Origin of the sequence: Calothrix sp. NIES-2100, from assembly GCF_963875285.1 — a bacterium.
Classification (GTDB): Bacteria; Cyanobacteriota; Cyanobacteriia; order Cyanobacteriales; family Nostocaceae; genus Aulosira.
In genome coordinates this window covers 346029-403699 of the sequence record NZ_CAWNLA010000001.1, presented here as the reverse complement: position 1 = coordinate 403699, position 57671 = coordinate 346029, and the positions used below count along the sequence as shown (strand labels likewise).

Sequence of the window (57671 nt, the reverse complement as noted above, 5' to 3'; positions counted from 1 at the left end):
CGATTGAGGCCAATATTTTTACGGGAACTCATCTCCAGAAATAAACCTTGGTCTTTACGGTCTTCTGGGACATAGCCAATACCGGCGGCGATCGCATCACTGGGGGAATTAATCTCTAGTTTTTTACCATTGAGGAATACTTCACCGCTGACTTTGCGATCGGCACCAAAAATCAGCCGCGATACTTCTGTCCGTCCCGCACCAACTAACCCGGATAATCCGAGAATTTCGCCTGCATGAATTTGAAAACTAGCTGGTTGGACTTTGCGTCCGTCACTAATATTTCTGACTTCCAGGACGACTGCACCAGGATTCTTTTGCCGTTGATGTTCGTAAAAGTCCTGCATGGAACGCCCAACCATCATCTGTACCAATCGCTGGGGCGAAATTTCGTCCCGCGTCAGACTACCAATATATTGACCATCGCGGAGGACGCTAATGCGATCGGCTAGGGCATAGATTTCTTCCATGCGATGACTGATGTAGATAATGGCAATGCCATCATTGCGGAGTTTGCGAATTACCTCAAACAACCGCTCAGTTTCGCGGTCGGATAGTGCTGCTGTTGGTTCATCCATCACCAAAATGCGGCTTTTATCTTTTAGCGCCCTGGCAATTTCGACTTGTTGCTGTTCGGCGATCGCTAAAGTCCCAACAATATCTGTGGGTGCAAAACTCGCCCCCAAGCTTTGTAATACTTGCTGGGCTTCCTGTTCCATACTTGCGCGGTCTAAAAACTGACCCCGTTGCAACTCGCTACCCATAAACATATTTTCGGTAACGGTTAAATTGGGTGCAACGTTCAATTCTTGATAAATCAGATTGATACCTGCTTTACGTGCTGTACCCGGATCGGTAATTTTCACGGGTTGACCATTAATGCGAATCTCTCCTTCATCGGCAATATAAGCCCCGGCGAGGATTTTCATCAATGTGCTTTTACCTGCACCATTTTCACCCATCAGGGCGTGAACCTCTCCGGGATAAATGGTGAGATTGACACCTTGCAAAGCCGCGACACCATGAAATCGTTTAGCAATCCCGCGCATTTCTAAAACAGGGTTAGCTGTGGCGGCGGGAGAAAAATCTCTTTCAATATTTGTTGTCATAAGTCGTTTGTCATTTGTCAATAGTCAATGGTCAATAGTCAGTTGTCATTGGTCATTTGTCCTTTGTTTAAAACCAATGCCCAATGCCCCATGCCCCATGCCCAATGCCCTACCAGCCTTTCGATGTACTAACGTTCTCTTTGGTAATCAGCTTGGCGGGAATCAAAATGTTAGGTGATGCGGGTTTTTTACCATGCAAGATGTTGTTACCCACCTGAACCGCTTTTTCCGTCATCCCAGAGGGATTTTGAGTAGCTGTGGCTGCATAGAGACTATCGTTAGAGGCGATCGCTTGGATGGCTTCTGGCGCACCGTCAACTCCCACAATGAAAAACTCTTTGCGTTTGGCTTGGCTGGCGGCTAGATCTACTCCCACACCACTCGGATCGTTGATGGCAAAGACTGCATCAATCTTGGGAAATGTCACCAGCACATCGCTCATTACCCTCAGTCCGCCATCTCGGCTACCTTCTGCGTTCTGGTCTTTAGAAAGTAGTTTGATATCAGGATATTTGGCTAACACTTTCAAACAGCCATCGACTCGCTGGATTACCGAAGCTACTGGCGGCCCGTTGACTATGACTACATTGCCCTTACCCTTAAGGCGATCGGCAATATATTGGCAACTAATTTCTCCAGCTTGGACATTATTGGTGGTGACTGTAGCGTCTACTTCTGCGTCTACGCCTGTGTCTACCGCAATCACAATCTTGCCTGCTTTCCTGGCTTGATCAACGGCTGGTCTGATTCCTTTACTATCAGCAGCATTGAGAATAATAATGTCTGTGTTAGCAGCCACAAAATTTTCAATTTGGTTAAATTGCTGGTTCAGGTCATAGCCACTAGAAACTACAGTGACTCTGACATCATTACCACCAATTTTTTTCGCTTCTTTCTCCGCACCTTTAGCCATAACCACGAAGAAAGGGTTACTTAAATCACCAAGGGTAACACCAACAGATCGTAATTTAATATTGAGATCGCTCTTGTTGGTCTGTGTACTGGTATCTGTAACATTTTTTGTATTAGTGGTATTAGTGTTACTGCCTGTGTCGCTATTTGGAGCAACGTTTGTGCAGCTGACAAGCGTACCACTAACAATACTTAATAAAGTAGCTGCAACACCTGAGGTAAAGGGAATTTTTTTCACATTCATCGATATCCTATAACGCATTTAAATCTGACAAAAATCAGCAGAATATAAATCACCCTTGATGTGAACTAGAAACATCTTTTATCCCATAAGGGTTTCTAGATTTACCCCAAATAATTTTTGGGGATACCTCCGAAATTAAAATGTTTTCTGGATGTAATTCATATTCAACATAAACCTTTAAAATCATCACTGTCTGAAGGCTGAAACTATGGCTTGGTCATTTTAAGTTTTATTAATCATGTTGTTTTTTAGGCTTTATGCACAGGTGTGCATCACTGCTAATTTTTATCTTTGCACACCTGTGCATAAAAAATGTGTTAAGTTTGTTTACGTTATTTACCGCAGTGCTGAAAATGAGTAAACGAAAAATTTCCATTGAAGATATTGCGCGCAAAGCAGGTGTTTCCCACTCCACGGTTTCACGGGCTTTACGAGACAGTCCCCTGATTAGCTCTAAGGTGCGGGAGGAAATCAAAAAACTAGCGCAGGAGATGAACTATGTACCGAATGCGATCGCCCAAAGTTTACAAAATCAACGCACTTATACCGTTGGGGTAGTTGTGACTTCCATAGCCGATCCCTTTTTTGGTGAGCTAGTAGAGGGAATTGAACAGGTTGCTAGAGATGCAGGCTTGAATGTGTTGTTAAGTGCTTCACATGGAGATTTTGAGCAGGAAATAGCAGCGATTGAGAATTTTCATTATCGGCGAGTGGACGGAATTTTAGTAGCTGACTCGCGAATCAGTAAACACCATACGCAGCAGTTCACCCAATTTACTGTGCCCACAGTTCTGATTAACATCGACACTGAAGCTTACAGCGAAACATTTCACTCAGTAGCCATAGACGATCGCTTAGGTGGTATCTTAGCCGTCAAGCATCTCATAGAACTGGGACACACCGATATTGGCTATCTGGGTGTAGGCGATGGTAGCAAAGCAGCTCAACAGCGCCAAGAAGGATATCAAATGGCTTTGACTCAAGCAGGTTTACCACAAAATCCTGATTGGGTAGCAATTCTCAATAAAGACTCGACAACAATCAAAGATATTGATATCGGCAAAAAAATGCTACCTCAATTAGTCGAAGCTGGGGTAACTGGCATCTTTTGCTACAACGATATGGTAGCTGTTGGCGCTCTTTTAGCTTGTAAAGAACTAAGTCTTTCCGTACCAGAAGATTTAAGCCTCGTGGGATTTGACAATATTGCTCTGAGCAATTACGTCACACCACCACTCACAACAGTTAGCCAACGCATGGTAGAAATGGGTAACGCTGCTATGACGATGTTACTTGAGTTATTAGCCGGAAAAACTGGAGAAAATGTCCTTTTATCTCCTTTTTTAGTCACAAGGAGTAGTACTACCACAATCAGTAAATCGAAAAATTTAGCGTTAGCCAAGCTTACCGTTCCTCGAAAAGGTTCTCGCAGCGTAGGTATCCCTCGCTAATTTTTGCCTGAACTACTGTATTTTTTGACATGCGTCCCGATCTGCGATCGCCGAAATAGCAATTGCTCAAAATCTATTTCGGTGATTCCCAAAACGGCTAGGACTTACGCAGACTCTACGATTTCTTCTCCCAAGAAGAGACGCTGCGCAGCGTAATGTCGTTGTCATTACAGTCTGTTAAAATAATTGAATTAGGAATTACACACCAATAAAGCAACCATGACTGGTAAAACAAAAAGTGCGACTGTGCGTAACACACTCAATTTGCGGATTAAGCCAGAAGAACGTGATTTAATAGACATGGCAGCCAAAGTAAAAGGTAAGAATCGAACTGATTTTATTTTGGAAGCGGCGCGGAAAGCTGCGGAGGAAACTTTGCTAGAACGTACTATTTTTAGCGCTAGTCCAGAAGCGTATGCAGAATTCATTGCGCTTCTAGACGCACCACCACAACCTAACGAACGTTTACGCAAAACAATGCAGACAACACCACCTTGGGAACAGGAATGAGTTTAACTTCCCCAGAACCTCTGGCTAGTTATCACTCAGTGACTGATTTTTCCTGTGGAATTGCATCCCTTGATGATTGGTTGAAGCGTCGAGCATTGGCTAATCAAACCAGTGGTGCAACTAGAACTTTTGTTACCTGTGTTGAGAATACGGTAGTTGGGTATTACGCGCTTGCTTCTGGGGCAATTAGTGTAGAATCTGCTTTAGGTAAATTTCGGAGAAATATGCCTAACCCAATTCCGGTAGTAATTCTGGCAAGATTAGCAATAGATAGTTCTTATCAAGGTCAAGGTTTAGGACGTGCTTTATTTCGTGACGCTTCATTAAGGGTTGTTCAAGCTGCTGATACGATTGGAATTCGGGGGATTATTGTTCATGCTATTTCCGAGTCAGCCAAGGATTTTTATTTGGCGTTAGGTTTTAATGTTTCTCCTCTTCAACCGATGACGTTGATGATTACGATTAATGATTTACGAGCTTGTATTGCTTAGTGTGTCCATGTTTTAGTGTTGTTGGGACTGACTGCGACTACCTAGACAACAGCAAACACCAAAAGCGCGATCGCCACCCAGATGATGAACTGGAAACTCAAAGCCCTCGACCTGAATTTAAAGCTTTATTGAGTCAGAGGTTTAAGATAGCAATTAGTATTGCTAGTATTTAGAGATCCAGCATTGAAAGTAGGTTTTTATGAATAGATACCTTGTTGCTGTGATTGATGGTACAAAAGCACGTTTTTTAACCTTAAAGCCATCAGAATTGCCAGCATATGAGCCTGGACCTAGTCTCATGGAACATGAAGCTTTATTAAGTTCCAATAGCGAACTACAAGGTCAAGATTTGTGGACAAGTTCTAAAACTGGACGGAATCGCGGTGTTGCTGGGCAAGCACACAGCTATGATGATCACCGTGATAATCATTTAATTGAATTTGAACGCCGCTTTACCCAAAGCATCACTACTAACATAGTTAACTTACTTCAGGCTCATCAAATTCAACAATTGTTAGTTATAGCTGAACCCCAAATATTAGGGTTAATGCGCGCAGCCATAACACCTGTATTACCGAAAAATATTAAGATACATGAATTAGCAAAAGAGCTTTGTCATCTCAAACCTCATGAAATACATGAGTATCTTGCTAGTAAACAATTGTTACCACCACACAAAAGGGCTTCCATCTAGCGATAAATATTAGAGCAGAAGGAATCAGAATGCTAAAGGTGAGCCAGTCCGGTCTTGGGGTCTCCCCAAGTAGAGGAACTGGCGAACCCGTAAGGGCGGAAGGTGACGCTCCTTCGTCGCTAACGCTTCGCTATCAGCCGTCTGGGCTTTCGGAGGGGAGGTAAGTCCAAAGATGGGGCGAAAGTCTCATCTTTGGCACTCCCTCGTGAGTACAGAAGCCCAACCTACCCTTCGGGAACGGCAAAGCCGAACAGGCAAAGCCAAGGTTGGGTAGTTCACCTTGTTATCAATGGCTCAAAGTGGCAGTCCTGATGCGTGATTACTGTTTTTTCTTCAGTCTGGGAGTTAAGTGTTCTGCAATCCCAGCTAGTCGAATGGCGCTGCACCCCAGTTGGTAAGCAAACTCGACAGATTCCCCCGCTCCCAATGCATCGTAAAAACCTACGGCAAATTCAATAGCAGCCCGATCTCCAATTTCCTTACTCATGCCAATCACATAAGGAATATGCTTGACAATCGTCTCTGCTTGCACTTCTGAATAACAAGCATTCAGGATAACGCACTCAACCCGATCCGCAAATAACTCGAACAGCTTAGCGAGTGCTTCTTCGTCTACTAACTGTACACATCCTATTTCATCCTCCAGTGCTAGGCCTTTATTCCCTGTACCATGACCGCTGAAATGAACAATTTGCGGCTGGAAATCTAACAGGGCGCGGTAAACATCTCGAACACGCACAGCCCACCGCTGTTTTAGGTCAAACTGTTCTCGCTTTTTAGCTCGTTGTAATCCTGCATCAATTTCCCGTACTTCTTCATCCAATCGTAATGGCGAGCTAGTTTTTGGATTGGCTGCCAAAATTAAAATTGTTTTGACAGCTTTTTCTGATGTAGTGTTACTTTCTACTTTTTTCTCTGATGTAGTGTTACTTTCTACTTTTCCTATATTTTTAACTTTAATGATTGGTCTTAATCTAGGACTATAAACCATAGGAACTATGGTTCCTACAGTGACGATGACCCACTTGTTTTTATCGATAAATAAGAGAAATGGTTTCAGAAACCAACGTAGATAATAATAAGGGTAAGCAATATAAGCAAATTTTACTTCTCTTTCAAGACTAGGGATAGACCAGGTTATTGTTTCAGTATTTAGGTAAGGTAAAATTTTTAAGTTATCTGCATCTTGTGCTTGATAGAAAGAACCAGCAGGGAAGTTTACTAGCTTAATCATTGACTGTGGACATATATCTGCACAAAGTTTATCTTTGATAGTGGTTCCATTCTCAAGCTCTAAATATATCCATTTGTGAGAATTTAAGTTTAATGGAATGACATCCACTTCTCTAAGTATTAATCCTCGTTCAATACTATTTAATTGCTTATTGGTTTGCTTCAACTGTTTATTTACACTACTTTCTCTAGTTTTTATATTTTCTTTAATATTAAATTTTATGAGTTGATTGTTTATTGGTTCAATAGTAATTTGATTTTCTTTTACTAATGGTAATGCAATTGAGTTTTCAACAGGAATTGTTGAATATAACAATGTGAAAAATAAAAGAGCCGTAATCATTCCTATTGCTAAATAAATAAAAACTTTTATTGTAATTATTAATATTGGTTTAAAAACATGAGGATTTTTGTTTAAAAGGTAAAAATATTTTTTAGCTAGCCATAATAAAATAACTCCTGATACTAAAACTAAAATAGAAATAGAAAAAATTCCATAAATCGATATTATATTTATAATGTTAAAAAAATAATTAATTAAGAATAATAAGTTTGGGATGAGCTTTTGCAGTAATATAAATACTATGGAATAGAGCAAGGGTAAGGGAGTTAAAGCTATTAACCAATATATGAGGTTTCTTAGAGAAAAAAATTTTTTAACTATTAAGCTTAAAATAATACAAAAAAATAAAGTGTAGCTAGCAGCATAACTAACTGAGAATATTCCTAGTATTAGCAACAAGCCTGATAGTAAAGTTACAATTGCTATTAATCGGTAAAGCTTTTGATTTATGAGCATGATTGTGAATTCGTCTTTACTAAACAAAGGCTTAATCTGCTAAATCAAATTTATCTACTGTACACTAGTAACTATCACATGGTAAAAGTCAGATGCGGTTGCCAAAAGTTACAAAATGTAAAATATCACGATACCACCTTTAAGATATTGCTAAGAGCTTAGAGGGATTGCACATTTGTTAAGAAGGTGCGCTATATTTTAAATTATCACAGATGCGGGTTTCCCGGCATAAAGCATAAAGCAAGTGGAGTGGAAACCCCCTGCGTACCCGTCGCTAGTTCACCGCTATGTGTCTAGGGATAAAACCTCATAACAGACTTTGCGCTTTCTCGTTTGTAAACACCAATAACTAATCACACAGAAGTGTAACAAATGTTAATTTCAGTAAGATAAAAAATGTTACTTAAAGTTTACCTAACATTTAGGTAGCAATTTTTGAGGGAAAATAGTTTTAGAGGGAAACCAAGGTTAACAAGTAACTTCGGTTTCCCCATCACCGCAAATATTTTTGGTCTTGCAGAGACACGCAAAGGGAGGTAACTATGTTTCACGATATTTTAGTACCTGATCCCAGCACTTACCTCATCATCAAAATTTCTGTGTTGATATTGGCACTCTTAGTATTGATGATTGTAGCTGCTGCCCCTGCTATTTAAAAATCAAGATTCCCACTCTGATATTTCACAGATGTGTGTAGTCTTTACTGGGTAATTAGCAAACTCGTTAATTGCTGAAAGATTACTGTATCTGTGTAGGGTATACAGTTGATGGCAATTGAATCGCAAGTGAAGCGGTAGCGATATGATGGGCCGTAGATCAGCAGAATAAAATACCTGAATCTGAATTTAAGTAGAATTCTGAGAAACGCCTGACAATGAGCCTAGAAATGATCTTTCGTACTACCAAAGATGGAGAAGATACGATTGAGTGGATTCTATATCGCAATGCTTTGTGGAATATCGATGGGTTGAATCAATATAATTGTCCTCGCATGACAAATGCTGATCAACTGTTTAAGTAGGGATTTGCATGAGTAGATTAACTCGCGTGTTCCCAGTCGCTGAGTGACTCATGCTGTTGTTTTATCTGCCGTTTTTTGAGTGGAACTTTTGGCGAACCAATTTCTGTCTTTGGGAAAGACTGTTTCTTCTTGGCAGATTTGCTGTCTTGGGTTGGGGAATTAGTCGGTGTGTTTGTCATGGCTATATGAACCTTTAATGAAAACTTCAGCACTACTGTATATCAACAATTTGAAAAGCGCAAATTTCGGAAGAAATATCTTGTTTTTTTCAGTATTCCTACGGGAATAGCGTTCTCTTCATTTATTCACTGTATAAGGGCAGATATAAAATACAGTTAACAAATGCTTAAGGATTAACTCATTGCAAAAGCCGTTGGGCGCGGAGTCTAGCAGTCATACACAATCTTGATTTTATCAGGGTTGCGTAGTAGCTTGAGCCATAACGCTTATGGATTTCCATGCTTCACTTGAGAATTAACAATCGAAAAGCCGCGTTGTGTGGATTTGCTTTTAGCTAACTGTACTTGAAAGCTTACCTTATCGCTGATGTTTCCACTTTTCGCCTCCAATGTCCAGTTACCAGGACGCAGATGCCAAAATAAAGAATGAGCTGAATCTATAGCTAGCTTTTCCCCGTTTAACCGCCACTCTACAGGCTCAGCCGTCTTTCCTATTAGCTTAAACTCTAGTTTTTGGGTTGTTTGTTCCCCTGGATACAGCAAAAATAAATCGCCATTATGGGGAGATAAAATCCTCAGATTGCTAGTATTCAAAGTTGCTTGTTGCTGTCTAGCTAACCATTCATCATATTCTGGCGATAAATTGCTTGGTTGTTGATTTTCGTAGGCAATTTTGTCTTCTGGATAAAAATATTCTTGCACCACTGAAGCACAATCTGGTGTAGGTTTTAACCCAGATATGGCACAAATGGGTAATTGCACTAAACCTTGAGGCGGGAGAAAGTTTGTCGGTTCTTGATGTTCGTGCAAATGTAACATGATGCGATTCCACAAAGGTGCTGCACCAGTAACTCCTGATACTTGGCGCATCGGTTCGCCTGTGAAATTTCCTACCCAGGTAGCGACGGTGTAATCTGTTGTAAAGCCTACAGTCCAAGTATCGCGGTAATTAGAAGAAGTACCCGTTTTCACAGCCGCAGAGAAAGGTAAATTTAATACAGAATCTACACCAAAAGCCGAGGCGCGGGCATGGTTATCACTCAACATATCGGTGATTAATTGCCATGTCGCTACCCCTCCCCGCAAGTGAGGAGGGGAGATTAAGCCCCCCTCTCTGCTTGCAAAGAGCATCGGCTTTTCACTGTCGCGGTGAGGAGTCGAGGAAATCAAGCCCCCCTCTCTGCTTGCGGAGAGGGAGGTTGGGGGGTGAGGTTCTTTCGGCGTAAATTGAGTTACCAGGGATGTGGCTTCACCTTGTCGCGCCATCGTGACGTAAGCCTTGGCTAATTCCCAAAGGCTGACTTCGCCACTCCCCAGAGTCAAACCTAAACCATAATATTCGGGGGTTTGATTGAGGTGTTCAAAGCCCAATTGACGCAGACGTTCTAAAAAAGTTGGTACACCTACCTTCTCTAATACCCTAACTGCGGGAACATTTAAGGAATTCGCCAACGCCACCCGCACCCGCACCGGGCCGAGAAACCTTTGGGTATAATCTGTAGGGCTATAAAGTTTTGCACCGGGAATGGCGTAATGTGCGGGGACATCTGCCAAAATTGTATTTGGGCGAATTGCATTTTTTTCTAACGCCAACTCATAGACAAAGGGCTTGAGGGTAGAACCTGGTTGACGTAGCGCTTGTACACCATCATTACGTCCGAGTTTGGCTTCATTAAAGTAATTGGGCGAACCGACATAAGCCAGAACTTCCCCAGTGTGGTTATCAATAACCACAGCCGCCGCATCATGGACGTTATTCGCCGCCAGGGAAGAAAGTACTTGCTGTACCTGTGCTTCCACAAATTGCTGTAAAGGTCGATCTATTGTAGTGTGAATCTGTCCCTCTGCGTCTGGGGTGCTTTGCTGTGTCGCTAACCAAAATAAAAAGTGAGGTGCAGCAATAATTCCGCGTTGGCGAGATTGAAATACTACCTTTTCTGTATATACCCGTTCAGCTAATAAAGAAGTAATATAACCATCCTGTACCATACGATTAAGAACATATTTTTGACGCTGCTTTAATCTTTGCCAATGTTCTAACGGGTCAAAATATGTAGGATTATTGGGGATAGCAGCTAATAGACTAGCTTGAGCAAGATTCAAATCACTGGCTGGGATAGAAAAATAAGTCCGGGCTGCGGCTTCCACACCGTAGATATTTCCCCCCATTGGTAAACGATTAACATAAGCCGAGAGAATTTCAGCTTTATTCATCCCCGCAGCTAACCGCCAAGCTAACCAAATTTCTTGTAGTTTACCGGAAATATTGCGCGGAACAGGATCTAACATCCGCGACAACTGCATAGTAATTGTGGAAGCACCAGAGACAATTTTTTTCGCGTGAATTGCTTCTTTGATAGCGCGGGCTACTGCTTTTAAATCCAACGCCCCATGATGATAGAAACTACTATCTTCAGCCGCCAAAATTGCTTGAATAAATTGGGGAGAAACCTGTTTTAATGGGACTACGGCAGTATGCTCTTGGTCACGGGTGAGTATAGTTCCTAAGGCTAGCCCATTGCGATCGCTAAATTGCATCGCTAGCTGACTTTGCAAAATATCGGTAGCCCGCACTGGTGCAAAATATGGCATTAATCGCACCGCCAAGCACATCAGCAGTAAGGCGAAAATTACCTTACCCCTTCTACTGCGATTCAAACCCCGCCAAACTTTTTGCGTAATTCGGAACAGCTTACGTAAAGTTAGTTTCATCAGCGAATGCTCTACCCTGTCAAACTTACTTTAATTTTGACGTAGCAATCGCCACTCGATCGGGAAATATCTCAACTCGCCATGAGTTTAGGTTGATGAACTGGTATTTCCAGCACAAATTTAGTTCCTTCTCCTTCTGTGGAATCACACCAAATCTTGCCATGATGTCTTTCGGTGATAATTTTGTAGCTGATGGATAAGCCTAAGCCTGTACCTTTCCCAATCGGTTTGGTAGTAAAGAAAGGATCAAAAATGCGCGATCGCACTTTTTCAGATATCCCCGCACCATTATCGGCGATCGCAATCTGCACTTGATTGTCAGCTGTCACTTGAGTAGAAATCCAAATTTTACCAGGTTGTGTTTGCTGTGCAGATTCTTCCACCGCATCAATTGCATTCGTTAGTATATTCATAAATACCTGATTGAGTTGTCCCGGATAACACTCAACTAAAGGCAATTGACTGTAATCTTTTATAACTTCAACTGCTGGGAGGCGATGTTGTAAAATCAGTAGCGTATTGTCAATGCCCTCATGAATGTCAGCTTCTTTAAAGTCAGATTCATCTAGGCGAGAGAAGTTACGCAGAGATAACACAATTTGCCGAATCCGTTCTGTACCAACCTTCATGGATTGCAGCAGCTTGATTAGGTCTTCATGCAGAAAGTCAAATTCCACATCATCCAAAACTTCTTGGAGTGTTTGGGGTGGATTGGGGTAATGTTCTTGGTATGCTTGAATTAATCTCAGCAAGTCTTGAGTGTAGCTATCAATATGGGTAACGTTGCCATGAATAAAATTCATAGGGTTGTTGATTTCATGGGCAACTCCAGCAACCAGTTGACCTAGACTTGACATCTTTTCGGTTTGAATTAGTTGGAATTGAGTGTTGTGCAGCTGGGTTAAAGCTTGCTGAAGTTCCTCGGAACGTTGTTCTTTTTCAGTCAGCAGCACTTTCACACGTTCGATCAGATGGTTGAATGCGATCGCTAGGATGCCGGTTTCATCCTTGCTGATTACAGGGACTTTGAGGTCAAAGTTAGACTCTTCGGTGACTTGCTGCGCTACCTCAGTCACAGATTGCAGTGGTTTAGCAATACTGCTGGAAATTTGTAACCCTAAAATCAATGCTAAAATCACACAAGCTAAACTGGTGATACTGATCAACACCATCGTCGGTCTAGCTTTGGCGATCGCTTTATCAAACAGCGATGACCATTCTAGAATGATTGCACCATCGATCTGATTTTGCTCTCCCTTCAGCGGCAAGACAATTAATTTAATTCCTTGGGGATAATCAACACTTTTTTCCAAAAAACTTCTAGATTTGCCATCCTGTATCGTTTGCTGTATTTCATTGCCTTGATCGTGGTCAAAAATTGTGCCAATATTTTCAACAACAGCATCCGCCAAAATCAGCTTCTGACGATTGACCACCACAATATCGCGCTTTTGCCGCTCATGTAGCACATGGGTATAATTTTGCAGTTCGTCAGAACGTTCTAGAGAAATAGATTTTTGATTGTAATAAGCATAGTGGGTGATCGAAGCCGCAAGCACTTGCGCAACGTGTTCAGCTTCTGCGATCGCTAGATTTTCCGCAATTTTTTGGCTTTGGGCGATCGCCACCACACCAACAACACTCGTTAATAAGGAAACACTAACAAAGCTTCCAACTAGTTTATGAGCAATTTTCATCACAATAGGTCAGCCATAACCGCTTCTAGATAAAATTAGTTTTCCCAGATTCTTACGGCAAACTAAATTAAGTCCATATTTTAAATCTGTAACAACTCAATTTGTGATAATAATAAAATTTGAGATGAGTCGTTCTACCAAAAGTGGATGCTCTCTTTCTCTTCGTGCCCTTTGCGCCCTTTGCGGTTCGTTTAAAAAAGTCTCACAACTCTCAGCAGATTGCCATCGTTAAGAATTGTAGTAATTATTAGGAACAATCGCATTTGATTGGTTATCTATATAAGATATCTCACGCAGAGCCGCAGAGGCGCAGAGAGAAGAAATATTTATGCTTATGAAAATTTTAATTAAATTCCTACTTACGTTAACGCTTGTTTTAGGAATAGCAGGGTGTAGTTTTTTCGGAATTGGTTCAGGTAGAGAACAACTACCAACAGTTGCGCCTCTCACACCACCCAAATTACCAGATTGGATTGAACAAATTAGTCCCATTGGCGATGCGAAACCTCTCAATCAAATTCGTATCCGATTTAAAGAGGCCTTAATTCCTGTGGAAAGGCTAGACAGTCCAGAACAAGAGAATTTGCTGCAAAAATTTGAAATTGTACCACCTTTACCTGGTAGATTTCGCTTTTTAACACCGCGCATGGTGGGTTTTCAAGCAGATAAAGCCTTACCTCAAGCCACAAGATTTCAAGTAACGCTTAAATCTGGTTTAGCTGATTTAAAAAATCATCGTTTAGATAAAGATTTAGCTTGGACTTTCAATACCGAACCGATTAAGCTGACTAATTTACCAGGCGTTAACCCGATGGAGAAGGCTGACGATCAACCGATTGATGTACAGCCAACTTTACAATTTACATCGAATGTGGAATTAGATGTAAATTCTGTACAAAAACATTTACAGCTAATTCCTGAAGGTAAAACTGAAGGTATTAATTTTAAAGTAATTTTAGATAAAGAAGATAAGCCACAAGAAAGTGAAGATCCATTAGAAAAATTTGACCCTTCCCAACGCAATTGGATTTATCAGCTTATCCCCCAAAAAACTCTCGCCGAAGCAACTCGTTATCGGCTAAATTTTGCGCCTGGTATCCTTCCAGCTTATGGTAATTTACCTAGCGAGAAAGAATTTGCCAGTAAATTAGTCACTTATTCACCTTTAGCGTTTCAAAAAATCAATTTTTATGGACAACCAGACGCAGGGGGAACCTACGGCAGATTTGTTAAAGGTAGTCCACAGTTAGAATTTAATAACATCTTAGTTGCCGATTCTGCTATTGAAAATATTAAAATCAACCCTAAGCCTAAAGATATTTCTAGACTCATCCAAGTTAACGATGAAGATAGAGTTATCAATATTAATCCTTATGCCTTAGCCCCAGCTACGAGTTATACAATTACTGTTGGTGCAAATCTTAAAGATAAATTTGGACAGACTTTAGGTAAACCCGTCACCCTTAATTATGAAACTGGTGATTTAGCTGGGAATATTTGGGTTCCTTCAGATTTAAATATTTTTCCCTCCGGTAAAGATTTACAGCTAAATATCAATACGATAAATTTGCCAGAGGCGAAGTATAAAGCCGCTTATCGTCTGGTGCAGCCAACAGATTTGGTTTACGATAATTACGCCAATAATTTATTACCGAAACCAGTTGAATGGCAAAGTTTCTCGGTAGCGAGGAAGAACAATCAAGCAGTTGATATTACTGTACCTCTGCGAGAAAAACTATCTTCTCAGACGGGGATGTTAGCTTATGGTGTACAAGCACGTACTAACAAATATCAGGAAAATGGTAAAGAACTGTGGCGGGAACCCACAACTTACGGCTTAGTACAATTAACAAATTTAGGTGTATTTTCCCAATGGTTTCCTGATTCCGGCTTAATCCGCGTTCATCATCTTAGTGATGGTTCACCTGTGAAAGCTGCGGCTGTAGAAATTTATCAATCACAATTAAATGCCAAATCTCGTCCGCCAGCTTCACCTTGCGCAACTGGGAAAACAGATGATAGTGGTAATTTAAGCATTAAAAGTGCAGATTTAAAGCAGTGTTTAGGTAGTAATCAAACCTTTGTCAAAGCACCAGAATTTTTAATAATCGCCCGGGAAAATCAAGATTGGGCATTTACCCGCACAGAAGAATATAGCGGTGCTTATGGTTATGGTATTGATGGAGGTTGGCAAGATGGGAAGCCAGAATCACGGGGAATTATCTTCTCAGATAGACAGTTATATCAGCCAGGGGAGAAAGCTTGGTTAACTGGTTTTGCTGATTACTTGCAAAATGGCACAATTCAGCAAGATAAAAATGCTGCTTACCAATTAACTTTAGTTGATCCTGATGGGAAAAATACTAGTTTAGGGACAAAAACTACTAATGAATTTGGTACATTCTCCTTAGAGTTACCAATTAGTAAAACTCAACGCTTAGGATATTATACAGTCCAAGCTAAAGGGAAAAGCGGGCAAGAAATTTCTGGAGAGTTCCGAGTTGCAGAATTTAAACCGCCTAATTTTAAAGTCGAACTAAATTTAGATAAGGAATTTGCCTTAATTGGCGATAAAGTTGCAGCGAAGGCGGCTAGTAATTATCTCTTTGGTGCGCCTGTACAAGGAGGAGAAGCCAAATATTTTGTTACCCGCCAGCAAGCTAATTTTGTACCCAAGAGTTGGGAAGAATTTAACTTTGGGAGACAATGGTTTTGGCCGGAAGAAAGTCCAACTTTAACTAGCGATGTCTTGCAAACTACTTCTGTACTAGATGCGAATGGGAAAAGCGAAAAAAGTCTGACAGTCGCGAAAGATTTACCATACCCAATGACTTACCGGGTAGATGTGCAAGTCGCAGATGTTTCTAATTTATCGGTAGCGAATTCGCAAACTTTTACAGCTTTACCTAGTAATCGTCTGATTGGATTAAAAAGTAATTTTGTGGCTGATGCTGGTAAACCATTTTCTATTGAAACCATTGTTACTGACCCTACAGGAAAACCGCTCACAGGTCAACGGCTACGTCTAGAATTACAACAGATGAAATATAGTAGCGTCACCAAATTAGTAGAAGGTAGCCGCACACCAAAAAATCAAGTTGAATATAAAACAGTCGGACAAGCAGAAGTGACATCTGCTGAAAATGCCCAATCGGTAAATTTAACACCCAAAGAATCTGGTTCCTACAGAATTAGGGCGAATTTTAGCGATACAAAAGATGAATTAAGCGCCACAGATTTACAAATTTGGGTAACTGGAGACAATCAAGTTTATTGGGGTTCGCCAGAAGAAGACAAGCTAGAAGTAAAACTAGATAAAAAAGAGTTTAAACCTGGGGAAACTGCAACTGCATTAATTCAATCTCCCTACCCAGAAGCAGAGTTATATTTTGCGGTAATTAAAGACAAACCTATATATCAGCAAATTACCAAAGTTAAGGGAGGCGCACCACAAATTCAGTTTCAAGTTACGCCAGAAATGTTACCTAATGCAGCAGTACAAGCTGTATTAGTCAGACAAGGTAAACCACTTCAGGAAGTGGAACCGGGAAGTTTAGATAAATTAGTGAAAATTGGCTTTGCACCTTTTAAAGTCAACTTGCAGGATAAATATTTAACAGTGCAAGTTAACCCAGTGCAAGCATCACTCGAACCTGGTGCTGAGGAAACTGTACAACTAGAACTTAAAGATAATCAAGGTAATCCCACCCAAGGACAACTTTCCGTCATGGTGGTGAATGAAGCAGTACTGCAACTATCTGGCTATCGTCCACCGGATTTAGTAAATACAGTATACGCCGAACAAGCGATCGCAACTCGTTTCAGTGATAATCGTCCCGATGTCGTCATTCAACCCCAAGATATCCCCAAACCCAAAGGCTGGGGTTATGGCGGTGGCTTTTCATCAGGTGCAGCTAATACCCGCGTTCGCACAGATTTCCAAGCCTTAGCTTATTACAATGGTTCTGTACTCACCGACACCACAGGGAAAGCACAGATAACATTTAAACTCCCCGATGACTTAACCACATGGCGAGTCATGGCTGTCGCTACCGATGGTAATTTGCGGTTTGGCAATGGCGATCGCACTTTTATCACCACAAAACCACTGCTAACTAATGCTATTTTGCCACAATTTGCCCGTCCAGGCGATCGCATTCTCGCTGGTTTATCCGTCACCAATAACACGGGAAATAGCGGAAACCTCTCGATTAACGGCGAACTTAGCGGTACAGTAAAATTTGCAGAAAATAACCCCACCACCACAAATTTACAAACCAAAGCCGAAACTACTACCCAAGCTTATCGCTTCCCCATGCTGGCGGAGAATGTGGGAGAGGGAAAAGTCCGGTTTACCACACAATTAAATAATGCAGCCGATGCATTTGAAGTACCTTTAGAAATTAAGCCGCTAGAAATTACCGAACAAGTTGTAGAAACAGGAATCACCGAAAAGCAAACCAAGATACCTTTAAATGTTGATAAAAATACCATCCCCAATGCGGGAGGTTTAGATATTCAACTGGCTAGTAGCTTAGTCCCAGAAATTACAGCACCAGCCAAACAAGTTTTAGGCGATGACGAATTACCTTTCGCCGAACCAGCAGCCAGCCAGTTAATCATTGCGGCAAATTTGCAAACGCTCTCCCAAAAATATGGACAAACATTTGCTGAATTCAACATTAATCAACAAGCTAATCAAGCCACAGAACAACTGCAAAAGCTGCAAATAGCCGATGGTGGTTTTGCTTCCTACCCCGGACAAGAAAAATCCGATCCTTGGATATCTAACTACGCAGCAGAATCTTTAGCCAAAGCCAATCAAGCTTTCCCTGGTGCAATTAATTCTGCAATGCTTTCTCGCCTCAAGAGTTACTTACAAAAAGTCCTCGCAAACCCTGGACAATACGACTTTTGCAAACAGCAAATTTGTAAAAATCAACTGCAACTCAATACCTTGATAGCATTAGCAGAAATTGGCGATAAACGCAATAGCTTTTTAGCAGATATTTATCAACAGCGGAATAACTTTGATGTAGTTAATCAAATCAAATTAGCGCGATACTTATCGCAATTCCCGGAATGGCAAGACGAATCGCAAATTATGTTAAACCAGTTACAACAAAATATCTATGAAACTGGTCGCACAGCAGTTATTAGTATACCCAGTAGTTGGGGATGGATGAGTTCACAGACAACAGCACAAGCGCAAGCTTTACGGTTGTTTATTGCTAACAAAGCGAAACCGGAAGTAGTAGATAAATTATTTCAAAGTTTGCTAGCACAAAGAAGAGATGGGACATGGCAAACTAGTTATAACAATGCCCAAGCCCTCACAGCCTTAGTAGAATATAGTCAACTCCAACCCACACCACCTAATTTTGTTTCTTCTGTACAATTAGCAGGTAAAAAGTTAGGTGAAAACCGCTTTGAAGGCTATAGCAATCCTAGCTTGCAATTAAATGTACCAATGGATCAATTACCTCGTGGTCGCCATGATTTAGTATTACAAAAATCAGGTAGAGGTAAATTACATTATCTGGTTGCTTATAATTATCGCTTGCAAGGAAATCAACCAGGGAAATTTAACGGGTTAAGAGTCACCAGAGAAATTCAAAAACTTGGCGAAGCGGAAAGTATTCTGCAAAAATTTGGACTTTACGCCTTTGATAAACCCTTAACTTTACAACCAGGACAAGTATTTGATATAGGTTTAGAAGTGATTACAGATCATCCTGTAGATCATGTAGTAATTACAGATCCTCTACCAGCAGGATTAGAAGCAGTAGACGCAAGTTTCCAAACTACAACCGCCGCATTGCAAGCAAAAGCCGATAGTTGGCAACTTGGGTTTAAGAATATCTACCGCGATCGCATTATCGCCTATGCCGACCACCTCGAACCAGGAGTTTATAGCCTACATTACTTAGTACGTTCCGTTACCCCCGGTAAATTCCTTTGGCCTGGTGCGGAAGCGCATTTACAATATGCACCTGAAGAATTTGGGCGTGCGGCTGAGTCTACATTGATACTGGAGGAGAAAAATTAGCTAAAAGAGCGATCGCTTATTTAATCAAAAACAACTGGCGATAAGGGACTTCCAAATAAAAAAATATTCCAATCATTAACCTACCAAACCCGCAACTCGTAGGGGCGGGGTAACCCCGCCCCTACAATTTGGCATAATTTATTTTTTGGAGTTTCCTAAGCGATCGCACTACTACAAGGTTAACAACAACAGGCGATCGCATTATCGCCTACAACAACCACATTTTCTAAATCAACGAAACGCTATGGTGCTAGGTGGAAGGCTCGGAATCATAGCCTAACTTTCTTAACGCATCGGCAGCACTTTCACGCACAGATTTATCTTGGTCGTTGAGTAGTGCTAGTAGCCCTTGCAAGACTGGCTCGGAAGCTTTGCCTAACTTACCTAACGCATCGGCAGCACTGCGACGCACAAAATAATCCTGGTCGTTGAGTAGTGCTAGAAGCCCTTGCAAGACTGGCTCGGAAGCATTGCCTAACTTACCTAACGCATCGGCAGCAATGCCACGCACAAAATAATCCTGGTCGTTGAGTAGTGCTAGTAGTCCTTGCAAGACTGGCTCGGAACCATAGCCTAACTTACCTAACGCATCGGCAGCACTGCGACGCACAAAATAATCCTGGTCGTTGAGTAGTGCTAGAAGCCCTTGCAAAACTCGCTCGGAACCATAGCCTAACTTAACTAACGCTTCGGCAGCACTTGCACGCACATAATTATTTTGGTCGTTGAGTAGTGCTAGTAACCTTTGCAAGACTGGCTCGGAACCATAGCCTAACTTAACTAACGCTTCGGCAGCATTTTCACGCACATAATTATTTTGGTCGTTGAGTAGTGCTAGTAGTCCTTGCAAGACTGGCTCGGAAGCTTTGCGTAACTTACCTAACACACCGGCAGCACTGCCACGCACATAATCATTCTGGTCGTTGAGTAGTGCTAGTAGCTTTTGCAAGACTGGCTCGGAAGCTTTGCCTAACTGAACTAACGCATAGGCAGCACTGCCACGCACATAATCATTATGGTCGTTGAGTAGTGCTAGTAGCCGTTGCAATACTGGCTCGGAAGCATTGCCTAACTTACCTAACGCATCGGCAGCACTGCGACGCACTTGAGAATCTTGATCTTTCAAAGCTTTAACCAGATCAAAAGCAGCAGATTTAGCCGCCACGCCAATCTTTCCTAATTCTCCAGCAGCACGTCGCCTATCTTCTACCTCTGGAACAAACAGATCGTTAATTAGGCGGCGAATACGTCGTTGAAGTTGTTCTTGTTTGAGTGCTTCCAGATCCAGCCCTGCGAGTTTACCTAGTTCCTCCTCCACAAAACTAGGTACTTTCGCTTCTATGCCTTTGGCAATACAACATTCTCTGACTGCAAGCAGAAAACCTTTAATTTCTTCTCGTTTATTTGCATCGCTGTCTACTTTTGCTAAAAACTCACGCCAGCTTGCTTCATTTTCTTTGTGATGTTCTACTAAATATAGTCCTGCTAAGTACTCAGCTAACGGGTCTAGAGCAAACCTAATTGTGCCTGAGTTTCCAGACTTAATTAAATAAAGTTTTTTCTCAAAATGTTCCAGGGCTTTATCAGCTTTTTCTTGCCCCAAGGCATCAATTAAAGAGTTTCGCTCTACATAATTTGGCTTATAGTTCTGCTCAAGACATTTCCACGCAATCAGCTTCGCATCTGGCTCAAGTGTGTGATATTCCTCAGCAGTGCTTCTTTCCACTTCTCGATTTAGCTTTTTTAAGTGGTCAATTATTAAATCAGGGATATTGTCAAGAGAACGTTCCGTAACTGATAAATTCTCCTTAGCATTAATCATCCGCTCTGCATAAAGCTTCGCTAGCAAAACTGTAATTGTTTGCTTGTCACCTACTATGCGTGCAAGTTGGGCACATTCTTGCAAAAATTCTTCCTGATTATCCTCAAAAAGTTGCCATTTTTTACATTGTTTTATATACTGCTCAATAAAATATGCTAACTTCCCACCATCAAAACGTAGGGTTTTTATCTTGGTGTCGATTCCGTTAAATCTTTCCTCAATACGTGAAGTAACTACCAAAGCGTTAGCCGGAAACTCTCGGAGGTTGGGATTAATCTGCTCGCGGGTTTGTTGATTCATCTCCGAGAAATGATCCACAATTAAGAGAATCCGGCGTTTTCGTAGCAGTTGTTCTACTAGCAATTCATCAACAATCTTTTGTTCGCTGTCGCTCAACTCCTGGATATGTCCCACAATTTCTTCTATTAGAGGCTTGATACCTTCACCTAATTGCGATTTCAGTTCTTGCTCAATTAGAATCGGTAACATTAAGTGTTCTTCGTTCAGGCGTTTAGACTTGTCTTTAATCATTGCCCATTTAGCAATTTGACAAGCAATAGTTGTTTTTCCCGAACCTCCCTCACCCCAAATCAGCAACCTTACTCGTTTTTCTATTTGCTTTTCTGTTTTAAAAGTTCCTCTCAAGTCTGTTGCTGTTAGTTCTTCAATATCTTGATTGTTGAATTTCACAGGGAGAGAAACGTAATCCTTGCGTTCATCAACGGTTTCATTTTGCAAAAATTTTTTCTCGAAAGTATGAATGTGTTTCTCAACCCAAGCATCAAGAACTCTAGGACGGTACTTGAGCCAAATTACAAAAGTAACTGGTACTTTTAACTCTGGTGTGATTGGTGTTTTAGGAACTTTCAATTCCGCAGGTAGCCGCAGCAGCAATAAGGGATAAAACCGCAGTACTCCCAGGTACAAAATGACTATAACCCCTAACACACCCGCCGTTACTGTCCACGGTAAATCCTGATTTTTTTCATCAGATTTATCGTCTTTTTCTGGCTCTTTTTCCTCAACCGATGTATTTGTCTTTTTTACCTTCGCAGATTGCTGAGGTTGAGGTGTAGATTGCGCTAATACTTGTGTATATACCAGACTACTCTCTTGCTGAATATTTGCCTTTGCCCAATTCTTACTTGTCAATAACAAGGGTAATGAAACTCCCAACAAGACAAATTTCAGCAATCCTAAGAAGCTTTGTCTAGTATGCTTATTCATAAATGAAATTAGGCAAAAAGGCCATATTTTTGCTATTTTACCCTAATTTCAAATTTTGCTTTGGTAATTTATAGCGGTTATCAGTTGAGTGAGGTATAAGAACCCCACCCCCAACCCCCTCCCCGCAAGCGAGGAGGGGGCTATAATATAGCTCACTAGACCAAGAAACGCTGTAACTTAGATAGAGTGTAAGTAAGTCGGCACAAATAAACCGAACTATGTAACAGAATGTAAAATGCACGAAACCTTTGCGATTGCTTCGTTTCACTTCGTTCCACTCGCAATGACATACCTTGGAATTTTTACGCCGACTTACTTATCTCAGCTTTGATATTGCAACGAGAGTATAATTGTCATTGCTTTGAGGTACGACATAGCAATCCCATAGACTTGTTAGTAGTTCAAGATTTTGCGATCGCTAAAGAGCGATAACGCTCACAATGGCGTTGTCAACAAGCGGGATACTCGCTTTGCATTAGGTGTTTGATTTAGGCGATCGCTTGATATATACAATCAATACTTAATGCTTCACGCGCCCGTTAGTTGGCTCTTGTATAATTTCATTTGGGCTAGTTTGAGTGTTTGGCTTCTCTACAACAACAGGAACTGATGAAGTAGATGTATTCCCCCGCTTGCGACTAGATCCACCTGCCTTTGAATACTCTATGCTGTTTTTGCCGTAGGCACTCGCGACTCCACTGAGCATCCGTTCTGACATTGCCGAAAGTGCTTTATCCATCTGAGTTACAGTCTTACGCGATTCCTCAAGATTGGACAGAAGTGTATTATGAGATTCTAGTATATCACGGGTAGTATCAATTAAGCGGCTGTATGCTTCAATAGTTAATCCATGCCCTAAATCCAGATTTTCATCAATGGATTTGAGCAGAGCAAGACGACGTTGGGCTTTGTCTAAAGCAGCTGAACCGCGAGTTGTCACAGACATGGGAGATGCTCCTTCTAGAATACTTCTGTTTCAAGATAGTGGAGTTTTCTTGTATCTGAGATGAGTAGTTTTGTTGATTTAATTTACTGGCTGGATTAGCAGTAAGTCTGTGTTTTTACCTGTATGTCTTTGTTTAATTAGGTTGACAGATGGGACTTACAAAAAATTACCATATTCCGTAGTGCGTTCGCACTACAAATTTATGCACTACAAATTTATTGGGTATTTAAAAAATTGAATGTCCCTACTTATTTATGGTTTCAGAATGAACGCGATCGCCAATTGTAGTCTCCGAAATGGCTATTGTAGTATCAAAAATGGCAATTGTAGTATCAGAAATAGCAATTGTAGTATCAGAAATGACAATTGTAGTATCAGAAATGACAATTGTCGGCTCAAAAATGGCAATTGTCGGCTCAAAAATGGCAATTGTAGTGTCAAAAATGGCAATTGTAGTGTCAAAAATGGCAATTGTAGTGTCAGAAATGGCAATTGTAGTGTCAGAAATGGCAATTGTAGTGTCAGAAATGGCAATTGCGTAGGCGTAGCCAACTTTTACCATCGCCTGTACAGTTTTGGTATGGTGTGCTGCCTTTTTGAATTAGCGAAAATATCGAGAAGATGGGACAAATTCAAAAATTGTAGTTTACTGTCACGCACCTTTAGACAATTAAGCGATCGCGCCGGGAATTAACTACTACTGAAATTGCTGAATTGCTGAATTACCTCAAAAGTTTTTAGCTTTCACAGGCTAAATGCGATCGCTCCTGCTACCCGATCGCGGTCATGGCTACCCAAATTTATTGTAAAAAAATGTAAAGACAGATAAAACCCTTAAGCAGAAAGTTAAAGGTCATCACAGGACAGTTAGGACAGTTAAGGATTTTTTGTCACTTTATATCCAATTTTTTCATGAATGAGCATTATTGCTATTAATTTGTCAATTCGTACATTTAGTAAAAAAAAATACAATTTTTCCTATTTACAAATTTGGCATATAGCCAAATAATAAAATGCAATTATCTACACCTTTGGACATCAAAGTCTAAATGTGTAAAATTCCAGTCGTCAATTTTTAATCAAAATTTCACGATCGTAGTGACGACGATAAACAAATAGAGACTACCAGTGCCAATACTCAATAATTGCAGTGCCCAAAGCCTGCTGAAGCACTGGGAAAAGTCCTGAAAAATCCTTCAGGAATTTAGGGACTGACAAATCAAAAAACATCCCAAATTTTTTGATGAAATGAGCATTTTGCCCTTACCTTGTATTTTCAGGCAGGCATAGTTCCTACTTTTTAATTCAGCAATACCAAGAATAAAATATGACAACAACTCCAGATAAAACTTTAGATGCACGCAATCGCGTGATTGAATCCGCCAACCGATTGGGCGTTCAACTCAACGAGCAAGAATTAGAGCGCTGGATGAAGTCGATTGTAGAAGCCACAGGCGACAGCGATATTGTCGTCGATGAAGAGACTGGTGTATTTGGTCACAAAGTCACCATGTTGGATTTTGATCCCAAAGAGCTAGAACGCTTTCGCGCCATCGGTAAAATTGTCGAATTTGACGATGTTGCCGGTGTTGTAGAAACTGCGTTAGCGCTTTCTGGTTCAGCAGCCCAATCGAAAGTACAAACTCACCCAGGGGACTGCGACTACTTTGAGCGGGTGAATATCATTGCTCCCACCAGAGCCGAAGCTTGTGAAATTCTCGCCCGCATTATGCGTGAGAAAGCAATCAACAGTATATCTGGCCCCAATTTTCAATTAATTGAACTGAAATTTGGTAGCTATCCTCAAGAAGTGATTCGTAGCGATCGCACCTATCACAAAGGCTCACCGATTTCATGGCTTCCAGACGAAATTGTCGCCGGAGAAATTCAGGGTACAGATCTACAAGGAAATCCCCTCGTCATCACTTGGGATTCTGTAGCCCACGACCCTGGTTGGTGTAAGCTGGACTGGGTGATTGCCGATCGAGTGCGCGGTCAATTGTCCAACGCTAGCAACATGTTGGATGTCACCTGGGAAGCTCCCGATGGCACAATCACGCCCTTAGATGGCTATCTAGACGGCTACTTCCAAGAAGTTTACCTAGATACTCAATCTGCCCCCATCTTCTCTAAACTTGTCAAGCAAGTCTCCACCGATGTCATGGATGACTATATGACACAGTTACAAAAAGAAGTTAAAAAATATGTAAAAGACGACTACCTCAACTACGGTAAAGCCGCTAAACGCCTGTATAACATCTTTCGGCTGAATGGGCAATATGAAGAAGCCGCCTTTTTGCGCGAACTGTTTGACGAACCAGCAGCCTTACTTTATCAAGTCCACGCCCTGGTAAGAACTGTCCAAGAAGCGACGGAAAAAAGCACCGTCTTTGACATCGAAAACATTCTCGATCAGATGGATGAACTGATTATGGGAGTGATCAAAGTCTTGGAAGGAGAAGAAGAATTGGAGATTGTGCGCCATCTTCTGCGTCTATATCGCTGCATCACCCGTCAAGAGGGAGGTGTTCCCCTCGGTCCTCAGGTAGACGCAGCCCAAGCTGAGGTAATGAATATTGTCAACAATTTCTTCTATGAAAAGATGACAGCACTACCGGCAATTAAAGCTTATATCGACAGTCTCAAGGCTTAAGAGCAAGCTAAATCAATGTAAATTAATGTTCACGCTGCAAGTTGTTTTGCAACAGATTGCAAAACAACTTACCTTGTTCAATGGCATCATCCAGCGCCACATGGTTCAAACTAGTTTCCTCTAACCACTCAGTTGCTAGGTTACGCTTCCCGGACTCACCATAGCTGCGTTTCAAGAATGCCATTGCATAGGAGCGGATGTCTAGCGCTGAATGCTCAAAGGGACTATCACCCACAAAGTTGATCAAATACCAATAGACAAACATAAAATCGAAGGCGGCTGGATAAGCAACAAATATCGGTTCACCGGGTAATGCTTTCAGCCAAGCGTGGTATGCTTGCATTACCGATGCTGGAGGCTTGGGATTGACTCGGCAAGCAGCCCAAGCCTCTGGCTGTTCTGACCACCATTTCATAGTTTTGGGATGGCCTGTTGCTCCCGGTAAAGTTTCCAGATTTGCGGAAAAGGTGGCGATTAATTGTTTATCTGCGGTGTATGCAGCCGATCCAATACTAAGCATGGAATGAGGTCCAGGGATAGGGCCATCTGATTCGATATCTGTGCTGACGTAGATTTCTGTTGTCACCTGTTTTTCCTGTTCTACCCAAAAAATTGAGTGTTCATCTAATTCTAGGCAGATGGTATGGTTTGCGGGTAGGGCATCGGCTGACAATTTATCCAAAAATACAATTTCAGCAAAATAACTTCGGGTAAATATCTAGAGGACGATCTGAATTCCAGAGGAGCATCCCAAATGTGTGAATTAATTTTTGTGTAGTGCGGGAACCAAAGCCCGCTTCTTGGACAAAGGGAGCAAGATGCTCCCACTACAAATTTATTTACAGCGCTTTTCAAATGGATATACCTCTCTCCAAACCTCTATCCTAAGAGGAGAGAGGCTTTGATTCCCACTTCCCTCATGGGGAAGGGGGTTAGGTCTGCGTGTAGTCTGCTGAAATGAAAACTGCTGTAAGGCAAAATTGGGATACTCCCACCAAAGAGCGAACCAACAATCAGCGATCGCGCCTGGAATTGACTAATAGTAAAATCCCTCAGTTTTTGAATCACCTCTGAGGATTGCTATAAGTTTTTACTAATGATTCAGCACTGTTTTATCAAGCTTTTATAATCTCAAGACCCAAAGACAATAATTCTCACAATTTAAATAAGTTGACCATCGTATAATCACGTAAATTTTATTTTTATTAAATAATAAAGGTGCTATGCCCATAAGTCTTACTACAGCTATATTTAAAGATTTTTATTTCCTTGTATGAGGATTTTTCAGATTTCTTGTGACAACATCATCTCCAAGTTAGAATATGATTGTTTATCAATTGTTAGACTAATTGTTGGCGACTTTAAACTCTAATTTAACGTGTGACTTATCCAGGAAATATACATATATATGCCCCAGCGATTACGTCTTTAGAAGAACGTGACTGGAAAGCTATGTCTGAATTGTTTGATCGGGACGATAGTGATGATATTGAAGCTGATATCCGCAATAATTTACTGTGGATGATACCTGAACCCTGTTGGGGAGATGATCCCTTTGACTTTTTAAGCGAATATCTTTAAAATTAAACACTTGGGCAATTTTTAAACAGCATTGAGGCGACTGAGAAAAGTACGTAGGCGATCGCTTTGAGGATTTGTCAGAACTTCATGAGCAGAACCTTGTTCTACGACAACACCTCGGTCTAAAAATAGTACTCGATGTGCGACTTCCCGCGCAAATTGCATTTCATGGGTGACAACTACCATTGTCATTCCCTCTTTTGCTAATTGCTGCATAACTTGCAGCACTTCGCCAACCAGTTCCGGATCTAAAGCGCTGGTAGGTTCGTCAAATAGCATAATCTCAGGATTCATACATAAACTCCGGGCGATCGCCACCCGTTGTTTTTGTCCCCCAGAAAGTTGTTCGGGATAAACTGATGCTTTATCAAAAAGACCAACTTTTTCTAAATACAACCCTGCTAATTGGGCACTTTCTTTCAGTGTTTTCCCCATGACTTTCTGCGGAGCCAGTGTCAAATTTTCTAACACACTGAGATGGGGAAACAGATTAAATTGCTGAAAAACCATGCCTACCTGGGTTCTAAGTTGTCGCAATTGAGTATAGTTGAGAGTGGCAGCGGATAAATCGAGACCGTTGACAACTAAACGCCCATGATTAATCCTTTCCAAGCAGTTAAAGCATCGTAGTAAAGTACTTTTACCACAGCCAGAAGAACCAATCACAGCAACCACTTCTCCCCGATTGATTTCGCCAGTGATTCCTTTGAGGACTTTCAGGGAACCAAAGCTTTTTTCAATATTTTCAAAAATAATCGCGGGGACAGAATTTTTCATTATTTACGTCAGTGTGCTTTAAAGTTGATTTTAATGTTTTTTGTCACTTGTCATTTGTCATTTGTCATTTGTCATTGGGCATTTATTATTTATCTTCCTTGTCTCCCTTGTCCCCCTTGTCCCCCCTGCCCCTCTGCCCCCATCCCCAGGAATAAATATGGCTGGATTTGCTTGTATTCGTTGCTTACACTCGTTGTTGGCTACAGTTTTGAGTCTGTTGTTACTGGTTGGCTGTAGCGTTAATCCTAGTGTGGATAAAACCCTGCGGATTGCTAATGAACCGACGTTTCCACCTTTTGAGTTTCTGGGATCTGATGGGAAATCGCAAGGTTTTTCTATTGATTTGATGGGTGCGATCGCAGCTGCGGCTAATTTTAAAATAGAATTTCAAAGTTTGCCCTTTGATGGCATGATCCCGGCTTTGCAAGCCAAAACTGTAGATGCGGCGATTAGTTCGATTACAATTACCGAACAGAGAGCAAAAACTATTTCCTTTTCCCGTCCTTATTTTAAAGCTGGGTTGGCGATCGCAATTCGCGCCGACAATCAAGATATTACTAACTTTAACAGCCTCAAAAATAAAAAAATTGCTGTACAAATTGGCACAACTGGAGCCAAAAAAGCCGAGGATATTCCCGGAGGAGAAATTCGCAGATTCGATTCTGCACCTATAGCCCTACAAGAATTAGCCAATGGTAATGTGGATGCGGTAATTAACGATGCACCAGTAACTTTATACGCAATTAATACAGGTAATCTCCAGGGGCTGAAAGTAGTAGGGCAATTGCTAACAGAAGAATATTACGGCATTGCGACACCGAAAAACTCGCCCAATCTAGCCTCGATCAACGATGGTCTGGATAAAGTCCTCAAAAATGGTACTTATGCCCAAATTTACCGCAAATGGTTCAAAACCGAACCTCCAACCTTACCAGCCAAATCACCCTTTGAAAACCAAACTACCTCTGTATCGGGAATATTTGCCTTATTTAGCGTGATTTGGCTGGCTTTACCCACTTTGCTACAAGGAGTATTAATCACACTGCAACTAACAGTACTTTCTGTAGTGCTGGGTTTAGTTGGTGGTTCCTTCATTGGGATTGTCCGCCTTTCCCGGATTCAATTTGTGCGTTGGATAGCGCGGGCTTACGTGGATTTCTTTCGCGGAACTCCTTTACTCGTGCAGATTTTTATGATTTATTTTGGCATACCTGCGATCGCCCAAGAATTGGGTTTTACTTTCTCCTTCGATCGCCTAGTCGCCGGGGTAATAGCCTTAAGTTTGAATAGCGCCGCTTACATAGCCGAAATTGTCCGCGCTGGGATTCAATCAATTGAACCAGGACAAGCCGAAGCATCACAATCACTCGGATTAAGTTCTGTCCAAACCATGCGCTATGTAATTTTTCCCCAAGCTTTCCGGCGGATGATTCCACCTTTAGGTAATGAATTTATTAGTTTGTTGAAAGATACCAGCTTAGTTTCAGTCATTGGGTTTGAAGAATTACTCCGCAAAGGACAATTAATTGTGGCAAATAACTATCGCGCCTTTGAAATTTACGCTGCTGTGGCTGTAGTTTACCTATGCTTAACACTGCTTTCTTCCCAAGCATTTAGTCGCCTAGAAGCTTGGATGAATCCCGTTAAACGTTCTTAAAAATTCATTTGTCATTTGTCATTATTTTACCAACTTGATATGAATATGCATATAATGAGCCTGAATAGGACAGGGTTCATGTGCTGCTTTATCCCCTGTCTTGGTGACCCTGCACTAAACTTTATTCATCTCTTATTTCTTTCTTGGCGTACTTGGCGTAATTGGCGGTTAATTTTTAATTTCTTTCGCTGAATTTACAAATCAATCAGGGGTTGGTTGATAAAATGAGAGAATAAACTCACATTCATGCCCTGTATCAGCTAAAGTGCTGGGAAATGACCAAGTCATAAAAGCTAGAATGCCTGTCATGAATTGGGTTCTTAATTTGTAATTTTAAATTTTATGGTAACCCAACTCAGCGAAAGCCAATCATCAAATCAACTGATAATAACTTGGGAGGCTTTACCCAAAGATTTTAAATTAGAGGATGAACCAGTGGAGAATACAGGTCAGCCAATCTTGGCTGGTGCTTTGCGCGAAAGTTTAGAAATCAGTGGTTTCATCCAACCACAAATGTTGAGCGCCTCCAATTTTGGATTGTGTGCAACTGTCAACGGACAATTGATTATTAAAGCACCAGACTGGGTTTACGTACCATCAGTTAAAGAAGTGCTGAGTAATCGCAAAAGCTACACACCAATTTTAGAAGGTGAAATTCCACTCATTGTCATGGAATTTCTCTCAGATACAGATGGGGGAGAATATTCAGTCAAACGCACTTATCCGCCAGGAAGATGGTTTTTTTACGAGCAGATTTTGCAAGTTCCTATCTACATAATTTTTGAACCTGTTGGCGGATTATTAGAATATTATCAACTAGAGAATGGCCGTTATGAATTACAGCTACCTGACGAAAATGGTCGTCATTGGATAGAAGCAATGGGCTTATATTTAGGAACATGCCAAGGCACAAAAGAAGCGCATACTGGTTATTGGTTACGTTGGTGGGATAAAAATGGCAATTTGTTACCTTGGGCGGTGGAACAAATTGAACAAGAACGCCAACGCACCGAACAGGAACGCCAACGCGCCGAACAAGAAAGTCAACGCGCCGAACAAGAAAGTCAACGCGCCGAACAGGAACGCCAGCAAAAAGAAAGGCTAATCGCTTACTTGCAATCTCAGGGGATTGACCCAAATAATCTACCCCCATTCGAGTAGAAAACATCAGCGATTCAGATCCCCGACAACTTTTACGAAGTCGGGGATCTTATTAGGGACTACCAAATAAAAAAATATTCCAATCATTAATTTACCAAAGCAACTCGTAGGGGCGGGGTTACCCATACGTGTCAACTTAAGTCAAAACGCTGATTCCACAGGCATTTTACCCCACCCCTCAATCCCCTCCCCGTAAACGGGGAGGGGAAGTTTTGCGTCAGCAAAACTGGGGTGGGGTAGCGCGGATCTTGGTGGTACGTGATTTTGTATCAAATCACATCTTGGCAAGGGTTTTACGTTAAGTTGACACCAATGGGGGTTACCCCGCCCCTACAATTTGGCATAATTTATTTTTTGGAGTTCCCTTAGTTAAATTTAATCAACTGCGCCGAGAATTTTCAAAGTAGCTTTTTGGGTTGCACTTAAACCTGTAACGCCTTGAATGTTCATTCCTTCATAGAGACGGGGCGATCGCAAAATTTGCAAACATTCGCCGGTAGAGATATCCCACAGCCGAATTGTTTCGTCTTGAGAACCACTAGCGAGGATGTTTCCGTCAGGATGAAAAGCGATCGCCCAGATGAAATTATTGTGTCCCCGCAGTGTCTGCAAACATTCCCCTGTCTGGCTATCCCAAAGCTTGATAGTTTGATCGTGGCTGACACTAGCAACAAACTCGCCGTTGGGACTAAACTTCACACCAGTGACATTAGCTTCGTGTCCTTGCAATGTTTGCCAACAGTTTCCTGTGCTGATATCCCAAAACTTAATTTTGTATTCTATATCCCCAGTAGCTAAAACTTGACTGTTGGGATGAAAGGCTATCGATCCAATAAAGCAATAATTTCCTGTCAATACCTGGAGAAGTTCCTTTGTGTTTGCATCCCACAGATGAATGCTATTTTCACTCAGACTAGCTAAAAATTTGCCATCAGGACTCCAGGTAACTGAAAATATCCAGCCTGTATGTCCCTCTAAAGTTGTGAGACATGTTCCCGTTTTCACATCCCACAGCTTGATTGTCTTTTCTGCACCTGCACTAGCCAAAGTTTGATCGTCAGGGCTATAGGATACTGAAAAGATAAAACTAGTATGTTCCTCTAAGATTTGTAGACATTCCCCTGTTGTCACATTCCAAATCCGAATTGTGCTATCTACGCTAGTACTTGCCAAAGTTTGCCCATCGCTATTATAAGCTAAGGCCGCAATGTCCCCAGAATGACCGTACAAGCTATTTATGGTATTCCCAGTCGGAAAATCCCAGATTCTAATTGTATTTCCTGTATTACCAGCCAAGGATTGACCATTGGGATGGAAAACTACTGAGCTAATGAAACTGGGATATCCTTGTAAAGTATTGATACATCGTCCTGTAGATACCTGCCATAATCTAAGAGTTTTGTCTTGAGAACCACTAGCGAGGATTTTCCCATCGTGGCTAAAGGCAACTGACCAAACACGAGTCGTGTGACCTGATAAAGTTTTAATACAATGTCCTGTGTTGACATCCCATAAACTAATGACAGGGGCTTCAGTTGCGATCGCCAAAGTTTGCCCATCGGGACTAAAAGCAATTGACCAAACTATATCTAAGTGCGGTGCTTCTAAAGTTTTGCTACATTCACCTGTGCTGACATCCCAGAGTTTCACCGTTTTGTCTTGACTACCACTGGCTAGAATTTGCCCATTAGGACTGAAAGTAACTGACCAAACTGTTTGGGTGTGTCCCTCCAAAGTCTGGAGACATTCACCAGTACTCAGATCCCAGAGTTTCACGGTTGTGTCTTCACTTCCACTAGCCAGAATTTGCCCATTGGGACTAAAAGCCAATCCAGCAATTTTGCTTACCTGTCGTTTCAGTGTTTTTACGCACTGACCACTGCGAGTATCCCAGATTTTGATTGTTTGGTCTGTTTTACCAGAAGCTAGTAGAGTGCAATCTGGACTAAAGCTTGCTAACCAACCACGTAATGTCTCTTCTTGTACAGTATGCAGGCATTCCCCTGTGTTTACATCCCAGAGTTTAATGATACCGCGATCGCAACAACTTGCTAAAGTATTGCCATCTGGGCTAAAGTGAACTTGCCAAACCCAAGCAGTATGTCCCGCAAAACTCCGCAGTTTTTGACCATCTTCTATATTCCACAGATGTATTCTGCCATTGACATCACCAGTAGCCAGAATCTTACCCAGAGGACTGAATCTTACTGCTACGATTTCTACCAAAGCTTCATTAAAAGCTGATTTTTTTAAATCGCTATTGCGTAAGTTGACTTGATGCAGATTCACATCTTTAAGGTAAGCCTGCCAGATTCTTAAACCGGAAAAATCCCAGCCTGTGAAATCAACTTTTAGCTGATTCAGGAGGTTAATTGTATTCCCACCAGCATATCCAGGTATAGCAGCAAATTTTTCTCGCAGTATGGAAATAATTTCTTCGAGTCGCCTCTCAATTGCTGCTGAGTTTCTCAAAGTAGTTTTTAACCGACTCAATATCGGTTGCAAAATCACCCGTTTTTGACTTTCACGAACATAATCTTTAGCCGTAGCTTCTATTAAGGCATAAGTATTGAATAATACTACCTCCTGGGAGAAAATTTCACTACAAACTTGTTGAATGAGTTTGTCAGTCATGTATTCCATCACCACAGGTTGTTGGGTATAGCTACCTGATTGCTGTTCAATTAGCGATCGCCCTTGCAGAGATAACAGTGCATCTAATAACTCTCGTTTAGATACCTTGGGTACGATATCCTCTCGTAATTCTGGTAGCGTCACCCATTCACGTTTAATTGCTAGCCAGTACATCACTTGCTGTTCGTTAACAGACAAGCGATGGAATTGTTGCTCTAAAATTTGCCAAATATCGCCAAAAATAACCGAACCTTGGGCTAAAAATTCGCTAATATTCCCATCAAACAGGCGACAGATTGTAGTCGCCACGATTTTCAAAGCCAAAGGATTACCTGCATAGCGCTGAATTAAATTGTCAAATTCATCTTGTGAATTTACCAGTCCTTTGGATATCAGAATCTCTCTTGCTGCGGTTTGTGGTAAACCAGTTAGTTGCAGCGATCGCACGGGTAAGTTTTCTCCTTCTCTGGCGATGAAACCAATCGGTTTCTCCCGACTAGTAAATACCAAGCAACTTTGATGGCGTTCATCTCCCACCCGGCGGAAAAATTGACCGTATCCTTCATATCCCCGACGATAGTGACCGGATTTTGTACCAGTTGCCAAAATCGATTCCACATTATCCAGTACAATCAGACAACGTTGAGAATCGAGATAGTTCATCAAGCAAGAAATTTGACCATCTTCAGTTTCTGGCACATTTACTGCTTGCTGCTCCCAAACAAATGTAATAATTCCTTTGAGCAGATCAACTAACGGTGGAGCATTTCGCAGACTGCGCCAAATTATGTAATCAAAATTACCTTTTAGTTGTTCTGCTAACTTCACAGACAAAGCAGTTTTACCAATCCCTCCCATCCCTAATAGCGCTACCAAGCGGCATTTATCATTCACAATCCATTCTTGTAGCTTTGTTTGTTCTGCCGTCCGACCATAGAACATAGACACATCTATTGCTTCTCCCCAATCTTGGTGCAGCAATGTTTTAGGAGTTTTTTCTATTACACTAGTACTTTCTTGTGAATCTGCTGGTGAGAGACTAAAATAACGCCGTCTTAATACAGATTTAATATTACTTTTATTGACATTTTCTCCTAGTGCCTTTGAGAGAGTCTGCCATAATCTATACCCTACATCTCGAATATAATCATTATCATAACCAGACCTTTCGGCAATCTCTGCATAAGTATATCCTTCCCAAGATTGACGGAGAACTAGCTCTTGAATGTTACTTAAATGCTTTTGCTGTAGCACTAGATCTAAAACCACCATTGCTTGCTCAAACGTCAATTCTGTAGCTCCTACAAGCTCCAAGAAAATAGATGATTATCTTAGTTTTAATATGAAATTTGCTTGTTAAAGCTGATTTAAAATCTTTTTATTTCCATAAAATGTGTTTTTTGGTCTTTACCTGATTTTTTATGATTTTTTATGATTTTTTAACAGCATACTTTAATCACTGGAAAATGGGGCATGGGGCATTGGGGAGCCACTGCGTTGGACGGGTTTCCCGGCTTGTTCGCGCAGCGTCTCCCCTTGGGAGAAGCAAGTGGCGTCATGGGGTATTGATTTTCATGGCGAGCGTTGCGGGATTTTCCCGTCTAATCACAGTCATTGACAATAGACACTCTGACGAGACTAACTCTGGGCTTCCAAGTCGTGGGGATGAGAAGCGAGGGAGACCAGAAAAGTAAATTTTCATGCTTAAGCGGAGAATTTTTACGTGATTATACATAGATATATGTAGGGGCGGGGTTTCCCCGCCCTTGCTTGCGCGGTTTCCCCACCCAACAATAGGTGACACGCAATCATTGATTAAATTGACCTCGCCAACACTAGAAATCATGTATTGGGTTGATTTTTTGTATTCAATTTTGCCAAAAGAGAGAAAAAACCTATACCGAAAATCTGAAATGTTGGGATAAACTGTTGCCATCATGTGAGGAGTAAGCGATGGTTAATCACAAGCTGGGACGTATATTCTCAGTAGGTTTTATCAGTTTTTGTTTTTGTCTAGGTATTGGTATAGGAATTATCATCCGTTTTGGGCAGATACAGCGTTCAAATGCAGCGACGACACCTAGCGAAAATCTGCCATTTCCCTTTGTTATCCCTGAGAATCAGGAAGTACCTTCAGACACAATCACCATTAAAGCGGTTGGCGATGTAATTCCTGGGACTAATTTCCCTAACTACAGACTACCTCGCTTTCGCGATGAACTGCTGCCAAAATCTGTCAGAGGGTACCTGCAAGGAGCCGATATTTTATTTGGAAATTTTGAAAGTAGTTTAACTAACTATCCCTACAGTTCTAAGGATATGAGTCAAGGACAAATTTTTGCCTTTCGCTCTCCACCTAGTTATGCGCAGTTATTTGCTGATGTTGGGTTTGATGTGTTTAATTTAGCCAACAATCATGCAATGGACTTTGGGCTTGTGGGTTTCCAAGATACGGTTAATAATCTCGCAGCTGTAGGCATTGAAACATTAGGACATAAAAATCAAATTCTCTATTCACAAGCTAATAACATTCCGGTGGCAATGATCGGATTTACTACCTATGATTTTTATAATTCTGTTCACAATTTAGCAGCAGCAAAAGCTCTGGTATTAGAGGCCAAAAACAATGCAAACATTGTCATTGTATCGATGCAGGTAGGCGCTGAAGGTACAGGAGCATTATATGTGAAGAACGAAACAGAATTTTTCTATGGAGAAAACCGTGGCAATTCGATGCAGTTTGCCCGGACAATGATTGATACAGGCGCAGATTTAGTTTTAGGACATGGGCCTCATGTTCCCAGAGCAATAGAAATTTATAAAGGGAAACTAATCGCTTATTCTTTGGGCAACTTTTTAGGTTACCGGACTTTGTCTACAGCAGCTGAGACAGGTTACTCAATGATTTTAGAAGCTAAACTCAACTCTCAAGGAGATTTAGTAGGTGGGAAAATTATTCCTATTCATTTAGATCGCCAGGGAATTCCTAGAATTGATCAGCATTTTCGGACTGTAGGACTGCTGCGTTATTTGAACAATCAAGCTTTTCCCAAGAATCCAGTAAAGATTAATAAAAAAGGGGAAATTGTGGTAATGAATCGGCAGTGAGTATGACGGCTTTAAAACAGTGACTGAACTTGATGGGTTTATGGTGGGCAATGCCCACCCAACATTGAACCTGACAGTGTAAATTATTTATGCAAAAATCAAATCGAATTTATAGAGAAATCAAAAGACACATAGCTATATTCCGGAAATATTTCTCTACATCAACAGATTAATTCAGTTGCCGGAAATTCCTGAAGAATGCGTTTAAGTGAAGTAATTTTAATGCACCTCATGGCGTTAGATATATCTAACCACTGCCGTTGTCTGTAACCTGCTTCTGGGTAATCTTCACAGAGAGTTTCCACTGGTAATAAATACATATTAACTCGGTAATTTTTACCTTGTTTGCGATACTTATAAGTACCAATTTTTTGTGTATTTACCTGGCCAATTACTCCAGCTTCTTCCCAAGCCTCTTTTGCTGCTGAATCAGGTGGACTCATACCATTAGGAATATCACCTTTCGGCATTACCCACTTGCGGCGATCGCGGCTAGTAATCAGCAGTACTTCGATTCTGCCATCTTGAATTCTATAAGGAATCACCCCGGACTGCTTCAATACTTTGTTGACTTTTGAACTCATGTGATATGCATCCTATGGTTTCATTTAACTTGACTCACTGCTAACGGCTATTGCTCAAAGAATTGAGACGAGTTATTGAGAAAAAAGTGCCACTTAGCTCTTAAGGCTAATATTAACTACTTTTTTTGCCTGGAATTGCTATATAAGTACTAACTATTTCACCTTTTCACATTTGTATTGTCAATGAGTGATTTAAAGGACATTTATCCAGTAAATATTAAATAGTCAGCATAAATACGTACCCCAGGACAGATGAAAATGGGTATGGGGCATGGGTAATTTTGTATTTATCTACCTTGTCTCCCTTGTCCTCATCCCCCTCATCGCCAAGTGTCATGCACTACCTACTCGTAGAAGGGATATTAAAATAACATATATAAATCAGAATCAGACTTTGTCATGTGACCAATCGATAACATAAATCACAAAGTCTGTTAGACTAAGCACAATATTCTGTAAACTAAATAACTGGCAATGCCTTGCAAGCTTACCAAATCGGCGGCGGCGTTGATGAAAGCAGCAAATTGATTAAGAAAAATTTATGTCGCTCATAGTTCAGAAATACGGTGGTACCTCTGTTGGTTCAGTAGAACGCATTCAAGCTGTTGCCCAGCGGGTTTATCAGACTGTGCAAGCAGGAAATTCGCTGGTAGTGGTGGTTTCCGCAATGGGGAAAACTACTGATGGGCTGGTGAAGCTAGCCAATGCTCTCTCTGCTAATCCTAGCCGCCGCGAAATGGACATGCTGCTTTCTACTGGCGAACAGGTAACTATTGCCTTATTAAGTATGGCATTGCAGGAAATTGGACAGCCAGCAATTTCCATGACTGGCGCTCAGGTAGGAATTGTTACCGAAGCCGAACACACCCGCGCTCGCATTTTGCACATTGAAACAGATCGCCTGGAGCGCTATCTCAATCAAGGTAAAGTGGTTGTGGTTGCAGGATTTCAAGGCATAAGCAGCACGGAAGAATTAGAAATTACCACTTTGGGACGTGGTGGTTCCGATACATCAGCAGTGGCATTAGCCGCTGCATTACGAGCAGATTTTTGTGAAATTTATACAGATGTACCAGGGATTTTAACTACAGACCCGCGTTTAGTTCCCGAAGCCCAACTGATGACCCAAATCACCAGTGACGAAATGTTGGAACTGGCAAGTTTGGGTGCAAAAGTGCTGCATCCCAGGGCTGTGGAAATTGCGCGGAATTATGGTGTGCCCCTAGTAGTGAGATCTAGCTGGACGGATGATCCAGGTACTTGGGTGACATCTCCCAAACCAATCGGGCGATCGCTGGTAAATTTGGAAATTGCCAAAGCAGTAGATGGTGTAGAGTTTGATACAAACCAGGCAAGAGTAGCTCTGTTGCGCGTACCCGATAAACCAGGAGTAGCAGCGAGGTTATTTGGGGAAATTGCGCGGCAAAAAGTAGACGTAGATTTAATTATCCAATCGATTCATGAAGGTAATAGTAATGACATTGCCTTTACCGTCACCACACCAATATTAAAACGAGCAGAAGCAGTAGCCGCAGCGATCGCCCCAGCACTGAGAAGCCACCCTCACGCCCCAGCAGAAGAAGCGGAAGTGATGGTAGAGCAAAATATCGCCAAAGTCAGCATTTCCGGGGCGGGAATGATCGGCCGTCCCGGCGTTGCAGCCCAGATGTTTGCTACCTTAGCCGAAGCAAATGTCAACATCCACATGATTTCCACTAGTGAAGTCAAAGTCAGCTGCGTAGTTGCGTCCGCAGAATGCGATCGCGCCGTCGCTGCACTCCGCAGTACCTTTGAAATAGAAGCAGTACAAGAGGACACGGAGACAGAGAGACGCGGGGACGTGGAGAGTAATTTCCCCGCGTCACCCCCTCTCCCCCTCTCCCCCTCACACTCAACTCCCCCCGTGCGTGGCGTAGCTTTAGATATGAATCAAGTGCGGCTGGCGATTCGTCAAATACCAGATCGTCCGGGGATGGCAGCGAAGATATTTGGATTATTGGCGCAGCACAACATCAGCGTTGACATGATTATCCAATCCCAACGCTGTCGGATAGTTGATGGGATTCCTAGAAGAGATATTGCTTTTACCGTCGCCCGGATAGATGGGGACAATGCGCAAAAGATGCTTTCACAAGCAGGCGCAGAATTAGGCTGGGGTGAAGTTGTCCTTGACAGTGCGATCGCCAAAGTAAGTATCGTCGGTTCCGGTATGCTAGGACAACCTGGTGTGGCGGCGAAAATGTTTGAGGCTTTAGCCCAAAATCAAATTAATATTCAAATGATTGCTACCTCAGAAATCAAAATTAGCTGTGTTGTCGCCCAAGAACAAGGTAGCAAAGCCTTGCAAGTAATTCATGAAGCTTTTGGGCTGGCTGGTAGCGAGAAATTTGTCGTACCAGCATAGTTAAAATAATTCCTAATTAACGCTTGGGTGCAACTTAATATTCTGACCTCTCTGGTAAACCTCTCTCCTTGTAGGAGAGAGGTTTTGAACATTGGTGTCAACAGTCTAATGACCAACGACTAATGACCATTGACCATTTCCGAATTTTCTCGTAGACAAAGAAATATTACTCAGTATTAATACGCAAGCTATAATCGAGTAACTCCGGATAAAACTATATTTATTTTCATGCATAGTCACCTTCTGGATGCACGTTACCGAATCTTGGCGGTTCTGAGTGCTGAGGAATTGACTCAAACCTATTTGGTTGAAGATACTAATCTTCCTAACAGTCAATTTGTGTTGAAGCAGCTACATCCTGCTAATAACAATCCCCAAGATTTAAATATACTGCGGCGCTTGTTTACAGGTGAAGCAGAAACCTTAAAAAAACTAACTCAGGAACACAATCAAATTCAGAAATTAGTTGCTTATTTTGAAGACAATGAAGAATTTTACTTAGTCCAAGAGTTCATTCCTGGTAATCCTTTAACTGAGGAAATTTTCCTAGGAACACCTCTAGAGTCAGACCAAGTTATCAGTCTCTTATTAGAAGTATTAGAAATTTTGGCATTTGTACATAGCTACGAGGTAATTCATCAAGACATTAAACCTACGAATATTATTCGGCGTGAGTCAGATCATAAGTTAGTTTTGGTTGACTTTGGTTCTGTTAGAGAAATTGTCACTACTACTGTTGGGAACCTCGAATATATACCGATAGAACAATTACAAGGTAACTCGCAATATAACAGCGATATATATGCTTTAGGAATAGTGGCGATCGCTGCACTTATCGGGTTAACCGCAAATGAAATAACTCTATTACTAAGCGACAAAAATATCCTGACTGGTGAAATTATTTGGCGAGATCAAATGCCTCAAATTAATAAAGAATTAGCAAAAATTATCGATAAAATGGTGCGTTTTGATTATCGTAAACGTTATCAGTCTGCTAACGAGGTTGTAAATGATCTCAAGCAGCTAAATAATCATGATGACGCACCCGAACAGCAACAGCAGAAACATCAAAAACCTTGGTTAATTCTCACAGGAATAGCTAGCTGTCTTACTGTTGGTGCAGCAGCTTGGTTTTTTTTGATGCCAAAACCTCTAGACGATCCAAAGTTATTATATCTGGAGGGAGTAGAAAAGTATGAAACAGGTCACTACAATGAAGCCATACAGAATTTTACTCAAGTTATAGCTCTTAATCCCCAAGATGCTAGAGCTTACAATCGGCGAGGTGATGCTTTTTATCGATTAGGAAATTACCAAAAAGCCCAATTAGATGCAAGCATTGCAATTAAGCTAAATCCTCAAGATGCTAATGCTTACTATGACCGAGGCTTTTCTAATTATGAATTAGGAAAATATAAAGAAGCGATCGCCGACTATACCAAAGCAATTCAACTCAATGCCAAAAACCACTATACTTATTATGGGCGCGGTCTGGCTCGTGTAGAGCTGAAAGATTATCAAGGCGCAATGGCAGATTTTAACAAAGCGATCGCTCTTAAACCCAACTATAGCGGTGCTTATTTACAGCGGGGTATGCTGCGCCGTCGTCTGAGACAAAAGCAAGCAGCAATTCAAGATTTTGATACAGCAATTGAGATGAATCCCCATGATGCCAAAGCTTACTTACAAAGGGGTTTAACACAATTTGCTATTAACCAAAAGTACTTTGCTATCAGAGATTATAACAGTGCAATTCGGCTTAATCCCAAATATATAGAAGCCTACCTGAATCGGGGAGATGCTTATAGTGAATTAGGCAAAAATTTAGAAGCTACTGAAGATTACAACAAGGTATTAGAGTTAAATCCTAAATCATCGATAGGTTATATCCATAGAGGGATGCACCGCTTTTCTGTCGGTAATTATCAAGGTGCAATCGCCGATTATACTGAAGCAATTAAGCTCAACCCGAAAAATGCTACCGCTTATAATAACCGGGGTAATACTCATCTCGAACGGGGAAATAAACAAGCAGCAATTGCAGATTACTCAAAAGCGATCGCAGTTAATTCTAACTATGCTTTAGCTTACTACAATCGCGGTTTGTTGCGGGCTAAACAGGGAGAGAAAAAAACTGCGATCGCTGATTTTCAACAAGCAGCCAAAATCTTTAAACAGCGAGGACAAACAAGTAGTTATAAAGATGCACAAAGAGAAATAAGAAATTTGCAAAATTAGCCTGTTTAAAGATGATTTGTAGTCAGCACTTTAGTGTTGTTAGATTCAGGACTGAAGTCCTGACTACGAATTATTAATTATTAGCTTGACGCTTCAATTGATCAATTACTGTTAACCGAATATCCCGTTTTTCTGCAATTAACTTAATTCCCGGTTGTTGCAGATTGAAGAAATCTAATCCTTTCTCTTTACCACTGATTAAAAATTCTGTAGTAGCAACTTTGTAAGTTTTGTTAGCCTCCAGAGGTTGACCGTTAATTAACCAATTTCCGGAACTGGATTCTTGAGTAACTTTGGCTGTATGCAAGTAGCCACCATTACCTTTATTAGCTTGTCCTTGCTCTAATACTCTTTTTAAGAGCGTACCATTTATCTCTATTGCCACAACTTTACCACCAAAAGGTAATATCCGAATTACATCATATTGGGTCATTGGGCCTGGTGGAATGACATCATCAATCCGAATTGAACCACCATTAAATACAGCTAAATCTGCTTCCGGAACTTCCTTTAACATCGCTGCTGCAATTAAATCTGTTAGCTTGGTGGATTTATTACGGACACTAGATTCTAAACCATCTAAAGCTATTGGTAATTTGGCAATTTCTTGATTTGGTTCAAAACCATTGGCGCGAAATGCTTGGTAACCTCTTTCTACCCATTCCTGAACTACCTTTGCTGTTTTCGGTTCATCGGGAATTTTGTCGGTAATTGGTATGAGTCGAGAATTAATTTGCAGGCTTTTTTTGATAGTGTCGTAACTTAATTGATGCAGGTAAACTGTACGCGCATTCGCATCGGCTTTAAAAATTGGTGTAAAATCTCTACCCCGCCATTGTTGAATATTTTCATGCTCGTGACCGCCAAGAATGATGTCGATTTCTGGTACAGTTTCTGCTAGTAGGCGATCGCTCTCTATAGAAAGATGGGTAATCGCCACTATAATATCAACTTTCCCCTTGAGTGCCTGAACTTGCTGCTTCGCTGTTGCGATCGGATCGGTATAACTAACGTAATTCTCTCGGTTACTATTGATAGTCAGACCGATTAACCCTACCCTGACGATAGCACCGCGATCGCCTTTGACATTAAATATTATTGCGCGCGGCACACCTGGGAACGGCTGCCCTTTACTATCAGATACATTACTCGAAACCCAGCGAAAACGAGATTCTTGCAACCGTTGATAGAAAAGCTTTTCTGGTATGTCAAATTCATGATTACCAAAAGTCGCATAGTCAAACCCGACAGCATTCATCACCGCTACCATTTGCTGACCGGCTAGTGGTATACCGTTAATTTTGGCAGATCCTAAAGCCGAAGGGCTAAAAAAATCACCAGCTATTATCGTGTAGATACGCGGGTTGATTTGGGAAAGTTGTTGTCTTAGTGTAGCCACACGCGCCAAACCGCCGCGAGTTCCCCCTTCCACTGGCGTAATCTCGTAGATGTCATTGAGTTGTAGCAGATCAATCTTGACGATTTCTGCCATTACAGGTGTAGCTAAAGCCACTGTTGCTAACATCTGTAAAACGATGCAGCAACCCTTCGGGATAAGTTTCATTTTTAGTTGGTAATTACTTATACAGCATAGATTTTAAAGCTTTTTACCGTTATGGAAGAAGTGCAACTGATCTGGCGAATGGTGGGTTTGACCCCTCAATTTAGAGCAAAAAGTTCTCTCGCATACCCGAAATAACGCCCGCAGGCTGGAAGCCTGGGGCTATCGCTACAAAGCCCACCTTTCCTGCGGAACGCTTCGCGAACGTGGGCTAAATTTTCTTAGCCCACGTTCCCGAAGGGTAGGTGGGCTTTGTTAGATTAGCCGCACCATTCTATGGTGACGGCGGGATTAAGGGATCAGCGTATTACCCCTGATTCGCCAGCAGTATCCTTTAAGAAGTCGGGGATCTTGTTGTTAACGAATCTTATTTAATTGCCAATTGCAGGTTGTCCCTGAGTACTGTAGCGATTGACTGCGGATAACGCTACACTATCAATTTGTGATGGAGAATCCTGGCTATTAAATAAGTAGGAAGTTTGCGATCCAGGGAAGATTTTTGTACTCCACTGATTACCTGTCTTAGTCTGCATTACCCACAACCAGACCTTTTCTTGTCCTGTAGATTCCCAGGTGAGTTTGTTGATTTTACCCGTAGTTGCATCTCGCTCAATTTTCAGTGCCGGTTGCGGCGGTGGTGTCGTGTCTAACCAGGGAGAAGCGGGAACTAGTGCGGGAGTTGAGTAAGTTTCCTTTTGTAGCAAATCGGCAATGCGATCGCGGTTTTGCATTAAAGGCTTTATACTGTAGTGAATGTTACCCGTTGCTCCGGTAAAACCTCGCGTTATCTTAATCTGATAGAGAATTTCATTTGCTGGCCAAGCTGCGGAAGTGCGATCGCCTACTCGACTAGTATAATTACCCGGCCAAATATGTCTTCCTAGTGGGTTCTGTTTCAGCCACCAACTCAGCAAAACTGGATAACTTTGTTGTGTTTTCTCAATTTTCCAATACAACTGCGGCGCAAAATAGTCTATCCACCCCTTAACTAACCATTGGCGAGAATCAGCATATATCTCCTGGTACGCATCGAAAGATCCACCGCCATTACTATTCATTGTCTGCGCCGGGTAGCCCGGACGCCAAATGCCAAAGGGACTAATACCAAACTTTACCCAAGGTTTTTCTTTTTTGATTGCTTGATAGAGTCGTTGCACTAATGTATTAATGTTTTCCCGTCGCCAGTCATCACGCTTAAGTGTTCCCCCTGATTGCAGGTATTTTTGCCAACTGGGTGCGTCGGGAAAATCGATCGCCCGCCGATTGCGATCGCGTTCTGGATACGGATAAAAATAATCGTCAAGATGAACTCCGTCTATGTCGTAGCGTTTGACCACATCCATAATGACGTTGACTGTGTAATCCTGAACTTCTGGTTCGCCAGGATCTAGCCAAAGATACTTACCATATTGCTTCACCCATTGGGGATGAAGTTTGCTGACATGGTTCGCCGCCATTGGGGATTTGGATTCAGGATGACGGGCGCGGTAGGGATTAAACCAAGCGTGTAATTCTATACCGCGTTTATGTGCTTCTTCGACAGCAAAAGCTAGGGGATCGTAATCAGGTGATGGTGCTTTTCCCATCTCTCCGGTTAAAAATTCCGACCAAGGTTCATAACTAGAGGCGTAAAGTGCATCAGCAGCGGGGCGTACCTGTAAAATGACTGCATTCAGCTTTAAGGCGACAGCACGATCCAGCATCGCTATCAGTTCCGCTTGCTGTTGTACTGTTGTCAATCCTGGACGGGAAGGCCAATCAATATTAGCTACAGACGCAATCCACACACCGCGAAACTCCCGTGTTGGGGAAGGGGGGAGAGATATGGGGTGGGAAATTTCTGTAGACTGGACAGAGAAAGAGGGGGTAACTAGTAGTAGTAATCCGCCCAGAAAAGTTGCTTTTAAGTAAGTGGACATCAGATACAGTAAAGTTTTAAGAAAAATCAACGCCGCTGTTGCAGGTAAAGCAGAAAATTCTTTTCAGCTATAGTATTCAAACCCCTCCTGAAAAAGCAGCCTAAATTTTTAATTTGGTGGAGGTTTTAAACCGCCTTGGTATCGAACTGTGTGCAGATCGTTCAGGTATTCAACACAAAGGACAAATCCCTTGTAGTTTCTACCCTCTGCCTTTCTTGATAAACTTTTGGAGTAAGCAATTGACTCTACCTCAACGTCTGAAATCTTTAGATGTATTTCGCGGGATTGCGATCGCCTCAATGATTCTAGTCAATAATCCTGGCAGTTGGGATTATATCTATCCGCCGCTGGATCACGCCGAGTGGAACGGTTGTACACCCACAGATTTAATATTTCCGTTCTTTTTATTCATTGTCGGTGCAGCGATGCCTTTTTCCCTAGCCAAATATACTAAAGAAAATCGTCCTACGAGGGCGGTTTACTGGCGAATTGGGCGGAGGGCTTTAATTTTATTTGGCTTGGGGTTATTTTTGGCGTTATTTTCCCTAACTCTCGATTTCTGGCTGAATGGTGCGCCAGTTTCTAAGTTTGCCACGATTCGGATTATGGGGGTATTGCAACGAATTAGCCTAGCTTATCTAATTAGCGCGATCGCTGTTCTCAACTTTGAGCGTCGTGCTTTATGGATATTAGCGGCAATTTTGCTTGTTGGCTACTGGTTAGCAATGCAATTCATTCCTGTTCCTGGTTATGGTGCTGGTAACTTGACACCCGAAGGTAATTTGGTAGGCTACATCGATCGCTTAATTTTAGGACAGCAACACCTATTAGGGGGGAAAGGATTCGATCCAGAGGGTTTATTGAGTACCTTACCTGCTGTGGTTACCGTGATTGCAGGTTATTTTACTGGGGAATGGCTGCGTTCCCAACCTCGCCAAAGCCGTACCAGCATCAGTTTAGCGATTGTCGGCATCAGTTGCGTATTAGTCGGGCATTTGTGGGGGTTTGTCTTCCCCATCAACAAACAATTGTGGACAAGTTCTTATGTCATCTTCACTGCTGGTTTTGCACTGTTATTGCTAGCTGCTTGTTATGAATTAATCGAAGTACGCGGTTTCCAGCGGTTAGGCTTTCCCTTGGAAGTGATGGGATTAAATGCTATCTTCGCTTTTGTTGGTTCTGGCTTCTTGGCCAGAATATTAATTAAAACTCACGTTGGTAGTGGGAGTAATGCACCAACCACATATACTTGGATTTACCAACAATTGTTTAAACCTTGGGCTGGTGCGTTGAATGGTTCCTTGTTATTTGCGATCGCCACCGTATGTTTTTGGTGGCTGATGCTTTATTTAATGTATAGCCGTAATTGGTATTTTAAAATTTGACACTCCCCTACCTAAAGGTGAGGGGATTCTACATTCATAGAAAAGCCGTTAGACAGCAGGCTTGCGCCAACCGCCCAAGAGGGCAAATCTCCTGTAGCGTAAGTTTCCGTGTGCCCCACGGTACTGAGTCCTAGTCTCAAAATGTTGATAGCTGCGTTGATATCTCTATCTTCCACGTACCCGCAATGAGGGCAAACATGGGTTCTGGTAGACAGAGACTTTTTCACCTTCTGTCCACACTTAGAACAATTTTGGCTTGTATTGTAGGGAGGAACTGCAACCGTCACCTTTCCATATTTATGACCAAAATATTCTAACCATTGCCTGAAAGTGTACCAACCAGCATCACTAATGGATTTAGCTAGATGTCGATTACGTACCAAACCCTTCACATTCAAATCTTCATAGGCTACCAAATCGTTAGATTGGATGACGGAGTACGCTAATCTCTTGCAGTACTCTTTTCGTTGCCTACTTACTTTTAAATGCTTCCTTTGATATCTATTTCTAGCTTTGTGGTAATTGTTGGATTGCCTGAGAAGAGCTTTTTTCTTCTGAGATCTGAACTTTTTGGATTTCTTGCGGTTAGCTCGTATAAGATGTTTTTCTGATTTACGGTAAAACTGGGGTGATGGTTCCACATTGCCTTTGTTGTCAGCAATGAAGTACTTCAAGCCCAAGTCAATACCTACAACCTGATTAGTAGGTTGACTTTCTACTTTGACATCAACATCAATTGCAAATTGAGCGTAGTAACCATCGGCACGACGTACTAAACGCACACGCTTAAAAAGCTTGATATCATAGTAATTAAGGTCGTAGGTTCCCTTTAATTTGAGAGTTCCAATACCTTTTTTATCTGAGAAAGTTATGGCTTTACGAGTAAGAGATAGTTTCCACCCAGTGGATTTATATTCCACAGAACGGCAGTTTTTCTTAAACTTTGGAAAACCCTTCTTGCCCTTAACTTTTTTCTTGCAGTTGTCGTAAAACCGAGCTATTGCACTCCAAGAACGCTCAGCAGCAGATTGCCTAGCCATTGAGTTGAGTTCATCGGCAAAGGGGAATAGATTCGCTAATACGGCGCAATATTTATTCAAAGCATACTTATCTACTTTTGAATCCTTGCTATCCATCCAGTAGCGCAAGCACTTATTTTGAATGAATTGTGACGCCCGAATAGCCTCATCAATAGCGCGATATTGCTTTTCTTTTCCCTTAACTTTGAACTCGTAAACAATCATGCCTCGACCTCAAATTACCATGATTTTATAATACCACAAAAGACATAAGTTAACCAAATATAATATAAACCATAAAACCACTCAAAGTAAACTTTTAACGCGGATTTCATCCCTTGTTTAAAGCACGAAAGACGTAACTATGTTGCTGTTTATCAAGATTTTTTAACCAGCTTTTTTATAATATATTTAAACCGTTTTCATCTGAGAAAATCCGGTTCACATCATTTATTTTTACAGGGCAATCTTTGGGGTAATTAAGAAGTTTGTTTTGGCGGATTTAAACGCCACATCCTTTCTAAATGGGCAATTCTCCGGCTAATAATTCTATCTTTACACTTGCGATAACCAGTAATGGTGAGCAGTACAATCATCGGTAGTAAAATTATGATACTTCCGGTCAGCGGATTCGTTGCCAGATCGTTTTGTTTGCTTGGATGAACTTGAGCTTGCACAGCTATTGGTAAATACATCATTTTTAGAAATCTCACATTTTTTTAATTCCTAGAATATATACAGCTCTCACACAGTTAATTATGCAAATAAAGTGTAAAAACCTGAGATTATTCAGTAAAACAAGGTTTTCAGTCAAAAAACCAGATTCTGCTGGGGAGAATTTGCGATCGCGGTGACGTAATTCATAGTTGCTTGTCATCGATGGTTGTCATCGGTGGGGAACCCTGGGCTTTGACAGGAATCTCAATCACAAACTTTGTGCCTTGTCCCAGTGTGGAGGTACACCAAAGATTACCACCATGCTTCTGAGTGACAATTTGATAGCTCATAAACAAACCCAAGCCAGTACCTTTGCCAACGGGCTTGGTGGTGAAGAAAGGATCAAATAGTTTAGCGCAAATTTCTTCGGGAATACCGATTCCATTGTCAGAAATCATAATCGTCACTTGGTTTGTATCAATTTGACGAGTCTGAATCCAGATGGTATTGAGGTTGGCTGAAATGTCTGTTAACGATCGCTCCCGATTAGATTCTTCTAATGCATCAACAGCATTGCTCAAAAGATTCATGAACACTTGATTCAGGGAGCCAGCATCACATTCAATCAGTGGTAACTGATCATATTCTTTAATCACCTGAATCTGGGGGCGATCGCCTGTCGCTTGCAATCGATGTTGTAAAATCACCAAGGTACTATCAATCCCTTGATGAATGTCCACCGCTTTCCATTCTGCTTCATCCAAGCGCGAGAAGTTCCGTAGCGATAACACAATAGTCCGGATGCGTTCGGTACCGATTGTCATGGACTGAAGAATCTTAGTCAGATCCAACTGTAAAAAGTCCAGTTCCAGTTTATCCAATTCTGCGTGTAGAGCTTGAGGTGGATTTGGATAGTACTGCTGGTAAGCTTGCAATGCTTTCAGTAGACCTTGGATATACTCAGAAAGATAAATTAAGTTGCCATGAATGAAATTCACTGGGTTATTGATTTCATGGGCAACCCCTGCTACCATTTGTCCCAATGCAGACATTTTTTCACTATGAAGCATCTGTAATTGAGTCTGTTTGAGAGTTTGTAAGGTTTGCATCAGAGTCGTATTGTTTTCATTCAATTGTTCTGTTCTCTGCTGAACTCGAACTTCCAGAGTTTCATTGGTGCTGGCTAATTCGGCAAAAGCTAAACGCAGCTTGGTTTGGGCTTGTGTTCGTTCGGCAATTGTCGCTGTTAGCACCAGAATAGTGAGTGTAATTACGGCAATAAACAATTGCAGTTGGATCAAAGATTGGTTGAGATTCTCACTCACAAAACCACCTTTGCCATTGACAGTTGCGATCGCCGCGATCGCCGCTACAATAAAATTTAACAGCGTTGCACCTGGTTGCCCCAGTCGAAAAGCAGACCAGATCAACATCGGAATTAACATATACTCCAGGTGATATCCTTCACCAAAAGCAACTTTACTGATGAAAATAACCAACGCCATCAGGATAACTGGCTCGACTACGATTACCCAGAATTTTAAACGCTGTAAAAAAACTCTTGAGTGTCGAAGATGAGAGAAATTTTCAGCATCCTCTGAGGCTGAACTCAGGAATAACCATTGCCAGATTGAATGTCGGTTTTTTTGCATGAATTGTCCCCAACTCAGCAGAATCGGGGTCACGATAAAAATTCCCGAAACATTAGAAATCCACCAAGTTAACCAAACTGTTCCATAGGCTGTCCAGGGAAGTTTACCACTCAACGCCAAGCAAGCCACTCCCACAGTTGCATTGATGATTGGCCCCACCATGCCGGTGAAAATCAAAAATTTGAACACGTCGGTGACACTTCCTAAGGAATAGCGCAGGTTGGTAGTTTTCCGCAGCAGGAGGGCACCCAACATCGTCCCCAGAGTTGTGCCGATCGCAATTCCCAAAACTGGTAGCGTTGAAATCACCAAAGATAACAAACTTGTTGGATCTCGGAACGCCCAAAAGTTGGCGAAAAATGAACCCAGCAAAACACCATACCCGATCCAGTTACCAAACAACACAACAGCCCCAACAGCAATGCCATCCGGCGGCCAAACTGGAGTCACATCCTGAGGTGTGGAGGCCAGATGACGTGAAATTTCCGCCATTTCATAGTAAGCGATCGCCAAAACAATAATGCCTCCGATTTGCCTTAGCGCATCAGGGAATAGACGATATTTTTGTTGCTCCATACGTTTAGTTGCTGCTTGATATCAACGTTGCTTTCTCAACATAGAATTCCCTTTTCCCTTAAGGTCGGAACATCAAGCAGCCATGAAAGTAGTTTATTGCATTGGGCATGGGGCATTGGGCATTGGTTATTTCTCAAGAGCTTCTTTGTCCTCCTTGTCCTCCTTGTCCCTCTAACCCCTATGGAGACGCAGCTGGGCTAGGTGAGGGAACTCGGCTAACTACAGGCGGTGTGGGCGTAGGTACAACTTTTTTGATAACTGCGATCGCAAATCCTCTTTGCTGGGGTTGCTGCTTCCCAGATTTATCGCTGACATACAGTGCAATTTGCGGGGGAAATTCGGAAATTACTGGTAGCCGCAACGAACCCACAGGTTGCAGATCGTTACCATATGGTAGCAGCTTCACCTGAATATCTTCTCCCTCAACTTTCCACTCTAAAACAGCAGTCGCTCCTTCTTTGAGTGACTGATTTGGTTGCTCACTACCATTGATTTTAAAATAAACAATCTTAAATGGTTTCGGTAAAACTGCAATTTTACTTTCAGTTTTTTTCGCGCTAATTCTTTCACTACCATTATTGGGTAAAGCTTTTAACTCAAACGCATACTTCCCGGCTTTTAATGGTCGGATGGGTATGTTTGTACATTGCAATTGGCGATTTACTTCTTGACAAGAATTTTTGAGTTTCGGGTTGTCAATCCCACCTTGATTGAATTTATAAATCTCTGGATCGCCCGTTGCTGTGCCATCTTCTTTAGTCCCCGTAATTTGCGTTTCTTTTAGCAATAAAGGGTTAGTCACTGTCCAATTTACGAGAATATTTTCTCCAGATTGGTATTGTGGTTTATTGATTTTAAAATCCACAATTTCTGCTATGGGCTTTTCATTGATTACTACTTGAATTGCTGGGGTGTCTGCTTTAGCTGTTTGGGAAACCAAAGCATTGCCTTTCCGATATAAGCCTATTAACTTAAAGGTGTAATTTCCTTTGCTGTTAATGCCAGTTGTAATATTGTTGCAAATCAAATCTATTTTTTGTTGTACTATACACTTGTTCTTGCCTAATTTATCATCAGGAATCCCATTTCGGAAATCATAGATAATTGGTTCAATTCGTTGTGTCCCGGAAACTTCGATAATCAACTGTTCCAACTTTTTATAGTTACGAATATCCCATTTTAAAGCTACCTCATCCTCTCCTTCGGTAAGTTGAGGGCTATTGGCACTAAAATTTTCTATCTTCAACTGCGGGGGGTTTAAGATTCGCCAAATAATCAATCCTATCCCACCTAATAATCCTAAAATAAGTAAAATTAATAATATCAATTGCCACCAAGGGCGGGGTTTCCAAAGTAAAGTTCCCTGTGGTAATGTGTCATGTACCGGTAAATTTTGTTTGTCTTGGATATTGACTTGAAAGTTGATAATTTGTCCTGAACCAAACCAATGTCTACGCCACCAAGGTTTGGGTTTTATTGTCAGATTACTCTCAGCACTTTTGCTGGGCAATAATCTTAACTCAGCCGGCTCAAATTTGTAGGTAAAGAGTTTTTCTTCATCCCGACTTTCCACCCCAAATGTCAGTTCCCGCACAATATTACCCCGATTCATCAAGGATAATTCATATTTGCCTGGACGACGGCTAACTTGTCCTAAAATAGTATGCAGTTCTATATTTAAGTCATAATTTGGGCGAATTTGGAAATATACCAAATCTAACAGCACTAAATCGGGGAATTTTTCCGAAAATAACCGCAGTGTGGGAGAATAGCTTCCCGCTAAAGTATCGGCTGGAGGATGAAATGATAACGAGATTTTTCCCGAAGTACTAGGATGCAATGCTAAGGCATGATTATCTGATAATAAGCCTGTACCTTCTACTCCAGTTGGCGGATAAGTAATTGTCAACCAATCATCGTCTAAATCAACACAAGCTAAGCGGAATCTATCTACATATTGAGAGCGATTTTCTACTGTTACCTCTAATAGCAAAGGTTCATGAGGTTTGCAAATTAGCGGCTTATTAGTGTTGCTACTAGGTTTGAGGGAAAAAGTTGAGTCATTCGCGCCAATGGCGGTGTGTTCTCTAGCAACCACCTTCAGTTGGCGCGGGAAGTTGATCGGCGTATCTTGGGGATAATGCTGGGGTGCGTCTACAACTAAGGTATAGTCGTAAGTTCCTGGGTAAGCATCAACGGGAATTTCAAAGGTAAATTTTATTTCATCGCTACTTTGTGCCGGCGCGATCGCACAACTGGCTCTAGGATTACCAGATAACCCAGCAACGTTTTGAAATTGTTCATCAAAATTTAAATATAATTCAATGATGGCATCGCGATCGCCTATATTAGTAACAACAGCATGAAGTTCAATTGTCTCTCCTGGCATAGCATCTTGAATACCAGGTGGGCTAATAAATACTTCCAGGGGTCTGGGTTTAGCTTGCATGTTACCAACTCCCTCATTTAATCGGGTGTGAATGTAGTTGTACCTGAAAATCTTCACTTCCACTCAATAGCACCTTAAAGTTTATTATCTAACGGCAATCCATACCAGTCGCTTTCAGTCGCGATCGCTAGGGGCGCTGTCTTTGTACAGCAATGGCTCCCCAAATCGGCTGTTGAGCAACCTCAATCACTTACGGTTCAGATTTTACAGGCAAAATTAGATAAAATTATACAAGCATAGAAATTAAGAGATCATAAACAAAATCAGAAAATGTAATAAATATTACTTATAATCTTGGTTTTGCTTGGTACAGATCCCCGACTTCTCCCAGAAGTCGGGGATCTTGGTTTTTAAATCAGGCGATCGCATTTAAATTAGTATTATTCTTTCTAGTGACAATTTTGACAGAAAATTTTTGCCAAAATCAAACACAAGTCCTATATCCTATATGAGGTAATTCTGAAAAATCAGGTTGAAAAAACTACAGTAGTTACAAAAGTTTACTAGATTATCAGAAGATTATGAGAACTTTATTACAAGTTGAAGCTGCTAATGACCGTCGCTCACGCTCAAGAGAAAGAATTCGAGAATACGAAGATGTTTTAGTTGTCGGTCAACCATTGCAAGTCTCCTTACAAAATCTCGCCCCTGCTAATAGTAAATTTGTCAGTTTAGAAATTCAGGGAGAAATTGAGGTTTCATCTCCCGCACAGCCTGTTATAGCCATCAACACTCAGCTTCCTCTAGAACAAATTCCCGAAATTACTCTTTTAGCGAGAACTTTTAGCGATCGCGTAGACGACCGTTCTCTACAAATAACCTTTGAAGATGACACAGGTCGTCAGCTAAGTCAAGTTCATCTCCAACTAACTTGTCTGCGGATTTGTCTAGATGTGGATGCAGACCGAGACGGCACTATTGAAGAGAATAATCCGCATAAAAGAGATTGGCAATGGGGAATTAATGGTCATGGTGCAATCTTATTAGTCAACAGCGATCGCGACCTTGTGGATGCTGATGGTGAAGATGATGGGCAAGAAAATTATATTAGAGGAATGCTGGATCTCAAAGATTTCAGCTTTATGATCGTGCGTAAAGTTGGTTTCAGAAATTTACCTGCTGGATACGAACTTTACTTGTCAGTCAACCGAGAAACAGCCAAACGCATTCGCATTTATGACGAATTAGATAGATATGGCTATGAGTTAATTGGGCCAGGAATCACCAAAGCCAAAATTAGAGATACCGACCGCGATATTATCTTAGCTATTGAAGCATTAAGTTATCCCGATGTTGATTTTGATGGCATAGTTGAGATTAGTTTAAATCTCGCCAAAGACGGCGAAACAGTCTACAGCGATCGCGTAGTATTTCGAGTCGCACCTTGGATCATGACTCCTAATACTTTATCGCCAATAACTGTGTATGTTTCCCGTTTATCTGATGGATTTAACGCCGAATTTATTGAGGAACTCAGAAAAGTTGTTGGTCTAGCTAACGCCCAACTAGATATTGTTCCTTATGAGTTTCATCAAGATGATCCTTGGATGCAAGACGAAATTGAAATTGGTTACACTCAAGCACCAGGACACCTGATGCATGTTGTGTTTGATTCGCCACGCGATCGCGGATTAATTGATTTTCCCAAACGCCAACTTTTAGGAATTGACTTTGGTTATGTAACTCGCAAAAGTCGCTATGAAGTCACAAAATTAGACTCTTTTGGGAATTTAGAAGTTTCTCCACCAGTCACAGTCAAAGGCGTTCATTATCCCTTCGGTCGCCTGATATTTGGCGGAACTCGCAAAGAAATTATTAAAAAGCCGCGACGGATGTTGAAAGTCTTGCGAGATTTTCTCTACGGTCAAAAAATTCAAGCTCCATTGGAAATTTTTTCCGACTGGCTAAGTGTCGGGCACATTGATGAATTTATGACCTTTGTCCCTGCGCCTACCCCTAAAGGATTCAAGCTACTTTTAGCAAGTCCTGACAAGTGTTATGAAGTTCTCAAACGCTTAAGAAATGAAGGACATTCTCAGGTATTATTGCGGCAAGGAAAACAACTTTTTAACAAGCCTGCTGATATTAGTGTGGCAGAAATTCTCGACAATGAAAAATTAACTAGTCATAACCAGCGCTTTCAAGAATACATAAATTGGAATCGCGAGATTTTGAAACAGGAATTAGAATTAGGCGAAGAAGATATTATAGACATTCCGGGTTTGTTTGAACACGATGGCTATGGACGAGCAGAAACTTTTTTCCCCAACATGGTGAATATGATCGTTCTCCAGCAACATCTGGGTATCCCCAAACCATTTGGCCCCAAAGTTAATAATCAATGTCAATTTGAAGCTTATGTCAAAGGGATTTTAGAACCTTTAGGTTTAGTTTGCCATTTTATCGATGATTGGGACCCTTATTTTCGCGCCCGTGGAGAAATTCATTGTGGTACAAATACACGCCGACAACCTTTTGCGCAAAAATGGTGGGAAATTGAGCCGATAGAATCTTAATTGCCAAAACAAGCGATCGCACACACTTCTACAATAGTTGGAATATTGTGAGCGATCGCTCAAAACGCCTTAATTTACTCAAGCTACGCTACAGCAAAACCCGTATGTTGCCGTATTTTAGGATGACGAAAACCAAGAACTATATCTTCTTTCGGAATTCCAGCTTCTAGCAAATCAGTTGCTACACCTTCTTGGGTGTCATCCCATTGAATCCAAATTTTTTCACCAATTAAACTTAAATGGATGGGTGTGGTATGGAGATATTTATCGCCACTCCAACCTATATCTAAAACTAAGTATTGCCCACGCTCATCATCAAATAACACTTGAGAAATATAACCATCACCTAGCGCAGTTCGATAATCGGCATGATTCTGGAGTAAGCTCTTAATAATGTTTTGGTATTGTAATCGGGTATCCATTGCACGATTGCCTCACTTTCATCATCAAAGACAATTAGCTTGATAATTTGGTTTTTGAGTAACACTTGTCCCAATTCTATGGTAAAAACGCTGTTAAACGTTGCTTGAGAAACGGCAAGATAAAGGTGGCGTTCGCTCCCCATTTCGTTAAGTATTTGGCGATACAGGACATACTGACCTAATGCTTGCTCCAAATCTTTTACGTCAGACTGTCCCACAAAACTTTTCACTTCTACAACAATTCTTTGGGTTCCTTTTTCAGCACTGATGAGACGTTCCGCACCCAAATCAGCAGATAAACGCTTTTTACCGATTTGCAATGGAAAGGGATCGTGGGTAATTATCCAGCCATCTTTCTGCAAAGCAAATTTCACAGTGTCATGGTAAATATCTCTTGCTGGCACATCAAAGTATAAATGAGAATTGCAAAGGGATTCATCTATTGTGACTGTTTTTGACACCGATGAGCGATCGCTCTTAGTTTTAACCCCAAACAATCACTCCGCAGATATCACTTGCGCGTTCCACCAGCCATCTCATGCTCATCACTATTTTGAGTCAGCATCTTAATTTGCGAGTCGCAAAAGTTAGTTTACGAGTTGCAAAAGTTGATTTTACAAGTCGCAAAAGTTAGTTTACGAGTTGCAAAAGTTGATTTTACGAGTTGCAAAAGTTAGTTTACGAGTCGCAAAAGTTAGTTTACGAGTCGCAAAAGTTAGTTTACAAGTTGCAAAAGTTGATTTTACGAGTCGCAAAAGTTAGTTTACGAGTCGCAAAAGTTAGTTTACAAGTTGCAAAAGTTGATTTTACGAGTCGCAAAAGTTGATTGAAAGAGCGATCGCACTGTTAAAATAGCTGGCGGTAAGCAACCTTAAACTTGTGAGTGACATCGGGATTGTCGCAAAGCAAAGGGCGGGGGAACCCCGCCCCTACAGATGCATCTGTAGAATTTCCCAAATACAACGCTGAAAATGTTATTTGCATCTATAAATAGGGAATCTTAAACAGAGAAGATATTTCCTCTATTTGAGGTCTCTATTAATTATGCCAAAGTTTAATATCTTGCAATCAGACGGTAAAAAATTGCAAAAATCTCGTTGGCCTGTATGGTTTCCTTATCCTACTTGTTGGCTAAAATCGTTAATTATATCTGTATTTTTACGATTTATTATATATGTAGCTGAGATAATTGCCAAAACAGGATATCGTCTGGCTGATTTTATCAACAGTATAGAGTTATTTGTTGTATTTTCAATAATAACAATTCTCTCTCCAATTATAATAATTGCATTCACTCATCACTGCTTACATCTGCTTTTTAGTCGTTTTATGCCAGAAATTCAAGCTCCAGAAATAGGGATTACAAAAGGCTTAATCCCAAAATTAATGAGCTGGTGGGAAGGTTTATATGGCTGGCTTGTAATCGTTTTATCTACATTAATATCAATTTTTATTTGCACTTTTTTATTACCATTTTTTCACCTGAGTTACCTAAAAGCAGTTGAAGATTATACAGACTATGAACAGAACATAATAATTATATTTGGAATTATTTGGCTGATTCAAGGAGCGTTACTATATCAAATTGAATACTTAGTAAGACATTGGTTACTATCTGTATA

General features: G+C 41.3%; 37 protein-coding genes and 1 pseudogene (2 of these 38 cut by a window edge). 17 read left to right on the top strand and 21 right to left on the bottom strand.

Annotated elements, in window-relative coordinates; translation table 11 throughout:
* Positions 1–1109, bottom strand: the 5' portion of a protein-coding gene (locus AACU32_RS01610) for a sugar ABC transporter ATP-binding protein (protein ID WP_096597209.1). It extends 445 nt beyond the left edge of the window; only the first 1109 of its 1554 coding nucleotides appear in the window; its start codon is at positions 1107–1109; the stop codon falls past the left edge of the window.
* A gap of 109 nt (positions 1110–1218) precedes the next feature.
* The gene (locus AACU32_RS01605; protein WP_096597207.1) at positions 1219–2265 is read right to left on the bottom strand and encodes an ABC transporter substrate-binding protein; all 1047 of its coding nucleotides are present in this window, start codon (positions 2263–2265) and stop codon (positions 1219–1221) included.
* A gap of 353 nt (positions 2266–2618) precedes the next feature.
* On the opposite strand from AACU32_RS01605, the gene AACU32_RS01600 reads away from it, so the two are divergent.
* The 5 genes and pseudogenes from AACU32_RS01600 to AACU32_RS40620 form a co-directional block, all read left to right on the top strand.
* Complete coding sequence (locus tag AACU32_RS01600) at positions 2619–3716, top strand: LacI family DNA-binding transcriptional regulator (RefSeq protein ID WP_339377414.1); 1098 nt, start codon at positions 2619–2621, stop codon at positions 3714–3716.
* 219 nt (positions 3717–3935) lie between these two features.
* Complete coding sequence (locus tag AACU32_RS01595) at positions 3936–4226, top strand: type II toxin-antitoxin system TacA family antitoxin (protein WP_096597204.1); 291 nt, start codon at positions 3936–3938, stop codon at positions 4224–4226.
* The gene (locus AACU32_RS01590; protein ID WP_096597202.1) at positions 4223–4717 is read left to right on the top strand and encodes a GNAT family N-acetyltransferase; all 495 of its coding nucleotides are present in this window, start codon (positions 4223–4225) and stop codon (positions 4715–4717) included. The genes AACU32_RS01595 and AACU32_RS01590 overlap by 4 nt, the downstream gene beginning before the upstream one ends.
* A gap of 199 nt (positions 4718–4916) precedes the next feature.
* Positions 4917–5411: a host attachment protein gene (locus AACU32_RS01585; RefSeq protein WP_096597200.1), complete on the top strand. Its 495-nt coding sequence runs from the start codon at positions 4917–4919 to the stop codon at positions 5409–5411.
* Positions 5411–5685 (top strand): annotated as a pseudogene (locus tag AACU32_RS40620) (hypothetical protein); the annotation flags it as partial. The gene AACU32_RS01585 and the pseudogene AACU32_RS40620, both read left to right, overlap by 1 nt.
* Positions 5686–5730: 45 nt before the next feature.
* Here the strand turns inward: AACU32_RS40620 and AACU32_RS01580 are convergent.
* Positions 5731–7443: a CHAT domain-containing protein gene (locus AACU32_RS01580; protein ID WP_339377413.1), complete on the bottom strand. Its 1713-nt coding sequence runs from the start codon at positions 7441–7443 to the stop codon at positions 5731–5733.
* An 874-nt stretch (positions 7444–8317) separates the two neighbouring features.
* Here AACU32_RS01580 and AACU32_RS01575 point away from each other — a divergent pair.
* A complete protein-coding gene (locus tag AACU32_RS01575; protein WP_339377411.1) occupies positions 8318–8464 on the top strand; it encodes a hypothetical protein in 147 nt (48 codons plus the stop codon).
* A gap of 17 nt (positions 8465–8481) precedes the next feature.
* On the opposite strand, the gene AACU32_RS01570 is transcribed toward AACU32_RS01575, so the two are convergent.
* The 3 genes from AACU32_RS01570 to AACU32_RS01560 all read right to left on the bottom strand — a co-directional run bounded on the left by AACU32_RS01570 (position 8482) and on the right by AACU32_RS01560 (position 13052).
* Positions 8482–8643 carry a hypothetical protein gene (locus tag AACU32_RS01570; RefSeq protein WP_339377410.1) on the bottom strand — a complete coding sequence of 54 codons (162 nt, stop codon included), beginning with the start codon at positions 8641–8643 and terminating at the stop codon, positions 8482–8484.
* 267 nt (positions 8644–8910) lie between these two features.
* Positions 8911–11355 carry a penicillin-binding protein 1C gene (gene pbpC / locus AACU32_RS01565; RefSeq protein WP_096597198.1) on the bottom strand — a complete coding sequence of 815 codons (2445 nt, stop codon included), beginning with the start codon at positions 11353–11355 and terminating at the stop codon, positions 8911–8913.
* Positions 11356–11426: 71 nt separating this feature from the next.
* Positions 11427–13052, bottom strand: a complete 1626-nt coding sequence (locus AACU32_RS01560; protein ID WP_096597196.1) for a sensor histidine kinase — start codon at positions 13050–13052, stop codon at positions 11427–11429.
* 328 nt (positions 13053–13380) lie between these two features.
* On the opposite strand from AACU32_RS01560, the gene AACU32_RS01555 reads away from it, so the two are divergent.
* Entirely contained in the window at positions 13381–19101 is a 5721-nt protein-coding gene (locus tag AACU32_RS01555) for an alpha-2-macroglobulin family protein (RefSeq protein ID WP_339377409.1), read from the top strand.
* A 250-nt stretch (positions 19102–19351) separates the two neighbouring features.
* Here the strand turns inward: AACU32_RS01555 and AACU32_RS01550 are convergent, their stop codons facing one another.
* The 3 genes from AACU32_RS01550 to AACU32_RS01540 form a co-directional block, all read right to left on the bottom strand.
* Positions 19352–22150 (bottom strand): HEAT repeat domain-containing protein, encoded by a 2799-nt coding sequence (locus AACU32_RS01550; RefSeq protein WP_096597194.1) that lies wholly within the window; start codon positions 22148–22150, stop codon positions 19352–19354.
* 520 nt (positions 22151–22670) lie between these two features.
* The gene (locus AACU32_RS01545) at positions 22671–23096 is read right to left on the bottom strand and encodes a hypothetical protein (protein ID WP_096597192.1); all 426 of its coding nucleotides are present in this window, start codon (positions 23094–23096) and stop codon (positions 22671–22673) included.
* A gap of 244 nt (positions 23097–23340) precedes the next feature.
* Entirely contained in the window at positions 23341–23658 is a 318-nt protein-coding gene (locus AACU32_RS01540; RefSeq protein WP_096597190.1) for a hypothetical protein, read from the bottom strand.
* A gap of 765 nt (positions 23659–24423) precedes the next feature.
* Here AACU32_RS01540 and AACU32_RS01535 point away from each other — a divergent pair.
* Positions 24424–25749: a hypothetical protein gene (locus AACU32_RS01535; RefSeq protein WP_096597188.1), complete on the top strand. Its 1326-nt coding sequence runs from the start codon at positions 24424–24426 to the stop codon at positions 25747–25749.
* A 22-nt stretch (positions 25750–25771) separates the two neighbouring features.
* On the opposite strand, the gene AACU32_RS01530 is transcribed toward AACU32_RS01535, so the two are convergent.
* A complete protein-coding gene (locus AACU32_RS01530; RefSeq protein ID WP_339377408.1) occupies positions 25772–26431 on the bottom strand; it encodes a 3'-5' exoribonuclease domain-containing protein in 660 nt (219 codons plus the stop codon).
* Positions 26432–27129: 698 nt separating this feature from the next.
* On the opposite strand from AACU32_RS01530, the gene AACU32_RS01525 reads away from it, so the two are divergent.
* The gene (locus AACU32_RS01525; protein WP_096597186.1) at positions 27130–27330 is read left to right on the top strand and encodes a hypothetical protein; all 201 of its coding nucleotides are present in this window, start codon (positions 27130–27132) and stop codon (positions 27328–27330) included.
* A 21-nt stretch (positions 27331–27351) separates the two neighbouring features.
* Here the strand turns inward: AACU32_RS01525 and AACU32_RS01520 are convergent, their stop codons facing one another.
* The gene (locus AACU32_RS01520; RefSeq protein WP_096597184.1) at positions 27352–28107 is read right to left on the bottom strand and encodes an amino acid ABC transporter ATP-binding protein; all 756 of its coding nucleotides are present in this window, start codon (positions 28105–28107) and stop codon (positions 27352–27354) included.
* A gap of 157 nt (positions 28108–28264) precedes the next feature.
* Here AACU32_RS01520 and AACU32_RS01515 point away from each other — a divergent pair, with 157 nt between their 5' ends.
* Both AACU32_RS01515 and AACU32_RS01510 read left to right on the top strand, forming a co-directional pair.
* Entirely contained in the window at positions 28265–29764 is a 1500-nt protein-coding gene (locus AACU32_RS01515) for an ABC transporter permease subunit (protein ID WP_096597182.1), read from the top strand.
* A gap of 342 nt (positions 29765–30106) precedes the next feature.
* A complete protein-coding gene (locus AACU32_RS01510; protein WP_096597180.1) occupies positions 30107–30925 on the top strand; it encodes a Uma2 family endonuclease in 819 nt (272 codons plus the stop codon).
* Positions 30926–31300: 375 nt separating this feature from the next.
* Here AACU32_RS01510 and AACU32_RS01505 read toward each other — a convergent pair whose 3' ends face one another.
* Entirely contained in the window at positions 31301–34873 is a 3573-nt protein-coding gene (locus AACU32_RS01505; RefSeq protein ID WP_339377407.1) for an eIF2A-related protein, read from the bottom strand.
* Between the two features lie 639 nt (positions 34874–35512).
* Between AACU32_RS01505 and AACU32_RS01500 the strand changes: the two genes are divergently transcribed.
* Positions 35513–36667: a CapA family protein gene (locus AACU32_RS01500; protein ID WP_096597178.1), complete on the top strand. Its 1155-nt coding sequence runs from the start codon at positions 35513–35515 to the stop codon at positions 36665–36667.
* Between the two features lie 161 nt (positions 36668–36828).
* Here AACU32_RS01500 and AACU32_RS01495 read toward each other — a convergent pair whose 3' ends face one another.
* Complete coding sequence (locus AACU32_RS01495; protein ID WP_096597176.1) at positions 36829–37251, bottom strand: NUDIX hydrolase; 423 nt, start codon at positions 37249–37251, stop codon at positions 36829–36831.
* Between the two features lie 541 nt (positions 37252–37792).
* Between AACU32_RS01495 and AACU32_RS01490 the strand changes: the two genes are divergently transcribed.
* Both AACU32_RS01490 and AACU32_RS01485 read left to right on the top strand, forming a co-directional pair.
* Positions 37793–39655, top strand: coding sequence for an aspartate kinase (locus tag AACU32_RS01490; RefSeq protein ID WP_096597174.1), 1863 nt, complete (start codon positions 37793–37795; stop codon positions 39653–39655).
* Positions 39656–39883: 228 nt separating this feature from the next.
* Complete coding sequence (locus AACU32_RS01485) at positions 39884–41893, top strand: serine/threonine-protein kinase (protein WP_096597172.1); 2010 nt, start codon at positions 39884–39886, stop codon at positions 41891–41893.
* Positions 41894–41966: 73 nt separating this feature from the next.
* On the opposite strand, the gene AACU32_RS01480 is transcribed toward AACU32_RS01485, so the two are convergent.
* Positions 41967–43457: a bifunctional metallophosphatase/5'-nucleotidase gene (locus AACU32_RS01480; protein WP_096597170.1), complete on the bottom strand. Its 1491-nt coding sequence runs from the start codon at positions 43455–43457 to the stop codon at positions 41967–41969.
* Between the two features lie 368 nt (positions 43458–43825).
* Positions 43826–45373, bottom strand: a complete 1548-nt coding sequence (locus AACU32_RS01475) for a glycoside hydrolase family 10 protein (protein ID WP_096597168.1) — start codon at positions 45371–45373, stop codon at positions 43826–43828.
* 239 nt (positions 45374–45612) lie between these two features.
* Between AACU32_RS01475 and AACU32_RS01470 the strand changes: the two genes are divergently transcribed.
* Positions 45613–46758 carry an acyltransferase family protein gene (locus AACU32_RS01470; protein ID WP_339377406.1) on the top strand — a complete coding sequence of 382 codons (1146 nt, stop codon included), beginning with the start codon at positions 45613–45615 and terminating at the stop codon, positions 46756–46758.
* Positions 46759–46769: 11 nt separating this feature from the next.
* Here AACU32_RS01470 and AACU32_RS01465 read toward each other — a convergent pair whose 3' ends face one another.
* The 4 genes from AACU32_RS01465 to AACU32_RS01450 form a co-directional block, all read right to left on the bottom strand.
* On the bottom strand, positions 46770–48002 hold the full coding sequence (locus AACU32_RS01465) for an RNA-guided endonuclease InsQ/TnpB family protein (protein WP_096597166.1): 1233 nt from the start codon (positions 48000–48002) through the stop codon (positions 46770–46772).
* Between the two features lie 254 nt (positions 48003–48256).
* Positions 48257–48475 carry a hypothetical protein gene (locus AACU32_RS01460; RefSeq protein ID WP_339377405.1) on the bottom strand — a complete coding sequence of 73 codons (219 nt, stop codon included), beginning with the start codon at positions 48473–48475 and terminating at the stop codon, positions 48257–48259.
* A gap of 162 nt (positions 48476–48637) precedes the next feature.
* Positions 48638–50662: an MASE1 domain-containing protein gene (locus AACU32_RS01455; protein WP_096597162.1), complete on the bottom strand. Its 2025-nt coding sequence runs from the start codon at positions 50660–50662 to the stop codon at positions 48638–48640.
* 178 nt (positions 50663–50840) lie between these two features.
* Complete coding sequence (locus tag AACU32_RS01450; RefSeq protein ID WP_096597160.1) at positions 50841–53111, bottom strand: COG1470 family protein; 2271 nt, start codon at positions 53109–53111, stop codon at positions 50841–50843.
* Positions 53112–53632: 521 nt separating this feature from the next.
* Here AACU32_RS01450 and AACU32_RS01445 point away from each other — a divergent pair.
* Positions 53633–55627 (top strand): protein-arginine deiminase family protein, encoded by a 1995-nt coding sequence (locus tag AACU32_RS01445; protein WP_096597158.1) that lies wholly within the window; start codon positions 53633–53635, stop codon positions 55625–55627.
* A gap of 83 nt (positions 55628–55710) precedes the next feature.
* Here AACU32_RS01445 and AACU32_RS01440 read toward each other — a convergent pair whose 3' ends face one another.
* Together AACU32_RS01440 and AACU32_RS01435 are read right to left on the bottom strand one after the other, a co-directional pair.
* Positions 55711–56049: a XisI protein gene (locus AACU32_RS01440; RefSeq protein WP_096597156.1), complete on the bottom strand. Its 339-nt coding sequence runs from the start codon at positions 56047–56049 to the stop codon at positions 55711–55713.
* Positions 55974–56510 carry an element excision factor XisH family protein gene (locus AACU32_RS01435; RefSeq protein ID WP_339377404.1) on the bottom strand — a complete coding sequence of 179 codons (537 nt, stop codon included), beginning with the start codon at positions 56508–56510 and terminating at the stop codon, positions 55974–55976. Before AACU32_RS01435 ends, AACU32_RS01440 begins: the two co-directional genes overlap by 76 nt.
* Before the next feature lie 583 nt (positions 56511–57093).
* Here AACU32_RS01435 and AACU32_RS01430 point away from each other — a divergent pair.
* A protein-coding gene (locus AACU32_RS01430; RefSeq protein WP_096597154.1) for a hypothetical protein crosses the window boundary here: on the top strand, positions 57094–57671 show its 5' portion. 16 nt of this gene lie beyond the right edge of the window; the window shows 578 of its 594 coding nt (coding positions 1–578); its start codon is at positions 57094–57096; its stop codon lies beyond the right edge, outside the window.

Excerpts from the sequence above, each read along its gene's own strand:
- AACU32_RS01485 (WP_096597172.1), top strand. The coding sequence starts at position 39,884 with ATGCATAGTCACCTTCTGGATGCACGTTACCGAATCTTGGCGGTTCTG.
- AACU32_RS01545 (WP_096597192.1), bottom strand. The coding sequence starts at position 23,096 with ATGTCTGTGACAACTCGCGGTTCAGCTGCTTTAGACAAAGCCCAACGT.
- AACU32_RS01570 (WP_339377410.1), bottom strand. The coding sequence starts at position 8,643 with ATGACAAACACACCGACTAATTCCCCAACCCAAGACAGCAAATCTGCC.
- AACU32_RS01460 (WP_339377405.1), bottom strand. The coding sequence starts at position 48,475 with ATGATGTATTTACCAATAGCTGTGCAAGCTCAAGTTCATCCAAGCAAA.
- AACU32_RS01560 (WP_096597196.1), bottom strand. The coding sequence starts at position 13,052 with ATGAAAATTGCTCATAAACTAGTTGGAAGCTTTGTTAGTGTTTCCTTA.
- AACU32_RS01595 (WP_096597204.1), top strand. The coding sequence starts at position 3,936 with ATGACTGGTAAAACAAAAAGTGCGACTGTGCGTAACACACTCAATTTG.
- pbpC (WP_096597198.1), bottom strand. The coding sequence starts at position 11,355 with ATGAAACTAACTTTACGTAAGCTGTTCCGAATTACGCAAAAAGTTTGG.
- AACU32_RS01500 (WP_096597178.1), top strand. The coding sequence starts at position 35,513 with ATGGTTAATCACAAGCTGGGACGTATATTCTCAGTAGGTTTTATCAGT.
- AACU32_RS01490 (WP_096597174.1), top strand. The coding sequence starts at position 37,793 with ATGTCGCTCATAGTTCAGAAATACGGTGGTACCTCTGTTGGTTCAGTA.
- AACU32_RS01575 (WP_339377411.1), top strand. The coding sequence starts at position 8,318 with ATGAGCCTAGAAATGATCTTTCGTACTACCAAAGATGGAGAAGATACG.
- AACU32_RS01455 (WP_096597162.1), bottom strand. The coding sequence starts at position 50,662 with ATGGAGCAACAAAAATATCGTCTATTCCCTGATGCGCTAAGGCAAATC.
- AACU32_RS01440 (WP_096597156.1), bottom strand. The coding sequence starts at position 56,049 with ATGGATACCCGATTACAATACCAAAACATTATTAAGAGCTTACTCCAG.
- AACU32_RS01445 (WP_096597158.1), top strand. The coding sequence starts at position 53,633 with ATGAGAACTTTATTACAAGTTGAAGCTGCTAATGACCGTCGCTCACGC.
- AACU32_RS01495 (WP_096597176.1), bottom strand. The coding sequence starts at position 37,251 with ATGAGTTCAAAAGTCAACAAAGTATTGAAGCAGTCCGGGGTGATTCCT.
- AACU32_RS01475 (WP_096597168.1), bottom strand. The coding sequence starts at position 45,373 with ATGTCCACTTACTTAAAAGCAACTTTTCTGGGCGGATTACTACTACTA.
- AACU32_RS01535 (WP_096597188.1), top strand. The coding sequence starts at position 24,424 with ATGACAACAACTCCAGATAAAACTTTAGATGCACGCAATCGCGTGATT.
- AACU32_RS01585 (WP_096597200.1), top strand. The coding sequence starts at position 4,917 with ATGAATAGATACCTTGTTGCTGTGATTGATGGTACAAAAGCACGTTTT.
- AACU32_RS01465 (WP_096597166.1), bottom strand. The coding sequence starts at position 48,002 with ATGATTGTTTACGAGTTCAAAGTTAAGGGAAAAGAAAAGCAATATCGC.
- AACU32_RS01540 (WP_096597190.1), bottom strand. The coding sequence starts at position 23,658 with ATGGTAAAAGTTGGCTACGCCTACGCAATTGCCATTTCTGACACTACA.
- AACU32_RS01605 (WP_096597207.1), bottom strand. The coding sequence starts at position 2,265 with ATGAATGTGAAAAAAATTCCCTTTACCTCAGGTGTTGCAGCTACTTTA.
- AACU32_RS01600 (WP_339377414.1), top strand. The coding sequence starts at position 2,619 with ATGAGTAAACGAAAAATTTCCATTGAAGATATTGCGCGCAAAGCAGGT.
- AACU32_RS01590 (WP_096597202.1), top strand. The coding sequence starts at position 4,223 with ATGAGTTTAACTTCCCCAGAACCTCTGGCTAGTTATCACTCAGTGACT.
- AACU32_RS01480 (WP_096597170.1), bottom strand. The coding sequence starts at position 43,457 with ATGAAACTTATCCCGAAGGGTTGCTGCATCGTTTTACAGATGTTAGCA.
- AACU32_RS01550 (WP_096597194.1), bottom strand. The coding sequence starts at position 22,150 with ATGAATAAGCATACTAGACAAAGCTTCTTAGGATTGCTGAAATTTGTC.
- AACU32_RS01520 (WP_096597184.1), bottom strand. The coding sequence starts at position 28,107 with ATGAAAAATTCTGTCCCCGCGATTATTTTTGAAAATATTGAAAAAAGC.
- AACU32_RS01580 (WP_339377413.1), bottom strand. The coding sequence starts at position 7,443 with ATGCTCATAAATCAAAAGCTTTACCGATTAATAGCAATTGTAACTTTA.
- AACU32_RS01510 (WP_096597180.1), top strand. The coding sequence starts at position 30,107 with ATGGTAACCCAACTCAGCGAAAGCCAATCATCAAATCAACTGATAATA.
- AACU32_RS01515 (WP_096597182.1), top strand. The coding sequence starts at position 28,265 with ATGGCTGGATTTGCTTGTATTCGTTGCTTACACTCGTTGTTGGCTACA.
- AACU32_RS01555 (WP_339377409.1), top strand. The coding sequence starts at position 13,381 with ATGCTTATGAAAATTTTAATTAAATTCCTACTTACGTTAACGCTTGTT.
- AACU32_RS01450 (WP_096597160.1), bottom strand. The coding sequence starts at position 53,111 with ATGCAAGCTAAACCCAGACCCCTGGAAGTATTTATTAGCCCACCTGGT.